The sequence below is a fragment of the Haladaptatus sp. DYF46 genome, assembly GCF_021083305.1.
Lineage (GTDB): Archaea > Halobacteriota > Halobacteria > Halobacteriales > Haladaptataceae > Haladaptatus.
In genome coordinates, this window is the sequence record NZ_JAJFAY010000001.1 from 1 (window position 1) to 54872 (window position 54872).

The 54872-nt window shown below is 61.7% G+C and carries 59 protein-coding genes, 1 tRNA gene and 1 pseudogene (1 of these 61 running past the window's edge); 23 read left to right on the plus strand and 38 right to left on the minus strand.

Features of this window, described 5'->3' with window-relative positions; translation table 11 throughout:
* The 5 genes and pseudogenes from LJF34_RS00005 to LJF34_RS00025 form a co-directional block, all read right to left on the minus strand.
* A pseudogene (locus LJF34_RS00005) lies at positions 1-82 on the minus strand (IS6 family transposase); the annotation flags it as partial.
* A gap of 154 nt (positions 83-236) precedes the next feature.
* Positions 237-404 (minus strand): hypothetical protein, encoded by a 168-nt coding sequence (locus LJF34_RS00010; RefSeq protein ID WP_231182584.1) that lies wholly within the window; start codon positions 402-404, stop codon positions 237-239.
* Positions 405-452: 48 nt separating this feature from the next.
* Positions 453-1457, minus strand: coding sequence for a bifunctional oligoribonuclease/PAP phosphatase NrnA (locus LJF34_RS00015; protein ID WP_231182585.1), 1005 nt, complete (start codon positions 1455-1457; stop codon positions 453-455).
* Between the two features lie 225 nt (positions 1458-1682).
* Entirely contained in the window at positions 1683-2912 is a 1230-nt protein-coding gene (locus LJF34_RS00020; RefSeq protein ID WP_231182586.1) for an orc1/cdc6 family replication initiation protein, read from the minus strand.
* Positions 2913-3685: 773 nt separating this feature from the next.
* The gene (locus LJF34_RS00025; RefSeq protein ID WP_231182587.1) at positions 3686-4171 is read right to left on the minus strand and encodes a pyridoxamine 5'-phosphate oxidase family protein; all 486 of its coding nucleotides are present in this window, start codon (positions 4169-4171) and stop codon (positions 3686-3688) included.
* Between the two features lie 219 nt (positions 4172-4390).
* Here LJF34_RS00025 and LJF34_RS00030 point away from each other — a divergent pair, with 219 nt between their 5' ends.
* The 3 genes from LJF34_RS00030 to LJF34_RS00040 all read left to right on the plus strand — a co-directional run bounded on the left by LJF34_RS00030 (position 4391) and on the right by LJF34_RS00040 (position 5500).
* Complete coding sequence (locus LJF34_RS00030) at positions 4391-4633, plus strand: glutathione S-transferase N-terminal domain-containing protein (RefSeq protein ID WP_231182588.1); 243 nt, start codon at positions 4391-4393, stop codon at positions 4631-4633.
* A gap of 19 nt (positions 4634-4652) precedes the next feature.
* Entirely contained in the window at positions 4653-5186 is a 534-nt protein-coding gene (locus LJF34_RS00035) for a cob(I)yrinic acid a,c-diamide adenosyltransferase (RefSeq protein ID WP_231182589.1), read from the plus strand.
* A gap of 92 nt (positions 5187-5278) precedes the next feature.
* Complete coding sequence (locus LJF34_RS00040; protein ID WP_231182590.1) at positions 5279-5500, plus strand: hypothetical protein; 222 nt, start codon at positions 5279-5281, stop codon at positions 5498-5500.
* 40 nt (positions 5501-5540) lie between these two features.
* Here the strand turns inward: LJF34_RS00040 and LJF34_RS00045 are convergent, their stop codons facing one another.
* Positions 5541-6683 carry an acyl-CoA dehydrogenase family protein gene (locus LJF34_RS00045; RefSeq protein ID WP_231182591.1) on the minus strand — a complete coding sequence of 381 codons (1143 nt, stop codon included), beginning with the start codon at positions 6681-6683 and terminating at the stop codon, positions 5541-5543.
* Positions 6684-7047: 364 nt separating this feature from the next.
* Here LJF34_RS00045 and LJF34_RS00050 point away from each other — a divergent pair, with 364 nt between their 5' ends.
* The 4 genes from LJF34_RS00050 to LJF34_RS00065 all read left to right on the plus strand — a co-directional run bounded on the left by LJF34_RS00050 (position 7048) and on the right by LJF34_RS00065 (position 11307).
* On the plus strand, positions 7048-7860 hold the full coding sequence (locus LJF34_RS00050) for a lipopolysaccharide core heptose(II) kinase RfaY (protein WP_231182592.1): 813 nt from the start codon (positions 7048-7050) through the stop codon (positions 7858-7860).
* A gap of 63 nt (positions 7861-7923) precedes the next feature.
* On the plus strand, positions 7924-8433 hold the full coding sequence (locus LJF34_RS00055; protein ID WP_231182593.1) for a cupin domain-containing protein: 510 nt from the start codon (positions 7924-7926) through the stop codon (positions 8431-8433).
* Positions 8434-8696: 263 nt separating this feature from the next.
* Complete coding sequence (locus LJF34_RS00060) at positions 8697-10235, plus strand: aldehyde dehydrogenase family protein (RefSeq protein WP_231182594.1); 1539 nt, start codon at positions 8697-8699, stop codon at positions 10233-10235.
* 574 nt (positions 10236-10809) lie between these two features.
* The gene (locus LJF34_RS00065) at positions 10810-11307 is read left to right on the plus strand and encodes a DUF892 family protein (RefSeq protein WP_231182595.1); all 498 of its coding nucleotides are present in this window, start codon (positions 10810-10812) and stop codon (positions 11305-11307) included.
* Positions 11308-11664: 357 nt separating this feature from the next.
* Here LJF34_RS00065 and LJF34_RS00070 read toward each other — a convergent pair whose 3' ends face one another.
* The 8 genes from LJF34_RS00070 to LJF34_RS00105 all read right to left on the minus strand — a co-directional run bounded on the left by LJF34_RS00070 (position 11665) and on the right by LJF34_RS00105 (position 18611).
* On the minus strand, positions 11665-13326 hold the full coding sequence (locus LJF34_RS00070) for a tRNA uridine(34) 5-carboxymethylaminomethyl modification radical SAM/GNAT enzyme Elp3 (protein ID WP_231182596.1): 1662 nt from the start codon (positions 13324-13326) through the stop codon (positions 11665-11667).
* Between the two features lie 117 nt (positions 13327-13443).
* Positions 13444-15555, minus strand: coding sequence for an OB-fold nucleic acid binding domain-containing protein (locus LJF34_RS00075; RefSeq protein ID WP_231182597.1), 2112 nt, complete (start codon positions 15553-15555; stop codon positions 13444-13446).
* Between the two features lie 312 nt (positions 15556-15867).
* A complete protein-coding gene (locus tag LJF34_RS00080; RefSeq protein ID WP_231182598.1) occupies positions 15868-16035 on the minus strand; it encodes a hypothetical protein in 168 nt (55 codons plus the stop codon).
* Between the two features lie 93 nt (positions 16036-16128).
* On the minus strand, positions 16129-16380 hold the full coding sequence (locus LJF34_RS00085) for a hypothetical protein (protein WP_231182599.1): 252 nt from the start codon (positions 16378-16380) through the stop codon (positions 16129-16131).
* A 108-nt stretch (positions 16381-16488) separates the two neighbouring features.
* On the minus strand, positions 16489-16752 hold the full coding sequence (locus LJF34_RS00090) for a hypothetical protein (protein WP_231182600.1): 264 nt from the start codon (positions 16750-16752) through the stop codon (positions 16489-16491).
* A 28-nt stretch (positions 16753-16780) separates the two neighbouring features.
* Positions 16781-17392 carry a YIP1 family protein gene (locus tag LJF34_RS00095; RefSeq protein WP_231182601.1) on the minus strand — a complete coding sequence of 204 codons (612 nt, stop codon included), beginning with the start codon at positions 17390-17392 and terminating at the stop codon, positions 16781-16783.
* An 8-nt stretch (positions 17393-17400) separates the two neighbouring features.
* On the minus strand, positions 17401-17988 hold the full coding sequence (locus LJF34_RS00100) for a thymidine kinase (RefSeq protein WP_231182602.1): 588 nt from the start codon (positions 17986-17988) through the stop codon (positions 17401-17403).
* Between the two features lie 41 nt (positions 17989-18029).
* The gene (locus LJF34_RS00105) at positions 18030-18611 is read right to left on the minus strand and encodes an NAD(P)H-dependent oxidoreductase (RefSeq protein WP_231182603.1); all 582 of its coding nucleotides are present in this window, start codon (positions 18609-18611) and stop codon (positions 18030-18032) included.
* Between the two features lie 58 nt (positions 18612-18669).
* Here LJF34_RS00105 and LJF34_RS00110 point away from each other — a divergent pair, with 58 nt between their 5' ends.
* A complete protein-coding gene (locus LJF34_RS00110) occupies positions 18670-19467 on the plus strand; it encodes a hypothetical protein (protein WP_231182604.1) in 798 nt (265 codons plus the stop codon).
* 33 nt (positions 19468-19500) lie between these two features.
* On the opposite strand, the gene LJF34_RS00115 is transcribed toward LJF34_RS00110, so the two are convergent.
* Complete coding sequence (locus LJF34_RS00115) at positions 19501-20406, minus strand: A/G-specific adenine glycosylase (protein WP_231182605.1); 906 nt, start codon at positions 20404-20406, stop codon at positions 19501-19503.
* 146 nt (positions 20407-20552) lie between these two features.
* Between LJF34_RS00115 and LJF34_RS00120 the strand changes: the two genes are divergently transcribed.
* Entirely contained in the window at positions 20553-20828 is a 276-nt protein-coding gene (locus LJF34_RS00120) for a hypothetical protein (RefSeq protein WP_231182606.1), read from the plus strand.
* Between the two features lie 39 nt (positions 20829-20867).
* Complete coding sequence (locus LJF34_RS00125; RefSeq protein WP_231182607.1) at positions 20868-21191, plus strand: hypothetical protein; 324 nt, start codon at positions 20868-20870, stop codon at positions 21189-21191.
* Here LJF34_RS00125 and LJF34_RS00130 read toward each other — a convergent pair.
* The 4 genes from LJF34_RS00130 to LJF34_RS00145 are packed head-to-tail and all read right to left on the minus strand — an operon-like array spanning position 21188 to position 24953.
* Positions 21188-21550: a hypothetical protein gene (locus LJF34_RS00130; RefSeq protein WP_231182608.1), complete on the minus strand. Its 363-nt coding sequence runs from the start codon at positions 21548-21550 to the stop codon at positions 21188-21190. The genes LJF34_RS00125 and LJF34_RS00130 overlap by 4 nt on opposite strands.
* A gap of 60 nt (positions 21551-21610) precedes the next feature.
* On the minus strand, positions 21611-22273 hold the full coding sequence (locus LJF34_RS00135) for a helix-turn-helix domain-containing protein (protein ID WP_231182609.1): 663 nt from the start codon (positions 22271-22273) through the stop codon (positions 21611-21613).
* Positions 22274-22303: 30 nt separating this feature from the next.
* Positions 22304-23635: an aminotransferase class III-fold pyridoxal phosphate-dependent enzyme gene (locus LJF34_RS00140; protein ID WP_231182610.1), complete on the minus strand. Its 1332-nt coding sequence runs from the start codon at positions 23633-23635 to the stop codon at positions 22304-22306.
* Between the two features lie 46 nt (positions 23636-23681).
* Positions 23682-24953, minus strand: a complete 1272-nt coding sequence (locus LJF34_RS00145; protein ID WP_231182611.1) for an MgtC/SapB family protein — start codon at positions 24951-24953, stop codon at positions 23682-23684.
* Between the two features lie 93 nt (positions 24954-25046).
* On the opposite strand from LJF34_RS00145, the gene LJF34_RS00150 reads away from it, so the two are divergent.
* Entirely contained in the window at positions 25047-26279 is a 1233-nt protein-coding gene (locus tag LJF34_RS00150; protein WP_231182612.1) for an AI-2E family transporter, read from the plus strand.
* An 8-nt stretch (positions 26280-26287) separates the two neighbouring features.
* Here LJF34_RS00150 and LJF34_RS00155 read toward each other — a convergent pair whose 3' ends face one another.
* Positions 26288-26560 (minus strand): helix-turn-helix transcriptional regulator, encoded by a 273-nt coding sequence (locus tag LJF34_RS00155; RefSeq protein ID WP_231182613.1) that lies wholly within the window; start codon positions 26558-26560, stop codon positions 26288-26290.
* 116 nt (positions 26561-26676) lie between these two features.
* Here LJF34_RS00155 and LJF34_RS00160 point away from each other — a divergent pair, with 116 nt between their 5' ends.
* Positions 26677-26955, plus strand: coding sequence for an amphi-Trp domain-containing protein (locus LJF34_RS00160; RefSeq protein WP_231182614.1), 279 nt, complete (start codon positions 26677-26679; stop codon positions 26953-26955).
* Positions 26956-27174: 219 nt separating this feature from the next.
* Positions 27175-29463 (plus strand): glycoside hydrolase family 3 N-terminal domain-containing protein, encoded by a 2289-nt coding sequence (locus LJF34_RS00165; RefSeq protein ID WP_231182615.1) that lies wholly within the window; start codon positions 27175-27177, stop codon positions 29461-29463.
* Positions 29464-29831: 368 nt separating this feature from the next.
* On the opposite strand, the gene LJF34_RS00170 is transcribed toward LJF34_RS00165, so the two are convergent.
* The 3 genes from LJF34_RS00170 to LJF34_RS00180 all read right to left on the minus strand — a co-directional run bounded on the left by LJF34_RS00170 (position 29832) and on the right by LJF34_RS00180 (position 31519).
* Complete coding sequence (locus LJF34_RS00170; protein WP_231182616.1) at positions 29832-29978, minus strand: hypothetical protein; 147 nt, start codon at positions 29976-29978, stop codon at positions 29832-29834.
* 89 nt (positions 29979-30067) lie between these two features.
* A complete protein-coding gene (locus tag LJF34_RS00175; protein ID WP_231182617.1) occupies positions 30068-31054 on the minus strand; it encodes a DUF1028 domain-containing protein in 987 nt (328 codons plus the stop codon).
* A 48-nt stretch (positions 31055-31102) separates the two neighbouring features.
* Positions 31103-31519 carry a hypothetical protein gene (locus LJF34_RS00180; protein ID WP_231182618.1) on the minus strand — a complete coding sequence of 139 codons (417 nt, stop codon included), beginning with the start codon at positions 31517-31519 and terminating at the stop codon, positions 31103-31105.
* A 293-nt stretch (positions 31520-31812) separates the two neighbouring features.
* Between LJF34_RS00180 and LJF34_RS00185 the strand changes: the two genes are divergently transcribed.
* A complete protein-coding gene (locus LJF34_RS00185; RefSeq protein ID WP_231182619.1) occupies positions 31813-32529 on the plus strand; it encodes a TFIIB-type zinc ribbon-containing protein in 717 nt (238 codons plus the stop codon).
* A gap of 24 nt (positions 32530-32553) precedes the next feature.
* Here LJF34_RS00185 and LJF34_RS00190 read toward each other — a convergent pair whose 3' ends face one another.
* From LJF34_RS00190 to glyA, 3 genes are all read right to left on the minus strand, one after another.
* Entirely contained in the window at positions 32554-33447 is an 894-nt protein-coding gene (locus tag LJF34_RS00190) for a bifunctional methylenetetrahydrofolate dehydrogenase/methenyltetrahydrofolate cyclohydrolase (RefSeq protein WP_231182620.1), read from the minus strand.
* A gap of 99 nt (positions 33448-33546) precedes the next feature.
* The gene (locus tag LJF34_RS00195) at positions 33547-33717 is read right to left on the minus strand and encodes a hypothetical protein (RefSeq protein ID WP_231182621.1); all 171 of its coding nucleotides are present in this window, start codon (positions 33715-33717) and stop codon (positions 33547-33549) included.
* A gap of 62 nt (positions 33718-33779) precedes the next feature.
* Positions 33780-35027: a serine hydroxymethyltransferase gene (gene glyA / locus LJF34_RS00200; RefSeq protein WP_231182622.1), complete on the minus strand. Its 1248-nt coding sequence runs from the start codon at positions 35025-35027 to the stop codon at positions 33780-33782.
* 106 nt (positions 35028-35133) lie between these two features.
* Here glyA and LJF34_RS00205 point away from each other — a divergent pair, with 106 nt between their 5' ends.
* The 4 genes from LJF34_RS00205 to LJF34_RS00220 all read left to right on the plus strand — a co-directional run bounded on the left by LJF34_RS00205 (position 35134) and on the right by LJF34_RS00220 (position 40659).
* Positions 35134-37230 carry a hypothetical protein gene (locus tag LJF34_RS00205; RefSeq protein ID WP_231182623.1) on the plus strand — a complete coding sequence of 699 codons (2097 nt, stop codon included), beginning with the start codon at positions 35134-35136 and terminating at the stop codon, positions 37228-37230.
* Positions 37231-37685: 455 nt separating this feature from the next.
* The gene (locus LJF34_RS00210) at positions 37686-38531 is read left to right on the plus strand and encodes a DUF5821 family protein (protein ID WP_231182624.1); all 846 of its coding nucleotides are present in this window, start codon (positions 37686-37688) and stop codon (positions 38529-38531) included.
* A gap of 87 nt (positions 38532-38618) precedes the next feature.
* On the plus strand, positions 38619-40343 hold the full coding sequence (locus tag LJF34_RS00215; RefSeq protein ID WP_231182625.1) for a YcaO-like family protein: 1725 nt from the start codon (positions 38619-38621) through the stop codon (positions 40341-40343).
* Positions 40344-40497: 154 nt separating this feature from the next.
* Positions 40498-40659, plus strand: a complete 162-nt coding sequence (locus tag LJF34_RS00220; RefSeq protein ID WP_231182626.1) for a hypothetical protein — start codon at positions 40498-40500, stop codon at positions 40657-40659.
* Here LJF34_RS00220 and LJF34_RS00225 read toward each other — a convergent pair.
* The 3 genes from LJF34_RS00225 to LJF34_RS00235 form a co-directional block, all read right to left on the minus strand.
* The gene (locus tag LJF34_RS00225; RefSeq protein ID WP_231182627.1) at positions 40656-41789 is read right to left on the minus strand and encodes a DUF63 family protein; all 1134 of its coding nucleotides are present in this window, start codon (positions 41787-41789) and stop codon (positions 40656-40658) included. The two genes, LJF34_RS00220 and LJF34_RS00225, sit on opposite strands and share 4 nt — an antisense overlap.
* Before the next feature lie 43 nt (positions 41790-41832).
* Positions 41833-42300 carry an Lrp/AsnC family transcriptional regulator gene (locus LJF34_RS00230; protein ID WP_231182628.1) on the minus strand — a complete coding sequence of 156 codons (468 nt, stop codon included), beginning with the start codon at positions 42298-42300 and terminating at the stop codon, positions 41833-41835.
* Between the two features lie 85 nt (positions 42301-42385).
* Positions 42386-43192 (minus strand): inositol monophosphatase, encoded by an 807-nt coding sequence (locus LJF34_RS00235; RefSeq protein ID WP_231182629.1) that lies wholly within the window; start codon positions 43190-43192, stop codon positions 42386-42388.
* Positions 43193-43280: 88 nt separating this feature from the next.
* Here LJF34_RS00235 and LJF34_RS00240 point away from each other — a divergent pair.
* Positions 43281-43365 (plus strand) — tRNA-Leu (locus LJF34_RS00240).
* Positions 43366-44101: 736 nt separating this feature from the next.
* Positions 44102-44470, plus strand: coding sequence for an iron-sulfur cluster assembly accessory protein (locus LJF34_RS00245; protein WP_231182630.1), 369 nt, complete (start codon positions 44102-44104; stop codon positions 44468-44470).
* A 63-nt stretch (positions 44471-44533) separates the two neighbouring features.
* Here the strand turns inward: LJF34_RS00245 and LJF34_RS00250 are convergent, their stop codons facing one another.
* The 6 genes from LJF34_RS00250 to LJF34_RS00275 form a co-directional block, all read right to left on the minus strand.
* Complete coding sequence (locus tag LJF34_RS00250) at positions 44534-44734, minus strand: dodecin (RefSeq protein ID WP_231185015.1); 201 nt, start codon at positions 44732-44734, stop codon at positions 44534-44536.
* A gap of 137 nt (positions 44735-44871) precedes the next feature.
* Positions 44872-45519: a hypothetical protein gene (locus tag LJF34_RS00255; RefSeq protein WP_231182631.1), complete on the minus strand. Its 648-nt coding sequence runs from the start codon at positions 45517-45519 to the stop codon at positions 44872-44874.
* Positions 45516-46127 carry a hypothetical protein gene (locus LJF34_RS00260; protein ID WP_231182632.1) on the minus strand — a complete coding sequence of 204 codons (612 nt, stop codon included), beginning with the start codon at positions 46125-46127 and terminating at the stop codon, positions 45516-45518. Before LJF34_RS00260 ends, LJF34_RS00255 begins: the two co-directional genes overlap by 4 nt.
* A 76-nt stretch (positions 46128-46203) precedes the next feature.
* On the minus strand, positions 46204-47148 hold the full coding sequence (locus LJF34_RS00265) for a metal-dependent hydrolase (protein ID WP_231182633.1): 945 nt from the start codon (positions 47146-47148) through the stop codon (positions 46204-46206).
* Positions 47149-47224: 76 nt separating this feature from the next.
* On the minus strand, positions 47225-47812 hold the full coding sequence (locus tag LJF34_RS00270; protein ID WP_231182634.1) for a hypothetical protein: 588 nt from the start codon (positions 47810-47812) through the stop codon (positions 47225-47227).
* A 176-nt stretch (positions 47813-47988) separates the two neighbouring features.
* Positions 47989-48705, minus strand: coding sequence for a four-helix bundle copper-binding protein (locus LJF34_RS00275; protein WP_231182635.1), 717 nt, complete (start codon positions 48703-48705; stop codon positions 47989-47991).
* Between the two features lie 192 nt (positions 48706-48897).
* Here LJF34_RS00275 and LJF34_RS00280 point away from each other — a divergent pair, with 192 nt between their 5' ends.
* Positions 48898-50082 (plus strand): alanine--glyoxylate aminotransferase family protein, encoded by a 1185-nt coding sequence (locus tag LJF34_RS00280; protein WP_231182636.1) that lies wholly within the window; start codon positions 48898-48900, stop codon positions 50080-50082.
* 274 nt (positions 50083-50356) lie between these two features.
* Positions 50357-51541, plus strand: a complete 1185-nt coding sequence (locus LJF34_RS00285) for an ABC transporter substrate-binding protein (protein ID WP_231182637.1) — start codon at positions 50357-50359, stop codon at positions 51539-51541.
* A gap of 5 nt (positions 51542-51546) precedes the next feature.
* On the opposite strand, the gene LJF34_RS00290 is transcribed toward LJF34_RS00285, so the two are convergent.
* Complete coding sequence (locus LJF34_RS00290) at positions 51547-52398, minus strand: formate/nitrite transporter family protein (RefSeq protein WP_231182638.1); 852 nt, start codon at positions 52396-52398, stop codon at positions 51547-51549.
* Between the two features lie 213 nt (positions 52399-52611).
* On the opposite strand from LJF34_RS00290, the gene LJF34_RS00295 reads away from it, so the two are divergent.
* Positions 52612-53148: a rhomboid family intramembrane serine protease gene (locus LJF34_RS00295; RefSeq protein ID WP_231182639.1), complete on the plus strand. Its 537-nt coding sequence runs from the start codon at positions 52612-52614 to the stop codon at positions 53146-53148.
* Between the two features lie 13 nt (positions 53149-53161).
* On the opposite strand, the gene hisD is transcribed toward LJF34_RS00295, so the two are convergent.
* Both hisD and LJF34_RS00305 read right to left on the minus strand, forming a co-directional pair.
* Positions 53162-54430, minus strand: a complete 1269-nt coding sequence (hisD, locus tag LJF34_RS00300; RefSeq protein WP_231182640.1) for a histidinol dehydrogenase — start codon at positions 54428-54430, stop codon at positions 53162-53164.
* A gap of 94 nt (positions 54431-54524) precedes the next feature.
* Positions 54525-54872 carry the 3' portion of a hypothetical protein gene (locus LJF34_RS00305; RefSeq protein WP_231182641.1) on the minus strand. The gene runs 90 nt beyond the window's last position, so only the last 348 of its 438 coding nucleotides appear in the window; its start codon lies beyond the right edge, outside the window — the gene reads right to left on this strand; the stop codon is at positions 54525-54527.

Below are 54872 nucleotides of genomic sequence, written 5' to 3' on the forward strand. Positions count from 1 at the left end.
CGGGTGTTGCCGTCCGCTCACGCTCCCAACATTCAAGCGTAGCCGTGTCTAAACACTTTTTGAGTAGGTTTGGGAGTAGCATCAATCACTAACTCTTCGACCTGCTCGTCCTTATCTAGACAGTGCTACGCGACGCTGTATTTCATATACCTGAATTCGGTTTATACGGTGTGGGACGCGACAAAGAATGTCGTCACTGAGTGGTGAAAACGGTCGGGAAAAGCTGAAAACCGAGGTTACGCCGACGCGGAGTCGATGTCGCCGTTGATTCGAACCAGTGCGTAATCACATTCGGAGCAGTGCCACTTCGTCTTCTCGCCGAGGTGGAGGTTCGTACTCGCACTGCGCCAGAACGTCTGTTCGGTTCCGCACTCCGGGCAGTCGTGTTGCATTTCGAGGCTCATACGTGCCCCTCCGTGTCTGACGAAGTTGAAGATACTGGTTTCGCGCCGCTACTCCTCTCCCCGTTCGAGATGCAAGGCGTCGAAAAATCGGTGTAATACGCGACGGGACGCGAACTGAACGAGTTCCTCGTCGTCGGCGTCCGCGTCGGCGAACAGACCGAGCGGAATCTGTGCACCGGCCATATCGGCGTGTCCCCCCGCGCTTCCGACGTCGCCGAACGCCTGTCGGAGGACGTTGCCCGCGTGAACCCGGGGGTCGATGGACCGCGCACTCATCTCCACGGACCCGTTGACGACGCCAAAGACGAGCACCGTATCCACGCCTTCGACGTTCAGGAGGTAGTCGGCCGCCTGCGCGAGCGCGTCGCGTTCGGTCGTTCGCCCGGCCGAGGTGGCGAGCGTCGCCCCCCGCTGGACGCGGTTTCGAATCGCCTCGCCGATGGCGTCCACCGTTGCCGGGGAAAACGCCGCACCGTACAGCTCTTCCAGCAGTTCGAGGTCGGCGTGCCGGCAGACGTAGAGTGCGGCCTCGTAATCGTGTGGCGTCGGATTACGAATGAAGTCGATCCGTTCGCGGTGGAGCGCGAACAACAACGCCGACCCGAGTTGGACGTTCACCTCGATGCCGAGGTCCTGTAGATACTCGACGAGAATGGTCGCTGTCGCGCCGTAATCCTTGCGTACGTCCACGAATTCGGCCGACGGTTCCTCCGTGGAGTGGTGGTCGATGATGATGTCCGGTTGTACCGAGTCGAGCTCCGTGTGGCCCGCCGGCGTCGAATGGTCGACGAACGCGACACGATCGAACTCCTCGGGGTCGAACGTATCGAGGTGGTCCAACTCGACGTGAAGGAGGTTGACGAACGCTCGGTTCTGTTGGTGGGAAATCGCTCCCCCGTAGAACAGTTCCACGTTTTCCACACCGGCGGATTCGGCGACGACCGAGAGCGCGAGCGCGCTAGCGATGCAATCCGGGTCGGGGTTGTCGTGGCAAACGACCGCGAGCGATTCGACCCCCGCGAGGTACTCGATTAACTCCTGGGCGCGGGTCATGTTGGCTGTTCGACCCGAGAAAGCATCAAAGCGTGGCTGGGTATCCGACGGAATTTGGGGAAATAAACTACATGTTGCGATACAAAATCAGGATGAGGGAATGAAAACGGTTCGGTGAAGCTCCGATCACACTTGCCGGGGACTGGTGTTCCCTCTTCGAAAGGTCACCGGGTCAATCGCTGGGTCGCTCTCTTCGGTTCTCAGCTCTCTGCCGGTTGCTGTGTCTCAAAAGTCGTTCTGGCACGCTTGAATGACGAGTTTCGGCTCGTCGTACAGGCTGTTGACCGTGTGCTTTCCCTTCCCTCTCCCGCGCCCTCGCTGGTCCTGTTTGATGAGATCGAGGAACTCCAGTTCGGTCAACAAATCCCTGACGCGCCGCTCTTTCAGCGGTTCGGAGTCCATCTGCTCACAGATCCGGTGGTACGAATGTTGGACGACTTTGTTGGGAATCACTGGTTCGTCCTCGTTCGACTGGTGGACCTGTGAGGCGAGTGCGAGTAGCACGTAGCGTGCGTGCGGTGGCTGTTTGGAGATGAGTTCCGAGATACGGTTCGCCCCTTCGCGGTCCTGTGCGACGTCGACGTGTTCGTCTCGAACGACGGATTTTCGCTCCTCCTCTGCGACTTCGCCCGCGAACCGAAGCACGTCTATCGCCTTGCGGGCGTCGCCGTGTTCGCGTGCCGCCAGTGCGGCGACCTTCGGAATCACGTCGGTTTCGAGAACGCCGTCCACGAAGGCGTCGCGCCGTGATTCGAGGATTTCCCGGAGTTGCGTCGCGTCGTACGGTGGGAAGACGTAATCACGCTCACAGAGGCTGCTCTTCACGCGCTCGTTCAACTCGTCTTTGTACCGGATCTTGTTCGAGATGCCGATGACGCCGAGGTTACACTCGTCGATCTTCCCGGCCTCGTTCGCGCGCGAGAGGTTCATCAGGAGGTTGTCCCCGGCGGTGTCACCGCTTTTATCGCCGATTCCTTCGAGTTTGTCCACCTCGTCGAGGATGATGATGGCGACGTCGTACATCTGTTCGAGAACCGTCCACAACCGGTTGTAGTACATCGAGGTGCTGATTCCCTGCTCCGGGATGGTCGTACCGCTTCGCTCCTCGTCGTTGAGTTGGGCGGCGATGGATTGGACGACTTGCGTTTCCGTCGAATCCTGTAGACAATCGATGTAGGCGAACCCGGCGTTGACGTCGTTCCGCCCGGCACGCTGCATCATCTGACGGCTGATGAACTTCGTACAGAGGGACTTTCCGGTGCCGGTTTTCCCGTAGAGAAAGATGTTGTTCGGGGTGTTGCCGTTCAGTGCTGGTCGAAGCGCCGTTCCGAGCCGTCGGAGTTCGTCTTCCCGTCCGATGATTCGGTCGCCGTCGGGGAGGTGTGAGACCTGCAAGAGTTCCTTATCGTTGAAGATAACCGTATCGTCGCCGAAATAATCCACTGACTCGGACATCTATAGACACGTATGTCGGGAGAGGCTATATAAAACTACCTCCACAATGCCGTTGTAAATATAAGAAACAAACGATAGGGGGTCTCTAACACCGTTTTCTGACACCTCGTTGCCGTTGTAACGACACCGGATTGCCGCTGTAACGGCCAGTCGAATGGCGTCGAACGGACACCTCATTGCCGTTGTAACGGTCGGAGTCGTTTAAATACGTGTGGATTCGAATTTTGGCTGGGACACCCCGGGTTGCCGTTGTAAGTTGGGGGTTGTGGTGGAGGGGAAAGGAGGGTGAAGATGGAGGTGGTGGAAGAGTGGGTGGGACGAGGGCGAAAATAGGATAACGGTAAAATGTAGGTGGGATATGCGGAACCGTGTGTCGGGGAATTCGATGGAGGAAACTCCGTTTTTCCGATGCTGAACGTCGAAAGCGTCCCTTACGAATAATGGGAACTTCTACTGGAATCAAGATGCGACTGAGTGCTATCGTTGATTTGCGACCCTCCTGCGGAGCAGTTAGCGGATTGGCTATTTAATTCTACTGCTTCGACATAGGTGTATCAATTGCTCGTCTCCGAATTATCGCGGGTTATGTATATTTATTGCCATCTACTCCTCCGTATCGATCATATGACGACCGGAAAACAGTTCTCTCCGGATTCAAAAACACGCTACCTAACTCCATTTGATGATTCCTCCGCCCTCAACTCCTCTACCCAGAACTTACAGCGGCAACATGGGGTGTCAGACAGATATCTCTGAATCAGATCGTTTTGGCATTACTCGAACTGCCATCTCGTCGCATCGTTCGGGTAGTCACTCCACGCGAAGACGATTTTCGGGCGCACCGCGAAGAATGGTGTTCCGTGGTGAATTCCGTATTTTCCCTGATACGCGGAATCGAGGCGTTCTTGCAGGTCCGTGTCGGTGACGCGCTCTGCGACACCTTCGACGATGACGACTGCTTCGCCGCTCTCTCGATGGACGACGACCCTGGAATCGACTTGCAAGTTCCGGACCCAGCGGGTTCGCTCCCCGCCGCCACAGAAAAGCGAGTCATCGACCCAGACCCCCCACACGGGACGGGCGTGCGGATGGCCGTTCGGTCGCGTCGTACAAATCCAGTAGTACGCGTCGCTCGCCATCTGCTCGCGTACGAACGTCCACGAGAGCATTCCGTCCTCCTCCTCGGGGATGGCGTAGCTCTGTTCGGTTTCCGGCCGACTCCGAAGCGCATCGAATTCCGCGACGTCGTTCCCCACCATCGATGGAAGTACGGCGTGAGAACGCAAAGAGATATCCATCACTCCACGACGACAGCCTCTCACTCCACAACGACTGCCTCTCACTCCACAACGACTGCCTCTCACTCCACAACGACTGCCTCCATTACTCCGCAACGGTAGCTAGCTATTCCAGGATGGTAGCTCACCGGCCATTCCGGGACGGTAGCTTACTTTACGCTCGCGTCCCATTGGTCGTGTATGAGTTCGATAACCCTCTATTCGCTCGACGGGTGCCCGTTCTGCCAGAAAGTCCACGACGCGCTCGACGACGCCGACATCGAATACGAGACGGAGTGGGTCGAAGCGCTCCACTCCGAGCGAAACGAGGTCAAACGCGTTAGCGGCCAACGCGGCGTCCCCGTCCTCGTGAACGAGGATTCGGGCGTCACGATGGCCGAGAGCGACAAGATCGTCGAGTACGTGGGGCAGTCGCTCGTATAAAAATGGAGCGATCACTCGCATGAAAATCTACACAGGACGCGGCGACGCGGGACAGACGGACCTGCAAAACATGTCCCGCGTCTCGAAGGCCAGTCCGCGAATCGAAGCCTACGGAACGGTGGACGAGGTGAACGCCCTCATCGGACGCTGCCGACCGACGGGTCACGACGACGTGGACGAGAACCTCCGCGAAATCCAAAATCACCTTCACATCGTGCAGGCCGACTTCGCCAACCCGGACCCGGACGAGGACGACCCGCAAGTAACCGGAGAACACGCCGACCTCCTCGAATCGTGGATGGACGCCTACGACGAGGAGTTGGACCCGCTCACCTCCTTCATCCTTCCCGGCGGAAGCGAAGCGGGGGCGAACCTCCACCACGCCCGCGCCGTCTGCCGCCGCGCCGAGCGCCGTGCCGTCGCGCTGGCCAGCGAGGAAGACATCAACGACGCCGCCGTTACCTACCTGAACCGACTCTCCGACACGCTGTTCGTTTTCGCCCGCGTGGTCAACAAGCGCGACGGGGAGCGAGAAGAGAGTCCGACGTACTGACGACACTTCTTTTACTACAGCGTCCGCTGTTCACACGAAAGCGTGTTCAGTTCTCCCACAAGCTTATGCCCCGGAACCAGTGTTGTGGCGATATGGCCCCCGCATTCTTCACCCTCTTCATGGTCGCGTTCGTCGCCATCGGTGCGTTGAACGTGCTGAAACCCCGTGCGATGGCGTGCCACCAGATGCGAGTGCGATACGGTGCGAAGGGAGATGTCGAATTCAGCGACTCGCGCATCATGATGCAGCGAGTGATCTCGCTCATCATTCTCGTCGTTGGCGTCTGGTGGATGCTCACCTCGGGATTCTTGTGAGGCATAAAACCGTTTTCGTCGTCTTCCCGATTTGCGTGACTTACAGCCCCAGTTCCCGCCCGATAACCAAATGCTGAATCTCGCTGGTCCCTTCGCCGATTTCCATCAGTTTGGCGTCCCGCAGGAACCGCTGCGGGGCGAAGTCTTCGGTGTACCCGTATCCGCCGAGAACCTGCACGGCGTCCTCGGAGACCTTCCGCGCCGATTCGCTGGCGTCGAGTTTCGCCAGCGCGCTCTCGTGGGAGACAGAGTAGCCTTCGTCGTACTTGCACGCTGCCTTGTGGGTCAGCAGGCGCGAGCGCTCGATTTTGCGGTCCATGTCCACGATTTTGTTGCGGATGGCGTCGAACTTCGAGATGGGCTTGCCGAACTGCTCGCGCTCCTGACTGTATCGGTGGGCCGCCTCGTAGGCACCTTGGGCGATTCCGGTCGAGAGCGCGGCGATGGAGATGCGCCCCCCGTCGAGCGTTTTCTTCGTCTGTTCCCATCCGTCGCCTTTCTCGCCGAGCAGGCGGTCCTCGGGAATCCGGCAGTCGGTGAACTGGATTTCACAGGTCGGCGAGGCGTTGAGTCCCATCTTGTCCCAGACGGTCGTGACCTCGAACCCGTCGTCCTCCTCGGGGTCGACGATGAACGTCGAGATGCCGCCGTAGCCCGCGTCGGAGTCGGTAACGGCTTTCACGAGGACGCTTCCCGCCTCGCTGGCGTTGGTGATGAACTGCTTCGTCCCGTCGAGAACCCACTCGTCACCCTCCTTCACCGCGGTGGTGTCCATGTCGCTGGCGTCGGACCCGGAACCCGGTTCCGTGAGCGCCCACGAACCGAGATACTTTCCCTCCGCGAGCGGCGTGAGCCACCTCTCCTTCTGTTCTTCCGTGCCGAACATCTCGATGGGTTTCGACGCCAGCGAGATGTGTGCAGCATACGAGAGACCGATGGACCCGGACACCCGGCCCAATTCCTCGGTGACGAGGGCGTACATCAACTGGTCGCCACCCAATCCGCCGTACTCCTCGGTGATGGGAACGCCCATCATGTCGAGGTCGGCGAGTTCGTCGAAGATCTCCGCGGGGAACCGGTGTTCGGTCTCTATCTCCTGTGCAATCGGCTCTATCTCCTCGTCGCAGAACTCCCGAACGGTGTCCCGAACCATCTTGTGTTCGCCGGGAAGGTTGAAATCCATGCGCAATTTTTGCGCGGGTTTCGCTATAAAGACACCGCCATTACTCCGTCATGACGAGGTCTCGTTCATTCCATTCACGAGACCACCGAAGCAACGTACGTCGCTTCGAGCCTCCGTTCACGTTGCTCACGGAGACACCGCTACAGTGTTGCTGTAGCGAGCCCCCACTCACTACGTTCGTGGGGACACCGAAGCAGGGAAACCTGCTTCGAGCCCTCGTTCGCTTCGCTCACGAGGACACCGCAGCAGCAACGCCGTTGCGAGCCTCAGCTCTTTCACTCGCGAACTCCGAAATCATCGTCCGCTAACTGACTATCCTCGACAGCGAGTGTCTTTATCAATAGGGGAGACTAACCAACCTTCGATGGGTATTCGGCGACTGGTTCGCGGCACGATAGAGTGGCCGCGCATCGAGGCGGTCATTCGAGAAATCGCGGAACGATACGATCGCGAGGAGGTTCGCGTCGAGTTCATCGACGCCGACAACTGGCTCTCGACGCCGTGCGTCGTGGACGACGAGTGGTTCGTCAAGATAACCACCGACCAGAACTCACTCGTCCACGCGTTGTTCACCAGTGTTCGAAACCTCGGTGCGTTCAGTAGCGGCACCGAGGGTTTTTTCGAACACTTCGCCGGACCGGACGAGATGGCCGAACACGAACTCGAAGCCACACGGAAGATGCGCGAAATCGGGCTGAACGTCCCGGCACCGATAGAGTCGTTCGAGTACGACAACCTCGGCGTACTGGTGATGGAGTACCTCCCGGACTTCGAGACGTTCGAGCAGATGCCCGAAGCGGAGGTGCGTGCGTACGCCACGAACCTCTTCGCGGCGCTGTCTCGTATGCACGAGAACAATCTAGCGCACGGCGACCTGCGCGGCGAAAACGTCCTCGTCGCCGACGAGGAGATATACTTCATCGACGCGACGAGCGTGAACGAGGAGCGAATCGACGAAGCGCGGTCGTACGACCTCGCCTGTGCGCTGGCGTCGCTCACGCCGCTCATCGGTGCCCGTGACGCGGTGGTGGCCGCCCGGGAGCATTACTCGTCCGAGGAACTCCTCGCCGCCCGCGAGTTCCTCGACTTCGTGAACATGCGCCCGGACCACGACTTCGACGCCGTGAGCGTCAAAGGCGAAATCGAAAAGCTCGCCGACGCGGAAGGAGGAAACTGAGGTTCTTGACGGAAATTTCACATCACCGGAACGCTCTTCGTTCCGGTCGGTGACTGTCACGATATGAACGACGAGCGACCGCGAATCATCAGTGAGTCGAACCTCGACTGGGACGAAGAATCACACGGCTCCGACTTCGCGATTCGGCGGAAACAACTCGGAGCGATGGCTGGCGGGGAGCGGTTGGGATGTAGTCTCTACGAACTTCCACCGGGCAAAAAATCGTGGCCGTATCACTACCACACCGGCAACGAAGAGGCGATTTTCGTCCTCGATGGAGCGGGAACGCTTCGAACCGAGGCCGGCGAACTGGACCTCGAAGCGGGCGATTACGTCGCGCTTCCGGTCGGGGAACGGTACGCCCGACGAGTCGTCAACGACTCCGACGAAACGTTTCGATACCTCTGCTTTTCCACCATGCGCGAACCGGACGTCTCGGTGTATCCCGATTCGGGAAAGTTCGGCGTGTTCGCGGGGTCGGCACCGGGCGACCACGACGGGAGAACCTTGGGCGGTTACTTCCCGCTTACCGCCGAGGTGGGGTACTGGGATGAGGGAGACGAGGAAGCGTAAGAAGAGAACTCGGAGGGAAGTAAGCGGGGGGAAGAGAGGGTAGTAAGCAGGGGGAAAGAGGGGAGTAAGAAAAGAAGACAGAGAGGCACCAATAGAGGAATACGGGAGAAGAGTACGAAGAGGCGGACGAGGGGAAGGGAAAAGCGGAACGACCACCAGCGAGTAATTGCCTATTTTCATCGCCCACGTCCGGTAAAATTCGCCTCGTTCGTTAGGAATTGGGAGTCTTTTTTAGCGTACCCGTCCGAGTTCTTCTCGAAGATATGAGTCAACAAGCCAGCGAGCAAGTTTACAGCCACTACATCGGTGGCGAGTGGCGCGACGGCGCGGGCGACGAAACGTTCGAGAGCGTCAACCCGGCGACGAAGGAGTCGCTCGGCGAGTTCCATCGCGGGACACCCGAGGACGTCCAAGCCGCCCTCGACGCCGCGGAGGAGGCGAAAGAGGAGTGGCGCGAACTTTCGTACATCAACCGAGCGGAGTACCTTTGGGACATCTACCACGAACTCCGAGAGCGAACGGACGAACTCGGCGAGGTCATCACGAAGGAATGCGGGAAGGAGATTTCGGAAGGGAAAGCGGACGTCGTCGAGGCCGCGCACATGGTCGAGTGGGCCGCGGGCAACGCCCGGCACCCGCACGGCGACCTCGTTCCGAGCGAGATTCCGAGCAAGGACGCCTACATGCGCCGCAAGCCGCGGGGCATCATCGGTTGTATCACCCCGTGGAACTTCCCGGTCGCCATCCCGTTCTGGCACATGGCCCTCGCGTTGGTCGAAGGGAACACCGTCGTCTGGAAGCCGGCGGAACAGACGCCGTGGTGCGGGCAGATCATCGCCGAGATGTTCGAGGATGCGGGCATCCCGGACGGCGTGTTCAACATGATCCAAGGCTTCGGCGACGCCGGTAACGCCATCGTCGAGGACGAGCGCGTGGACACCGTGCTGTTCACCGGGTCCTCGGAAGTCGGTCACAAAATCGCGGGCAAGGTCGGCGGCGAGCCCGGCAAACTCGCGGCCTGCGAGATGGGCGGCAAGAACGGCATCGTCATCACCGATGAGGCGGACCTCGATGTCGCGGTTCACAGCGCCATCATGTCCTCGTTCAAGACGACGGGCCAGCGCTGTGTCTCCTCCGAGCGCCTCATCGTCCACGAGGACGTCTACGACGAGTTCAAGGAGCGCTACGTCGAAACCGCGAAGGAAGTCTCCGTCGGCGACCCGCTCGACGCGGACACCTTCATGGGACCGATGGTCAACGAGGAACAGGTCGAGAAGTTCGGCAAGTACAACCAACTCGCCAAGGACGAGGGTGCCGAGGTGCTCGTGGACCGCGAGGAACTCGACGACGACGAGATTCCGGACGGCTTCGAGGACGGCTACTGGGTCGGCCCGTTCGTCTACGAGGTTGACTACAGTCCCGACCTGCGCTGCATCCACGAGGAAGTGTTCGGCCCGCACGTCGCCCTGATGAGCTACTCGGGCGACATCGAAGAGGCGGTCGAAATCCACAACGACACGCCCTACGGACTGGCCGGCGCGATCATTAGCGAGGATTACCGACAAGTCAACTACTTCCGCGACAACGCGGAGATCGGCCTCGCCTACGGCAACCTCCCGTGCATCGGCGCGGAAGTTCAGTTGCCCTTCGGCGGCGTGAAGAAGTCCGGCAACGGCTACCCGAGTGCCCGCGAAGCCATCGAGGCAGTCACCGAGCGGACGGCGTGGACGCTCAACAACTCGAAGGACATCCAGATGGCACAGGGTCTCTCGGCGGACATTAAGACTGAAGACGAAAACTGACCGGGAGGAGTCGAGCAAAAGCGAGACGACTCCTTGCAGTTTTCGTGTTCACGGAGGACGGGTAAATCTCCGTCTACCGTTCGCCGTCACGACGTCACAATCGACCGTTCGCCGTCACGACCGACCGTTCGAACTTTCTTTGGAACGCGCCGGTGAGACACGTCTACGGGATTTTTACGGTCACGTGCCGCACCCTATTCACGTACGATTCCGAAAATAGGTCTCTCGAAGAAGACGATGTTTCGATTTTGGTTCGCAAAGGTGGAAGACGACGGAGAGACGGGACGGGTGGGTGGTGGCTTCCGGAAGCCGATGTGGGTCCGACCAGTTCCCACGGAACGAAGCGCACAGTCCCAGTTGTTGTTGCCAACACACGACGAGAAAAGCGTCGTACACTGGCGTTCATCCATTTTGCCTTCTCGGTAATAAATCTGTGCAACTCGCGTCGTTTTTACTCGGTCTCCTCGACGATGGACAAACGGCGAGAGCGCTCCCGACGACCTGATAAATCCGTTGCACGTGCAACAGAGTCGCTTAGGGAAACTCCGCCGGTGTATCCTCATGCTGATTCATTATGAGTGGAGAGACACTGAACGACCTGTTTCTGGCCGGATTGAAGGAGATGTACTACATCGAAAACGAACTCTTCGACGCGCTGGACGAACTGGCGACGGAAGTCGATCACGGGGACCTCCAGAACGCGTTCGAAGAACACCGGAGCGAGACCAAGGACCACGTGGACCGTCTCGAAAGCGTGTTCGACCACATCGGAGTGGCCGCCGAGCAGAAGCAACTGTACGCGCTCGACGGACTCATCGAGGACCACGATGAGTTCACCGACGAAAATCCCGAACAGGAAGTACTGAACCTGTTCGACAAGGCGGCCGCGGAGAAGTCCGAACACCTCGAAATCGCGGCCTACGGCAATTTGGCCTTCATGGCCGACAAACTCGGTCACGACGAGGCCGCCGACCTGCTCGAAGAAAACCTCCGCGAGGAGGAGAACGCGCTGGACGAGTTGAAATCCATCAGCGAGCAGTACGACGTGGAGTCGGTCCCGACGCAGAGCTAAAGGACGACCGATTTGCCGCACCTCGTGACACGCTCGAAACGCGAAAATATTCGCGTTTCGAGCCCTGTCCGTCCACTATTGCTCGGGTGATTACACCTGCTTGCTAACGTACAGCCCGTCCTGATGATAGCCCTAGCTTGTCCCGCGACCTTTTTTGCGGTCGTGAGCCGAGAGTGAACGCGATTCGCGTTCACTCTCGGCCTTACTCCCTGAAAAAAGCTCGACCAAAAGCACTCCTTCCTCGCTCCGGAAGACCTCCGGTCTTCCGTGCTTGCTTCACTTCGTTCAGCAAGACTCCGCTCAGTCGTCGGCCCGCTCGCTTGCGAGGCGCTTCGCGCCTCTCGTCGCTCGCGGTCGTCACACCTGCTTGCTAACGTACGGCCCGTCCTGATGATACCCGAGTTTGTTCCTGTAGTACTCGCGCGCGCCGATGCCGGAGATGACGCTCACCTTGTCGTAGCCCGCGTCGGCGGCTATCTCCTCGGCCTTCGCCATCAGCTTTCGTCCGTAGCCTCGGTGTTGGTGTTGGGTGTCCTCGCTCGCCGCTCCGACAGTTACCTCGCTGCCGTAAACGTGGAGTTCGCGGACGACGGCGGCGTCGTCGAGTTCGTGTCGGACCGGGTCGCCGGGGAAGCGAAGCCGACAGAAGCCGAGAAGCAAGTCCTTCTCGAAGTCCTCGAAGCTGATGAAGTGTTCCGTGCCGCCCGCCGCTTCGTAGGTCATCACGTCGAGTTCGACGTTCTCGGGTTCCTCGTCGTTCATGCCGACTTCGCGGCAGCGGATGCAGTCGCACGTCCACCCGTGTTCTTCCATCCGCTGGCGCGCGAGTTGCCTGAGGTTGGACTTCCAGACGCCGCCGTCGATGAAGTCCGCCGGGATGTCGCGCTGGACGCGCTGGAGGCGGACGTACTTCGGAATCATCGACTTGATTTCGGCGACGAGTTCCGCGGCCTCCTCGTTGCGGAGCGGTTCGTACTCGCCCTTGTACCACCAGTCGTAGGTCGCGGTTCCGCGGACGACGAGCGTGGGATAGATTTTGAGGTAGTCCGGCTTCCACTTCTCGTCCTCGAAGATTCGGCGGAAGTCCTCGACGCACATCTCCTTCGACATGCCGGGTTGGCCGGGCATCATGTGAAAGCCGACCTTGAACGCCGAGTCGCGAAGGCGCTGGTTCGCCTCGATTGACGCCTGCGCGCCGTGGCCGCGGTGCATCTCGCGGTTGATGCGCTCGAAAGTGGTCTGCACGCCAACTTCGACCTTCGTGCCGCCCAGGTCGAGCATCCGGTTTATCTGCTCGGGGTCACACCAGTCGGGTTTCGTCTCGAACGTCGTCCCGATGTTGCGGATGTCGCCCGTTTCGTTCTCGGCGATGACGTCCTCCAGATACCGGAACTCGTGTTCGTCGGGAGACTGGGCGAAACTCTCGCCCTCCGCCGGTTCGGGTTCCTTGTTCACGTCGTAGTCGTTCATCGCCTCCAGCGCGCGCTTGACGAACCACTCCTGATAGTCGTGGCTCCGGGCGGTCATCGTCCCGCCCATCAGGATGAGTTCGACCTTGTCGACGGGGTGGCCGATCTGTCGCAGTTGTTCGAGACGGAGCGTGACCTGTCCGTACGGGTCGTAGTCGTTCTGCACGCCGCGCGCCGCCGCCGGTTCGTGACCCGTGTAGCTCTGCGAGGAGGAGAATTCGGACGCGGGACCGCCGGGACAGTAGAGGCATTTCCCGTGCGGGCACTGCTCGGGGCTGGTCATGATGGCGATGGGCGAGACGCCCGACGCGGTTCTGACGGGTTTGCGCCGGAGGACCGTCTCCAGCTCCTCGCGTCGCTCGTCCGGAGCGAAATCGAGAATCTCGGAGTTCTTCGGCACTTTCGGCGACGAGAACTCCGAACAGGCGTCGAGTTTGGCGCTCTCCACATCGTCGCGCTCCACGTCGCCCGCGAGGATACGGTCTATCAGTTCCTCGCAAACCTGCTCGAACGCCTCCGTCTCCGTGGCGTCCGGCGTCTCGGTACTCATTGCTACGTAATCGTCGATTCCGCCGGATAAGCGTGTCGTCTACGACCGATTCCGCGAGGAGTGATGAGGGGGAGGGACGAACCGGGGAAATGAAAAAGGATCCGTGAACCGGCGAGCTCAGTTCAGTTCTGCGCTGACGGCTTCGATGACGGCGTCGAGCGCCTCGTTGCGCTCGCCGCGGAGGAACTCGAACTTGCCGTCCTTCGTACCGACCGGGACGATTCCGGCTTCCGGCGCGCGGTCGCGAACCGAATCCGCGATGTCGCGGACGTTGATGTCGCCGTCGCTTCGGATGTGAACTTCGTCCTCGGCGAGGCCGAGGGTGACGTTCTGGCTACCGGCCTGGCCGGTCATGTCGTGGCGGTGAAGCGCGTCGAGGAGGACCGCCGTGGACGGGAAGTCGAAGCGATGAGTGTAGGCGTCCGTGTCGAGGACGGTGAAGGTGACGCCGTTCGCGCCGCGGACCGTGAGGTTCGGTTCGGCGGTGTCGAGTTCGTTTTCGAGCTTCGTGCGGAACTGCTCGCTGACGTGTTCGGCGAGGTCACGTTTCTCGTGTTCGAAGAGGAGGTCGGTGATGAGTTCGCGCTTGTCCTCGTAGGACTGGTAGTAGGCTTCCAGCGCGACCGCTTCGCGGAGCGCGGTGACGTGATTCTCGTCGTAGCCCGCGTCGTCGGCGAGTTCGACGTATTCGCTCGGCGTGTCCTCCCAGTAACTGACTGCCGGGAGGTGGGAGACGTCGTCGCGCACGTCGGCGTTGACGTGGGCCGCGACGTTCGCGCCGAGGACGCCGACGGTCACGTCGTCGCCCGATTCGCCGAGGTACGGGTTCACGACGCTGTCCGCGGTATCGGCGACGTCGGTGTCCGGGTAGTGCGTGTCGACGACCACGTGGGGTGCGCCGTAGATGTCGAGGAGCGAGAGACCGTCGCTCGATTCGACGGTGCTTCCGGCGTCCACGAGCACGAAGAGGGGGAGTTTCTCCTCGTGGCGCTCGCGGTTGTCGAGCATGATGGTCGCGTCCTTCGTCGCGTCCTCCATGTCGTAGAAACCGTCTTCGAGCGGTCGGCGATCGAAGTAGTGGTACTGGGCGTCGCTTCGTGCGTGTTCGTCGCGCACGAGCGGGAGGACGGCGTGTTCGATGGCCGCTCCGGCGACGTAGCCTTCCGCATTGGCGTTGTGTCGGACGATGATGGGGCGGGATTCGATGACGGCGCGCCGAATCGCACCGGCGGCGTCACGGATGTCGTCCCGAATCGCTTCGACGGCCGAATCGTCGCCGAGGAGGTCGACGTCGGCGGGGCGGGCCTCGTCTTCGAGCGCCTGTGCCAGTCGGTCCTCGACGGTCGTTTTCTCCTCTTCGGTCAGGGCGTCGAGTTGCTCCGTCTCGACTTGGAGTTCGTTGTTTCGGAGTTCGACTTCCCCGGTCAGTCGGGCGATGTCGCCCGTATCGACTTCGGGGTAGGCGCGGACGCCGGCCTCCTTGAAGGCCGCACAGTCCACGACGGCCGTTTCGTCGCGGAGTTCGAACACCGTCGGACCGCTCGTCTGGCTCGTGCTGACGATTTCGCCCTCGATACGGACGCGATCGCCAACTCGGTCGCCGAGCGTCTCGACGGTGACTCGCTCCGGTATCTCGGTCTGGGCGGAAACCGTGGCGCTTCCGACCGCGTTACCGGACCCGTCGGTCGTCGCCGACGGGTCCGACGTGCGTTCGGGCGTGGGTTCGGATTTCGGTTCGGAGGTCGATTCCGACGCGGAGTCGTCGTTCGAATCGGATTCCGAGTCGTCGGCCGCGGACGAGCCTTCGGTTTCCGGTTCTTCCGTCTCCGGTTCTTCGCTCTCGGCGTCCTCGTTCGGCAGGTGAACGTCGGTTCCGTCTTGGATGAGTTTGCCGCGGAACTCGCGTTCGGACTGGCGGATGGACCAACTGAGGTCGATGTTGCCGTTGTCGCGCACGCCGATGACTTCGACGTACACGGTGTCGCCTTGGTCCCAATCCAGACTTTCGAGCCTGCTGTCCAACTCGCTTTTGTGAAGCAGGCCGGTTACGCGGTCACCGATGTCGATGAAGACGCCGAAATCGGCGAAACCGTCGACGGTGCCTTTGTAAAATCGACCGGGAGTGAGCTGTTCAGGGCTGCTACCGTGGAATTCAAAGAGAACGTCCTGCTCGTGGCTCGAACAAATCGGCCCGTCAGCAGGCGTCCCGCAAATGACGCAGTTACCCATTTATACTGGCAAAGAATAGTCCCGGCCTAAAACGGTTGTCGAATTACCGACGCCGTTTTCGGCGCGTCAGGTCGGAATGACCACCCGATCATTCCCGTCTATGAAACACGAATAAATATCTCCTCAGCGACCGAAATTGTAGATAAAATCAACTGTATCGAAAGAATACGAACAGCGAGTCACCGATCATCATATTCGTTGTTTTCTTCACCATTCTACATTCTTCCCCCGAGTGGACGAGACGCGCCGAACGCGCACCGAACGCGCGCCGAACTGACAGTTCGCCCCGATGGAGGACACGCCGAGCGCGAATCAGTAGTAGTAGAACGAGAATTCATCGCCGCAGTGATGGCAGTGAACGAGTTTCCCCTTCAACTGGTCGTCGTCGGAACTCCCTTCGATTCGTTTTCGACGGCTGATCTCCACGTGCGCTGCCGAGCCACAGTGCGGGCAACCAATGCTCATGGCTGACTGGGACATGGCCACGACTTCGGTTGGGGACAGCATAGTTATACTCTCGCTAATCGGATACATGTGACGTCTGATAACATGCGGTAAAGAACGACGAACACGTTACGTCCGTTTTCGGTGGTGGTGACCGAAGAGGAGGGCCACGATGTTCGCGGCCAAGAGAAGCAAAAACGTCTGTAACTGGCCGGGCGTTTCGAGTCCATTGGCGAGGAGGGGAACGTAAAGGAACGGCAGTACGACGGCCGCCCAGAAGCCGATGAAGCGAATCGAGGAGACGAACGAGAAGGAAGACGAGAGACGCGTCTCGTCGTCCTCCGAACCGTCCATCTCGTTTGGGTCGGTGAGGGTGGACATCTCTTCACCCCATGATACAACGTATCACGATATTATTATTGGTCACATAACGAACGGAAAAGAGTCCGTACGGTTCGGCGGGACGACGGATGGCAGTCCCTTCCGTCGCTATTCGAAGACCGGACTGTCGTCTTCAAGTCGTTCGATATCCGTCATTATCTTCCTGACGTCCTCGGGGAACAACGAGACTTGCACTTCGTTGCCGTCCTCGTCCTCGAAGACCAGTTTGACGCGCTTGTCACCGAACTCGCGCGCCTCCGCCGATTCCACGTCGAACAGTTTCGCCGTCGCTTTCTTGTTCGTAGGCCCGACGTTCTTCAACGAACCGTCCTTCAGTTCGACCATAAAATCGTCCAATCGGAGGTTGAGCATACCCTTCGATACGGCGTCCGTCCCTTAATTACCACGGGACGGCGCTCGCCAATCCCGGAACCGTCGCCACGAGGGCACCGAACCCGCCGAACCCGTATCCGAACACGAGGGTGGCCGGAAGCGCACCCACGACCGCTGCGCGGAGATAGGAGGTCTCGTGAACTTCGCGTATGCCGACGACGAGCAACACCGCACCGTACACCGTACAGACCGCCCGCAACGCCGGGAACGGCAGTCCGGCGAGCAGGCACGGTGCGACGGCGTAGCCGATGACCTGCACCGTCTCGCTGATACCGCCACGGCCGGGAACGAACAGCATCAGGATAACCGTCTGGAGCGCCGCCGTCAGGTGGAGGACGGCGGGCGCGACGAACAGTCCGACCAGTACCAGTGCGAGGAGTTCCGTGAGGAGCGGACCTCCCGCGACGGTGCCCACGTCCAAGCCGCCGGTCGCCATTCGCGTGGCGACTTCGATCAGCGTCACGAGGACGCCGAACACCATTCCCGGCGCTTGGTCGCCCGGTGCGACGCCCGTTCGGAAGAAGCGGCGCGGCCGCACGAGGATTTCGACCCACGCGCGGACGATGGCCTGCGGTCCACGGTTGCGCCCACCAGTCGGATCTTCGACCCACTGCGTCACGGTTTCCCCTAGTCACTCCGGAGGGTATGACAGTTCCGACATCGCGCTTCGTAGGACTCCTGTGCCCCGACCAGAATCGTCGGGTCGTCCGCGTGTGCGGGTTCGCCGTCGATGAGTCGCTGGTTTCGCGTCGCGGGTTCGCCGCACGTGGCACAGATTGCCTGTAGCTTCTCGACATACTCGGACAACGCGACGAGTTGCGGAACCGGGTCGAACGGTTCGCCACGGAAGGTCTGGTCGGTGCCGCTGACGACGACGCGTCGTCCGTCCTCCGCGAGGAACTCACAGACCTCGACGAGTTCTGCGGAGAAGAAGTTGGCCTCGTCGATGGCGACGACCTGTTCGCCGTTCAGCCCCTTCGGGATTTCCCACACGCCGTCGTCGTCCGGTTCGACGACGATCGCTTCCCACGAACTGCCGTCGTGCGAACCGATGGTGTCGTCGCCGTATCGGTCGTCCAGCGCGGGTTTGAACACCGCCACCTCTTGCCCCGCAATCTCCGCGCGCCGAAGCCGTCGAAGCAGTTCCTCGGTCTTCCCGGAGAACATACAGCCGGTGATGACCTCGACCCACCCGCTGTTCGTTATTTTGTGCATGCTCGAATGGCGCTCAATCCGACGGCAAAAGGGTTGCTCATTCAATCGACTGCGCCGATATTTTCCCCGCTTTCGAAACTCGCCGGGCAGGCCTCGATGTGCGAATACCGGACGATCTGCCGCCCGAGCGCCACGACGCGGGCTTCCAACTCCGCGTCCGTGAACGCGCCGTTCATCACCGCGCTGTGCGAACTCGGCACCGCGGCCTCGTAGGGGAGCACCCACGCGTCGAGCGACCGACAGACCGACCGGAGGTGGTCCATCGCCGTGACCGGAAACCGGCCGCCCGCCACCGCGAGGAGACCCACCGTCTTGCCCTCGAACTCGTCGAAGCCACAGTAGTCGAGGGCCGTCTTCAGCGGCGAGGAGTACGACCCGTGGTACACCGGCGTCCCGAGAAGCACTGCGTCCGCCTCGCGCACGCGACGTTTCAGTTCGAGGGAGTCGCCCGCACTCCGGTCACTGGGGTCGAACATCGGTAAATCGAACTCGCGCAAGTCGAGGAGTTCGCCCGTTCCGCCGGCCTCCTCCACGCCGACGAGCGCGGTTTCCAGCGCGAACCGCGTGGTGCTCTCCTCGCCGAGACTGCCGCAAATCGCTACGACGCGTGGTCGGTTCGTCATGGGTTGACATGAGTGCGGAACGCGAATATAGCTGCGCAACTGACAGTCGGCCGTAACGATGTCCGCCCCCGACTTCGAGGCGTTTCCGATCACGCACGAACTGCTCGCGAAGTCCGCAGCGTATCACGAGGCGACCGCTACGATCTTGTCGCTCGTACTTCGCCGTGCATCCACGGGTTTCGTCCGAATCGAGCACGATCAGTTGGAAGAAACGTTCGAAGACACCCCGCGCTGTCGGGAGACGTGGAAGGCGGTTCGCGATTCACTTTCGTGGGCGGAGGATGCCCAAGGAGGTGCGTGGTATCGCGGCGACCTTCCCGAAACTGCGGGCGAATTCGAGCGGTTGTGGTCGCTTTCTGACGGTCTGTGCGGTGTCCACTTCGTCAACGAAATCGCACTCCACGACGAAGACGGGTGGCTGTTCTACGCCGTCCCGCATCACACCTACTGTTGGCTCCGTGACTCGGGAGGGGTCTTCATCGGCGACGTTGACGACGCGTTAGCGAGTCAACGAGCCTGCGTTCTGCCGGAGGGAACGAGCGTCGAATGGAGACGAGATGGCCGAAACTATTCCATCTCGGGCACGTCGCTCTGTGTCGAAAGCGGGCGTCTTCGAACCAGCGATTGTTACGGATTGGCGAACCTCGATGCCGTGCACGGGAACGAGACGACACGGACCCTCTCACTCGTGTGGCGTCCCGACCCGATACCGGGTCTCGTCGGACGGGTGTTGATGGGTGCGATGTCTCTGGTGTACAATCCACCCGAACAGCTAGAGTTCGAGGACGAGCAAACCTTTCGGAAGATTCGGTCGGTTCTCCGGGAAATCATCGATAAGCGCGAACCTGTCGCCTGATAAACGCGGCTCTACCGCCGGAGTCCTGCGACCCTATCGCCTGAGCCGCGCGACCCACTCGTCTCGCTCCTCCAACTCCACCAACCCATCCCCCTCCAAATCCGAACACAACTCGCGGAGCCACTCCTCGCCGAAATCGCCGCCGTAATCGATTCGCACGCGCGGGCCGAGTTTCGAGAGCGGGAGTTCGTCGTACTCCTTTAGAATCGAGATGACGCGCCCGCGCATCTGTCGCCGCGACCCTTCGAATTTGGGTTGCGTGGGAACGTCCGGGGCCGTGAAGTCTCCCGTCTCGTAGGCGTGACACCATTCGCGCCACGGGCATCCCGCGGTGTCGCAGGAGGGCGTCTTCTCGCAGGCCACCCCGCCGAGTTCCATGACGGCGTTGTTCCAGACGCGCGATTCCCCCTCGGGCATGAGTTCACGTGCGGCCGCCTCGAAGGAGGCATCGTCGTCGGGCACGTCGAACGCGCGGTAGAGGACGCGTTTCACGTTGGTATCGACCACGGCGTTCCCGTTGTTGAACGCGAAGGAGGCGACGGCGTTCGCGGTGTACGGCCCGACGCCCTGCAAGTTCTGGAGTTCCTCGGGTGTCTCCGGGAACGCGCCGTCGTACTCGGAGACGACTTGGTTCGCCGCCTCGTGGAGGTACTTCGCGCGGTTGTTGTAGCCCAAACTGTGACCGGTCCAGAACCCGACGACGTCCGAGCGGTCCGCCTCGGCCAGCGCGGCGGCGTCCGGCCACCGGTCGAGGAACGCCTCCCACGCCGTGACGACGCGCCCGAGTTGCGTCTGCTGGCTCATCACCTCGGAGACGAGGATGGCGTACGGGTCGTCCGTCTCGCGCCACGGGAACGTCCGGTGGTCCGACTCGTACCACGAAACGAGTGCGTCGCGTACCGCGTCGATGTCGGAAATCGACCACGCCGTGTCGGTCATCGGTGACGATTCGGACGGCGGAGGTTTACGAATAGCGGTTTCGGAAAACGAACCGGTCCCACCGCTGTCATGCGTTTCACGACAATATTTAGCACACCAGAGTGCAATCTGAAGGCTTATTGCACGGTCGTTTCAATGTTCGCAAGATGCACGTACGGCCCTCCACCTTGTTCCTCATCGGCGTCGTCATCATCGTCGTTCCGGCGGCACCGCTCGTCTTCGCCCGCGGGCCGTCGGTGTGGCTGGCGCTGGGTGGTGCGTTCATGCTCGCCGGCATCGGTCGGTCGCTCCAGGAGAGTCGTGGGAATCGGTCCGCGTGTGAGTCGAGTCCCGACTCGTATCACTACATCATCTGTCCGAACTGCGATGTCCGCAACTTCGCCAGCAGAGACGTGTGCCGAACCTGCGGTGAGCGGTTCTAGAACGAAAGCGGTTTCCGACTCCCGGCCGACCTCACGGCAATGAGTTTAGACGATTTGACGGAGGACGTACAGGCCACTTATTCGTCGCTCGACGAGGAATTTTCCGTCTCGCTCGACCGTGAAACGCGCAACGAACTCGCCATGTTGGGAACCGCATTCGACACCGACGACCCCGAGGAGATAGTCCGTCGTGCGGTTCACCTGCTCTTTCGGACGACAGTGGACTCGGGGAACCTCGATTTCCACCTCAGGAGCGGGTACGACGTGACCTACGACGAGTTCCTCTCGGGCATGACGTTCGAGGAGATGACGGGTGCAGATCAGTTCCCGCAGCGCGACGACGAGCGCCGATATCAGTTCTAACGGGCGAGTCGGACCGTCCCGTCGTCCCGATTCCATCGAACCGCTCCGAGCGCATCGAGTTTCGGGAGGTGTGTATGATGGAGGGCCGTTTCCGCGCGGTCCCTGTCGTGTTCGATACCTGTCGCAGCGAGGTAGTCAGCCAGTTCCGTGACGGTGACTTCTCGGTCGATTTCGTACAGGTACGCGAGGACTTCCCGGCGTGCGTCGGCCGAAAGCGCCTCGTGTAACTCCGGTGGGATGCGCAGGAGAACCCCCAACCCAAAGGTCTTCGCCGCATCATCGAACGTCGCCATCGGCGGTTTCGGTTTCGGTGTCGCTGTTGCCCTTCCCGGCCGTCGTCTATCGTTTGTTTCCACCATCGTATCCTCGAACAACGGTGTCGTGAGAATAGGAATACTGCCTGTTATTACAGACCGCTTTTACGGTACCCCGGGTTCGTTCCCGTCCGCTTCGAGGAGTACCGCTTCGAGGACGCTTCCCGTCCCGCGCCTGACGCGCTCGGACACGGATTGTTGTGTGACGCCGATTTCGTCGGCGAGTTCGGTCAGCGTCACGCCGCGTGGCACGTCGAAATAACCCTTTTCGAGCGCCAACACGAGCGTTTCGCGTTGTTCCGGCGTCAGTCCGAACTCCTCTCGCTCCGCCCCGATATCGGTCGCGACCCGGTCCAGGGTGTAGCGGATGTCGTGGGCCACGCAGTAGTCGTGAAACTCGGACAGTGCGCCGTGATCGGGAAAGCGAAGTCGAAACCGCCAGAGTCTGTCGCCCGTGGCTTCGAGGATGGTCGCACCGACCGCCGCGATTCCGTGAATGAAACTCTCGACCTCCTCGCTCCACTCGACTCGGTAGAGAACGCGCCCTTTCATTCGATCCAACGCGACGAGGTTCTGCACGTTGGGATTTCCGCGCACGTCCGCCTCGAACGTCTCGGAGTCGGGTCCGATAGCCCAGAAGAAGGGGAGGACCTGTCGTGAGGACGGAACGACACGCTCCAGTTCGACGTGAACATCGGCGTCGGTACGGAGGGCAGTTCCGAGAACGAACTCGTCACCGGAAATCGACAGGTCGGCCGTGACGCTCATGCTAGGAAAACGTCGCGGACGGATATAGCGTTACGCGACGCCCTCGATGGCGTCGAGGAGGAGATTGACGCCGAGGTCGATCTCGCGCTCGGTCACGTCGAGCGGCGGGAGGAGACGGAGCGTCTTGTAGCCACACCCGAGCGTGAGGAGGCCGCGTTCGAGTGCGGCGTCCACGACGGCCTCGCGTCGGTCCTTCGTGTCGAATTCGACGGCGAGCATCAGTCCCCGGCCGCGAACGTCCACGAGCGACTCCGGCGAGGCGTCGGCGATGAGTTCGCGCGCCTGCCGGCCGCGCTCCTCGGCGTTCGAGAGGAGGTCGTGTTCGTGAATCGCGTCGATGGTGAGTACGCCCTGGAGCGACGAGAGAACGTCGCCTGCGCCCCACGTCGAGGAGAGTCGGCCCTTCTCCTCGGGGAACACGTCCGAGCGCGAGATGGTTGCGCCGACGCGGAGGGCTTTCGCGCTGGTGATGACGTCAGGTTGCAGGTCGAAGTGATCCACCGCCCACATCTCTCCCGTCCGACCCATGCCGGACTGGATTTCGTCCGCGATAATCGTGATATCGTAGGTGTCCTGAATCTCGCCGATGTCACGGATGAACTCGTCGTTCGGGACGCGGTAGCCACCCTCTCCCTGCACGGGTTCGAGGATGATGTAGGAGACCTCTTCGGGGTCGATGACGCCTTGATCGGGGTCGAGTTTGTCGGCGATGACGTTGCCGCCGGGACCGTTCGTCTTCCACCCACAGTTGCACTCGCCCGCACAGGAACAGTAGGGAACGCTCACGATGCCCGGAATTTCGGGATAGCCCTTGCGGTGGGCGACTTTCGAGCGATTGAGCGAGAGCGCGCCGAGCGTCCGCCCGTGGAACGCGCCGTCGAAGTTGAACGCGCGGTGGCCGCCGCGGCTGTAGCTTATTTTGATGGCGTTTTCGATGGCCTCTGCGCCGGAGTTCGACAGAAAGACCATGTCCATATCGTAGTGGCTCGTCACGTCCACGAGTCGTTCCATCAGTTGTGTCGGACCGGGGAATTCGGGGTCCTCCGGTGGCCACCCGCCAGACGCATAGAAGTCCTGTCCGGCGATTTTCGTCGGGTCGGGGAGGGGAAACTCGTCGAGTTTGTCCTTGATTTTGGGGTTGTTGTATCCTAGGGGGGCGGCGGCGACGTGGCTGGTGAAATCGAGGAGAACGTTGCCGTCGACGTCGGTACAAAACGGACCTTCCGCATCCTCGGTCAGGTCCCACACGAAATCGTATACGTAGGTCGTCGGGGCGGCGAACTGGTGGTGATAGTCTGCCCATTCCCGTGCTTTTTGGCCCGGCATCTCCCGAACCCGTGGCTCCGCCGTTTCTCGGTCCATGTAGCGGGTACGGATAGCCCCGCTTTAAAAAATTCGTTATAGTACCTCACATCACGGCGAAGAGCGCGGCGACCCCCGACCCGGCGAGCAGGACCGTACTCCAAACCGCGATTCGGTAGGCGAACTTCCTGTTCGGGGCGGAAATCGTCAGCGCCGCTTTGACGAGGATGCTCGATCCCGTCGCGAGCAGGATACCGAAGACGGCCGTCTGTTGGCTCACGTTGCCGCCGCTGTAGAGCGTCACCGCGGACGCCGTCACGCCCGCGCTCGAAACGAGTCCCGAGAGGAGCGCGGTGAGGTAGAACCCCGTCTGGCCGAACTGGCTCTTCGCCACCGCGCCGCCGACCACGACGAGGAGGAAGATGACGCCGAACCCGAGGGCGTTTCGGAGCGAAAACGGGCTTTCGAGGTCGATGTCCATCTGCTGGGACCAGTCGGCGGAGTAGGCCGCGATTGCGACGCTGCCGACGATGATGGTTCCCAGCGGGATGATGGCTCCGTACAGCGTCTTGTCCGGGTTGCCGACGGTGAACGCCAACGCGATGACGAGGTTTCGGAGCGCCATCGCGGCGTCGGCGAGGAGGATGGCGGCGACGCCGTAACTCGCGGCCTCGGGTTGCTGGCGAACGTGATCGAGCATCGTGCCGACCACGGCAGTCGAGGAAGCCAATCCACCGAAAAAGCCGGTGACTGCGATCCCTCGTCCGCCGTACGTCTCGACGACCGCGTAGTTCGCGATGCCGATTGCGGCGACGGTCACGACCATCAGCCAGATGAGCCGTGGACTCAACGTGATGCCACCGAAGGTGACTTCGCCGCGCGGGAGAAGCGGGTAGATGACGAACGCGAGGATGGCGAACTCCCCGGCGGAGCGCAGTTCCTCCCGGGATAGCCCCCACGCGAACGAGTGCAGTTCGCGCTTCAACACGAGGAGGAGCGACGAGACGACGGCGACTGTGACGCCGACGAGGATGTAGCCCTCCGCGACCAGCACGCCGACGCCGAACGTCACGAGCATCGAGACGGACGTGGTGAGCGAGAGACCGGTGTCCTCGTCGTCGTCCATCAGGCCCTGCACCGCGAGCAAAATCCCTTGCACGATGACGAGCAGACCACCCAAGGCGAGCAACACGTCCTTGTCGATGATGGTGAACGCCGCGCCGAGCAGGCTGATGAGCGTAAACGTTCGAATCCCGGCGGATTTCTGGGACCATTCGCGCTCCAATCCGAGGAAGAGCCCGAGCGCTCCGGCGACTGCGATACGGGTGACATCGCTTTCCAACGTGGCCGACGCGAGGAGGGAATCTACTCCGGGCACTCCACGTACTACGGCCGTAATCGGTTAAAAGGGTTGTTGCTATCTGTCTGTCGGGCGCGAAATCTTTAAGCCCAGCCCGCAAACTTCTGTTGTATGGTCTCCGGATTGAACATTGACAAATCACGGGCGGCGTGGTGGGCCGGTGGCGGGATGCTCGGCCTCGCGGCGCTGTTCGTTATTTATTCGTTCATCGGGACGTTCGTCTTCGGTCTGTTTCTCTACTATGCGACGCGGCCCGTCTACCGTCGGCTTCAGCAGCGGGTTCGCCCGCGAAGCCTCGCCGCCGCCGTCGCGTTACTCGTCCTCGCCCTCCCCGCGATTTTGCTCGTCTCGTACACGCTCCTCATCGCGTTTCACGAACTCACGACGGTCGCACAGACGGCCAACCTTGGTACCCTTCCAGAGCCGATACGGCAGTACGGTGACTTCTCCAAACTCGTCCAGAATCCCGAGCAACTCCTCGAAAACGGGAACAACACGAAGCTCATCGAACAGGCGTTCGGTTCGACGTTCAAATACCTCGCCTTCGTCGGGAACGGAGCCCTCCACCTGTTCGTGATGATCGCCATCGCGTTCTACCTCCTCCGCGACGACCACAAACTCTCGCGGTGGTTTCACCGGACGTTCGCCGACAGCGGCGGCGTCCTCGAAGCGTACGTCCACCACGTCGATTCGGACTTCAACAGCATCTTCTTCGGCAACATACTCAACGCGTTCATGACGGGAACCATCGGGGCCATCTCCTACAACCTCCTCGACATGATAGCCCCGCCCGGGTTGGGGATTCCGTACCCGACTGTCATCGGACTGCTGACGGGCGTCGCCAGCCTGATTCCGGTCGTCGGGATGAAACTCGTCTACTTCCCCGTGACCGGCGTCATCAGCGCGGAGGCCTTGATGACCCGCGACCCCGGCATCCTCTGGTTCCCCGTGGTATTCGCGCTCGTTTCGCTCGTGATCGTGGACACCATCCCGGACCTCGTTTTACGGCCGTACGTTTCGGGGCGCAACCTCCACGTCGGGATGGTCATGCTCGCGTACATCTTCGGCCCCCTGTTGTTCGGGTGGTACGGCATCTTCCTCGGGCCGATGATACTCGTCCTCGTCGTTCACTTCGTGAAAATCGTGCTGCCGGAACTCATCACCGGGAGCCCCATCGAACCGTGGGCGGTCGACCCGACGTATCTACGGAACGGAACGGAGTATCCGCAACCGCCGCACGACCCGACGGAATCGGCGGGATCGGTCGATGCAACCTCGCCGGTTCCGGACGAGGAGATGACCGTTCGGTCCCCGACACCGACCGACGGCGACGACGCCGACTGACGACCCGTTCAATCGATGAACCGTGCTTCCCACGCGCGGCGTTCCTCGATGTGTTTTTCGCCGTGTGCGGTCAATGTGTAGTAGTTCGTTCGCTCGTCACGCTTGCCTTTCTCCACGAGTCCCTCGTCGACGAGTGCATCGAGGTTGGGGTAGAGTCGCCCGTGATGTACCTCCGTGTCGTAGTAGTTCTCGAGATCCTCCTGAATCGCGAGTCCGTGTGGTTCGCCGTGCCCGGCGATGACGTACAGTATGTCCCGCTGAAATCCCGTCAACTCGTGCATGGTTAATATAGTTGACGTGTCTGGTTGCAATAAGAATATTGGTTCCGACAGTTTCGACGGGCATCTCGTCTCCGTGGTGCCTCGTACTTATCACCGTCCGCGTCGTTTCTAGTGACATGCCCGAAGAAGTCCTGTTCGAAACCGAAGAAGATCGAAGCCGTAGCGAAATCGCCAACTACCTTCGTGCCGTCGCAGACAAACTCGACGAAGGCGAGTCGATAACGCTGAATGCGGGGAGTCAGTCGGTGACGCTCGACCCGCCGAACCGTCCGTCGTTCGAGGTGAAGGCGGAACGCGAGAGTTCGTCGTCCGGTCGAAACGAACTCAGCGTCGAGTTCGAACTCGAATGGAAGGAAGGCCAAGACGACACGGACGGAACGCTCGAAATCGAATAATTCGAAATCCGCCGTGTTCGTCCGGTTCGGCGCTCATCAGAGTCGCTGGGAACACCCGTCCGGCCCCGCTGTCGCGTCGGTACCCTCGAAAATCGTTTTTCGCGTTCTACGATGACTTGTAGATCGGCCGCATCCATTTCAAATTCAAATCTATTCAATAATAATTTGTATCGGATAGAGAAAAAATCTTAACCCCTTCCTTTTCTCAGACTTTGGGGCATGCGAAAGGATACCACAAGCGGTTCATCGCGGCGTGATTTCATGCAACAGTCGGGTGGAATCGCGCTGACGGCGGCGCTCGCTAGCTACCTCGGCGAATCGGCCATCGCGACGGCGCAGACGACGCCCAGCGACCGGGTGACGAACCTCGTCGACGAGATGACGCTCGAAGAGAAGGTCGGACAGATGACACAGATGGCCGCGAGCGAGGTTTCGAGCGAAAATCCGGCCGAGGCGCTCCGGAAGTACAAGCCGGGGTCGCTGATGTACCTGCCCTCGTTCGATCCCGAGGAGGTCGCACGCGAGAGCGACGTGCGGCAGAAAGCGATGGTCGAGGACACTCGCCTCGGGGTTCCGTTCGTCTACGGTATCGACTCGGTCCACGGGAACAACAACATCGAGGGAGCGACCATCTTCCCGCACAACCACGGCGTCGGGGCGACGTGGGACGCGGACGCCGCCGAGGAGATGGCGTCGATAACGAGTCGAACGATGCGCGTCACGGGGACCCACTGGAACTTCTCTCCCGTCGCGGACCTCCAGCGCGATCCGCGTTGGGGTCGCTTTTACGAGGGATTCAGCGAGGACCCGTATCTGGCGTCCCGGTTGGTCGCCTCGAAGGTCCGCGGCTACGAGGAGGAGACGAACGGCTACAAGCGAACCGGGGCCAGCGTCAAACACTTCGCCGGATACTCGGCACCGGAGAACGGGAACGACAGGACCTCGGCCCTGTTGCCGTACCGGACGTTCGTGAGCACGTTCCTCCCTCCGTACGGCGCGGGTATCACGGCGGGAGCGGAGACGGTGATGGTCAACAGCGGATCGTTGAACGGCGTTCCCGCACACGCGTCGAAGGAACTCCTCACGGACATCCTCCGCGACCAACTCGGCTTCGAGGGGATGGTCGTCACCGACTGGCACGACTTCTATCGGATGATAAAGGTCCACGGGTTCGCGGAGGACCTGAAGGAGGCGACCCGATTGGGCATCAACGCGGGTATCGACATGTACATGGTCCCGGCGGCGGGCATCGAGGGCGACGACGCCGAGGGCTACCAGCAACGGCTCATCGAACTCGTGGACGAGGGGAGCGTCTCGATGGAACGCATCGACGACGCGGTGACGAACGTCCTCGCGTTCAAGGAGAACCTCGGGTTGTTCGAGAACCCCTACGCCGAACCCTCGAAGGTCGAGGACGTCGTCTCCGAAGGTCGTGACCTCGCGCGGGACGTGGCAACGGAATCGATGACCCTGCTCACCAACGACGGAACGCTTCCGCTCGGGTCCGACGCGGGGTCGATTCTCGTCACCGGACCGAGCGCCGACAGCGTGGCGAACCAGATGGGTGGCTGGTCGCTCGGGTGGCAGGGCGTCGGCGACACGGAGCCACCGGCGACCACGGTTCTCGACGGCATTTCCGAGGCAGCGTCCGGGGCGTCCGTCACGCACGTTCCGACCGGCCTCCACGAGTTCTCGAACGAGGAGTCGGTCCGCGACGCGGCGGAGTGCGCCGATGTGGTCGTGGCGGTCCTCGGCGAGGGACCGTACGCGGAGGAACAGGGCGACACCGACACGCTCGCCCTTCCGGACGCACAACGGCGACTCGTAAAGACGGTGGCGGAGATGGACACCCCGACGGTGGGCGTCATCATGGCCGGTCGTCCGCGCGGAACGTCGGTGTTCGATCATCTCTCGGCGTCGCTGATGGCCTACCTTCCGGGAACCGCGGCGGGACCGGCGGTCGCCGCGACGCTGTTCGGCGACGCCAACCCGAGCGGTCGGTTGCCGTTCACGTGGCCGACGGGGACCGGGCAACTCCCCAACGTCCACAACAATTTCCCGCCGGACGAGTTCAACGCGGAGGGCAACACCGACCCGCCACGGTCGCACGAGACGCCGCTGTTCCCGTTCGGACACGGGATGAGTTACACCGAGTTCGAGTACAGCGACCTCGAAATCAGCCCGACGGAACTGCCACAGAAGGCGGCGACGGACGACGTCACCGTCTCCGTTACGGTGCAGAACACGGGCGATACGGCGGGCGAGACGGTCGTCCCGGTTTACGGCGGTCGCGAACACGGCGAAGTCATGTATCCGCAGGAAGTCGTCGTCGGTTTCGAGCGCGTTTCCCTCGACGCCGGCGAGACCGCCCGCGTCGACGTTCGCTCGACGGTGCTCCCGCTCGCCAACGTCCTCGGCGACGTGTTCTCCCGCGGCGAACTGGTCGTCGATACCGGCGACTACTGGCTTTCGGTCGGCGACATGACCGAATCGCTCTCGGTCGTCTGACCGGCCGGTTCGTCGTCCAGCAGTAGTCCCCCGTCACTTCCCGTCTTCTCATCGGTTCGCGTCCGAAATATCGTCCGATAACGACGTCTCTCGTGGGGCAAGTAGGATGGGTACGGAGCATGTGGAATGGGCATTATTAAACACTGCGCGTGCGCTTGTCGCCTTACAGAAAGCAGTCGCTCGTTGATTGATTTTCGAAAGGAAAGCGGAACACGCGGGGGCGAAAAGACCCCGCGTACCGCTTGCCGCCCTGAATTGGTCCCCGCTGACGCTTCGGCCCTCCAAAGCGAAGCGTCAACTGCAACAATACGGTGTAATGACTTAAAGGTAACGATTTCGATAACTGCCGTTGACTGGCTGGAAAAAAGTCAGATGTACTCCTCCTCCAGCGTCCACCCCAACGCCCGCTTGTAATGCGTGAACATCTCGCGGATTCCCTGATGGTTCATTTCGTCGCTTTCGAGCTGTTCTTTGAGGAACTCGTACTGCTCTCGTATCTCCTCTTCGTCGCGCATATCGTATCGGTTCGTGATTCTGTGGGTTATGTATGTCGGCGCGAGTACGGGCGTAAGCTGAATCTCCGGCGGTCGGTCGACTTCGCCCGCTACTTTCGGTCGAGGCGGGACAAGCCATGCCAGAGCGCATCGACCATCCGCTCCTCGCCGTCCCCGTCGGCGTCGTCCCATCCGCGGGCGAGGGCGTCCTCCAGCACGGGGATCGAGTGGTTCTCGAAGTTGTTCATGCCGCGGAAGTCTTCGAGCGCGCCGCGTTCGCCCTCGCCGAACGTCGCCGACGGCGTGCCGTCGAACAGTCCGAGTTCGACCAGCGTTTCGGACACACGTTCCGCCGTGTCGCCGGTCAACTCCTGCGTTTCGTCGGCTTCCTCGCGTTCCAGCAGGGTCACGTCGTAGATTTTGAAGATTCGTTCCAGTTCGTCGATGGGTTTCTCGTGGTCGTCCACGCGAACGTCCACCCAGCGGTCGTTTCGTCCCTCGTACCCGCCCTCCGGCTTGGCGATGTACAGCGCGGCGCTCTGCTCGCCGCGTTTGTCGCCACCGGCGTCGTTGCCCGCGTGGAGCGCTCCGATGAGTCGTTCCGGCAGGCCACCCTCGGATTCCTCGAAGGTTTCCGCCATCGCTTCGAGCGTTTCGCGGTTTTCGAGGATGTTTCCCTGTACGGTGTAGTGGTCGCCTTGGATGTCGCCCGCGTAGTCGAAACAATCCACACCCGTGAACGCCGCGATGGTTTCGCCCTCCTCGTCCGACCCCTCGGAGATGCCTTGGTCGCGCATGGCGACCGGCGATTTCACGACGCCGACTTGGCGCGATTCGAACTCGGGGTCCGCACCGGTGAGTTCCATCACGACCTCCTTCGCGGACTTCCCCCGTCGGAGAAGATCGTGTCCGTCCGGGCCGTATGCGACGTTGGCAAAGCTCTGCGTGGCGATTGCCCCCGCATCCGCGCTGACGAACGGGACGACGCTCCCGACGCTGATGAACTTCGATTGGACGGCGACGCCGACGGCGTCCTGTTCGGGGTCACGCGCGACGATGGAGAACGTGGACGGTCGCGGCGTTGCTGGTCGTGTCATACGCGGGACGAGGGAGTCCACCGCGAAAAGCGTTCACCACTCGGTAACTCAGTTCTCGGGGTCGCTTCCCTCCGTGGAGTTCGTCGTTCCCTCGTCCGCCTTCCGTCCCGTGAGCGGTTGATGCGAGACGAGTTCGCAGTCGAAATCGGGGTGTTCCGCGAGGTGGTGGACGAGTATGTGCCGTCGTCCGCCGGTCAATCCGCGCTCACCCACCTCCTCCGCGGTGAACGTCCCCGGCAGTCGTTCGTACAGGTCCACCAACGCGTCGAACCGCTCGAACACCTTTCGGTGCCCGGCGGAGTCGGCGCCGCGGCGCGAGACGACGTAACTCCCGTCGTCCCTGTACTCGCCCGCCGTGCGGAAGAACTCGCGGCGTTCGGTCAGTGCCCGTCCCAGCGCTTCGCGCAACCGGTCGGCCTCGCGTCTGGTCAGGTCGTACGTCTCGCCGGAAACGGTCAGCGACACGCCGTCGTCCGTGTTCTCGGCGGAGACCGGCGTCTCCTCGGTAACGAGCGAGTCGTCCGATCCGACCGAATACTCCGCAGAATCAGCAGTGCGACACGTGGCCGAGAATTTCTCGACCAGCCGCCACGAGGCGACTTACTCTATCCTCCGAGCGTGTTTCACTCGACATGGTACCTTCACGTAGTTCGTGACCGCTGATAAATCTACGGGGTGGTCGGTGCAGGCGTCCGCGGCGCTACCGAGCACGTCCGTCGCGCGTGAGAGTTTTCACCCCGGAAGCGCAATCGTGGGACATGAAAGTCCGCGGAACCCGCGAGTGCAAGAACTGTGGGACCCAGTGGTCGTACTACGAGACGGGAAGCGTCACCTGTCCGAACTGCGAGAGCATGCAGAGCGTCGGCTTGGACGAGGATCGGATGCAACACACCGACAGTCCGGCGATGCTCGAACTGGCCGACGTACGCGACGCACTCGACAGGGAACCCGTTCGCGAAGTCGCGACCAGCGCGGCGGAAGCGGCGAGCGAGTACCGCAGAAAACGCGGGTTCATCAGCGGCGGCGAACTCCTCCTGTTGGACGACACGTACCTCGCGGCGGGCGAACTTCGACACGCCGGGGAACTGTTCAGTCGCTCGATGCGGATGACGGACGACGAGGAGATATACTTCTTCTCGCTCCTCCGCGGGGCCGACGAGGGCGAACGACCCGACGCCCGTGACCTCCCCGAGTCGATTTACGAGATTCGGGGGCTGGCGGACGCGGAGTCGCTCAAGGAGTACCACGGCGAGATGGGCGAGTGGGCGAGGGAACACGACGTGGACCGGGAGGGGAGAAACACGCTCGAAACCTTGGGTGAACACGTCCGCCGCGCCCAGGCGCTCGAAGGCGGCATCGACATCGACAGCGCCGAAGCCCTCGTCTCCGCTGCGCGCGATTTGGCGCGGTACTTCGACGAAGGCGATTTGGACGCACTCGCGAGCAGTCGGGACACGCTCTCTCGGTTGGCGTAGTCGCAGTCGCGGACGACCGGACGACTACGGCAGTTCGACTTCGACGCCCTCCTGTTCTCCGGCGGCCTTCACCGTGTTGTAGAGCAACATCGCTCGGGTCATCGGGCCGACGCCGCCCGGAACGGGCGTGATGGCGCTCGCCTTCTCCTTTGCGCTGTCGAAGTCCACGTCGCCGACGAGTTCGTAGCCCTTCTCGTTGTCCGCGTCGACGCGGTTGACGCCGACGTCGATGACGGTCACGCCGTCCGAGAGCATCGACTCGTCGATGAGTTCGGGGACGCCGCAGGCCGCGACGACGACGTCCGCATCGCGGGTCTTCGCCGCGAGGTCGGCGGTGCGGGAGTGACACACCGTCACCGTCGCGTTGCCGCCGTCGGCTTTCTGAATGAGGAGGTTCGCCAGCGGTTTGCCGACGATGTTCGACCGGCCGACGATGACGACGTCCTTCCCTTCCGGGTCCACGTCCGCCGATTCGAGGAGTTTCTGGACCCCGTGCGGCGTACAGGGCTTGAATCGAGGGTGTCCCGCGACGAGCATCCCGACGTTCTCCGGGTGGAAGCCGTCGGCGTCCTTTTTCGGGTCGATGGCGCGGAGGACCTGCCGCGAATCTACGTGGTCGGGAACCGGCATCTGGACGAGAATGCCGTGTACTTCGGGGTCCTCGTTCAGGTCGTCGATGGTGTCGTACAGTTCCTCGGCGGGAGCGTCGGGGTCGATTTCGATATGAATCCCGTTGATACCGACCTCCTCGCAGTCGCGCTGTTTCATCGACACGTACGTCTCGCTCGCGGGGTCGTCGCTCATGAGGACCGTCGCCAATCCCGGCGTTACACCCTCCGCCTTCAGCGTCTGGATGCTCTCGCCGAGGTCCGTTCGAATACCCTCCGCCACTGCGCGTCCGTCGATGATGTCCGTCATTACCGAAGAATGTGACTCGAAGCCCCTTCAACATTCGGGTTCGTGCGCATTTCTGGGATTTAAAATCTGAATATATGCACAATCTTGACTATCCACGGGCTACCGACTCGACTGAATCCTATCGACCTGTTCGCGCGGATGGAACTGGTTTGCCGATTCGGTCTGGATTCGAATCCAACCCGGATAGATGGCGACGGTTACGTCCGCGAGGGATGTTCCGTCGGTGAACACGATGTCGGCACGCTTGAAGCCCGCTAGCTGTTCCGGCATGGTAGTGACTCACGGCGTGCCGAATTAGGTGTGTCGTCTCGAAGGGAAAAATCGGGAGTCGATTACTCGTACAGCGGGTTCGCGTCGCAGAGCGCCTGCACTTCCTCCGCGACTTCGGCCTTCACGTCTTCGTCTCCTATATGATTGATCGTGCGCGCGATGAGTTCGCCGACGCGTTCCGTGTCGTCGGCGTCGAACCCGCGGGTCGTCAGCGCGGGCGTCCCGGCGCGGATGCCGCTGGCGACGAAGGGGGAACGCGTCTCGCCCGGAACAGTGTTCGCGTTGAGGACGATTCCCACGTCTTCCAGCGCCTCTTCGGCGTCTTTTCCCGTCACGTCCTCGTGGGATTCGCGCAGGTCGACGAGGACGAGGTGGGTGTCCGTTCCGCCGGAGACGAGGCCGAAGCCGTTGTCCTGAAACGTCTGCGCGAGGATCTTCGCGTTCTCGACGGTTTGGGCGGCGTACTCCCCGAACTCGGGTTCGAGGGCCTCCTTGAACCCGACTGCTTTGCCCGCGATGTTGTGCATGAGGGGGCCGCCCTGCATGCCGGGAATGACCGCCGTATCGACGGCGTCGGCGTACTCCTCGTCGCACATGATGATGCCGCCGCGGCCCGAGCGGATGGTCTTGTGCGTCGACCCGGTGACGAAGTCGGCAATGCCGACCGGCGAGGGGTGCTCGCCCGCCGCCACGAGGCCCGTGATGTGGGCGATGTCGGCGAGGTGGTACGCGTCCGCCGCGTCGGCGGCCTCCTGAATCCGCTCCCATTCGACCTGCCGCGGGTAGGCGGAGTACCCGGAAACGATGATGTCGGGGTCGAACTCCTCCGCGTGAGCGTATATCTCGTCATAGTCGAGATAGCCGGTTTCGGGGTCCACCTCGTACTGTTCGACCTCGTAGAGTTTCCCGGCGAAGTTCACCTTGTGTCCGTGGCTGAGGTGGCCGCCGTGGGTCAGGTCCAGCGAGAGGATTTTGTCGCCCGGTTCGAGGACGGAGAGGTAGACGCCCATGTTCGCTTGGGACCCGCTGTGCGGTTGGACGTTGACGTGTTCCGCTCCCCACAGTTCCTTCGCGCGCTCGATGGCGAGGCTCTCGACCGTATCGATGTGCTCACAGCCGCCGTAGTACCGCTCGCCTGGATAGCCTTCCGCGTACTTGTTCGTCAGCGTGCTCCCCTGCGCTTCGAGTACCGCTTCGCTGACGAAGTTCTCGCTGGCTATCATTTCCAACGTGTCGCGTTCGCGTTCGACTTCCGCTTCGAGCGCGTCGGCGACGTCCGGGTCAACCGCCCGGATGGTATCGTACTCCATGTGAAACACCCGGACACCACGGCGTATAAGTTTACCTTTCGTGCAATACGGATACGTCCCCGACAGAAATATAAACTAACAGTGAGATAACGATTCTATTACCGGTATGATAGAGTGGGAGGAAACGGGATCCGGGGTTCGTGCGTCCGACCGGACGAAAACCGGCGTTACCGTACGTGCGCCCGATTGGGAGACGGTAGCGGGGGCGGAAGCCATCAACCGCCCGATCGACGAATCCGTCTCGGGCCGTGCCTCGAAACTGTCCCTCCCGCCAAGCCTCGTTAGCGTCACTGAAGTCGAAACGGGTGCCCGCTACGAACACGGTAACGACACCGAACCCCTCGAACTGTCCGACGGCCAATATCTGGCGAACATCCACGGAAACATCAAGACGTATCTCCGTTTTTCCGGGCCGGCGATCATTCGAAAGACCGACGACTTCGGCTCGTTAATCATCGATTTCCCGCGGAAAATCCCGGTTACGCTCGGCTTTCGAAGCCATCACAAGATTCCCGTGGATACGATAACCGTCCCACCGACGGCCGAGGGCGTGGCGACGGCCATCTCCTACGCTTCCTCCTCGCACAAGACGACCGGTCCGGACCGGTCGTATCCGACCCTCCGCGGCCATCCGCCGCGGTTCGAGGTGGGAGCGGAGTTGAACATCCCGGAACCGGTACGACAGCAGAAAAAGAACTCCGGAATCGAAATACGGGTTCCCGACGACTTGGAGACGCTGTTCGTCACCGCGCCGCTCGCGTACTATCTACAGGCGGACGTTCACGTGGAGGAGCGTGATGCTCCCCTGCTCGTCGTCCCCGAAGCCAACTTCACGTACGATTTCAACCCGCTCCCGTCGTATCAAACGGAGGTCGCGTCCATGTTGCGGCGGGTGTTCTTTCTGGACTGTCTCGTTCGGAACGAGGGACCACACAGTTGGGACCTCGCGGAGTTGTCCCTGTTGAACGAACTCGACATCGACCCGGAAGCGACGTACGAGGCGACTCCCGGTCAGCAGTTCGTCGAGTACGACCTCCTCGACTTCGAGCGCATCGACGAGAGACTCCCCGAATGGCACCTGTCCATGTACGTCGAGCCATCGGTGGACAATGTTTCGGCGCTCCCGTACCTCCTCTCGAACCTGAGTGCCATCTACCTCCCGGAATCGTCCCCGCTCGAACAGAACGAACTCCTCGACGTATCGCTCGGCGATTTCTACCGCGATAACCCTCGGACACCGGCGTCGCAGGGGATTGCCGAGCGAGATACGTCTCGGGCGACGGAGGGCGTCTCCTCGATCGAGCGGGTGAAACCGGTGTTACAGAAGGGCCAAGTTCACGGCTGGCTTGCAGAGGGGGTTCCCATCGACGTGTTCAAAGCGGATCCGAGCGCCTACGAAAACCGATTCAAGTACTTCGACCGGTCGAGCGGCGACATCTCGGTGACGTTGATACTGAACGATGATCTGATGGGCGACGAACACGAGGACGTCGCGGAGATATACCTGGAGCGGTCGGAGGACCTCCCCATCGACGTTACGGTTCGCCAGCACCTTTCACGAGGGGAACTCGCCGAGACGCTCGAACAACCCTGTGATTTCATCCACTACATCGGCCACTGCGAGGACTCGGGACTGCGATGTACGGACGGTCACCTCTCGGTATCGAGTATCGATGAAAGCAACGCTCAGACCTTCTTCCTGAACGCCTGCGGTTCCTACCAGCAAGGCATGGAGTTGGTCAAGAAGGGAAGCGTGGCGGGTGCCGTGACGTTCAACAAGGTCCTCAACAAACAGGCCGGGAAGGTCGGCGTCTCGTTCGCACAGTTGGTGGTAAACGGGTTCAGCATTCAGCGGGCGTTACAACTGGCGCGCCGGCGGATCATGATGAACAAGGATTACGCCGTCGTCGGCGACGGAACGCACCAACTAACACAGTGTGACAACACGTTCCCCGCTGTCGGTGATCTGACCGCCGTCAGTGCCTCCGAATTCGAACTCTCCTACCAGCTGGTAACCGAACAACACCCCGGGAGCAATTACCAGCCATATATAAAAGGAGTGAACGAGATGTATCTCAGTGGAAACGTTCCGACGTTCACGTTAACCCGCGCTGAACTCACATCGCTCCTCACACGGGCAAAAATACCGATAATTTTCAATGGGGAACTGTACTGGTCCGCTGAATTGGAGTCGGTACTGTGATTACGGCCCATGAGTGCCCGCTGCACTCTCCAAGGGAGAAACTCCCCAGTCCGAAAGGATAACGGTCGCGAACATAAGACCGAATGCCGCGTTGATCGTCCACGGATGCTCCATCATCCAACCCTCAATTTTACCTCGCATGACGCATGTTGATACATCACATCATTACTTCATTCTTTCGGACTGTTAGCGCAATATGGAATTGGTAATTAGCAATTACTCGGTAGAATCATGCGATTATCGTCGGTCAGCGACGCTTGACGTCCGGAAAATATTGCGATATTACGCCTTCTGAACACTCTCGCGGCCATACACTAAAATTCAATTCTATTGAAGAGATTTGGGCGATCAGGGTGGTATTATACAAAATTGCCGGTTGTAATTACGACGTTGACTAATTGTTCATGCTACATAACCTATGATTTCCGTTGGTTTCGAGCGTTAAAATTAAATAGATGAATCTCTTCCGTCCCGCCATGGAAACAAAATCGAACCTCTTGAACCAAAGCGTCCACGAAATCCTGCAGACGGTTATCGACCAGGGTCCCGACGTGATGCTCGTCGTGAACCCATCCGCCAGCGCCATCGAAGACCTCATCGATGCCGCAACCGAATACGACGGAGACCTCCCCGAGATGCGCATGCTCGCGGACGAAGGGACTCTGAAAGACGTGATGGAGGACTTCATCATCGCCAGCAACGCCGCGGACCTCATCGACGAGGGCGCGCTCACGCTGCGTACGACGGAGGACTCCTCCGGTAACTCGCTCCTCGTCACCGAGGACGTCGTCATCGCACTCGTGACGGCGGGCGACCGCGTCGGGGGTCTGACCTCCGACGACGATGACTTCGTGGACGCCGCCTACGGCACCTACACGAATTTCTGGGACGACGCAAGCGACTTCTCGCTCCGCACGCCCCCGATCACGCGCGTCCGCGAGACGCTCGGCGAGGAAATCAGTCCCGAGGCGGAAGACGACTTCAACAGCGTCCTCTCCTCGCTCGAAACCGCTCGCGGTGACGGTGACGGACTGGACGAAGTGACCATCAGCCTCCTCGTCGCGGCGAAAAACGAGGCGCTCCTCTACGACATCAGCAAGTGGGGCGAGGACGTCGGCATCGCAAGCAAAGCGACGTTCTCCCGAACGAAGACCAAGCTCGAAGACATGGGCCTCATCGGTACGGAGAAGGTCCCCATCGACGTCGGTCGTCCACGTCTCCGCCTGAAGCTCGCCAACGACGACCTTCAGAACGCGGACACCGACCAGCTCGCTGGCGTCGCACAGAGCATGCTCAACTGAGCTCGACACAACTCCTTTCCGTTTTTTTATCCCCGTGAGCGGTAGCCATCCGTCGTACTTTTGCCACCCGCGCGTTTCGTCCCGTTCATGAACACCCTGCTGGGCATTATCGGTCGGGGCCCCGGTGCCGATGCGGTCGAAACGACGCTGTCGGACGTGGACGGAACCGTCACGGAACTCGCCGTCGATTGTATCGACGATGCGGACATCGCAGTCGTCATCGACGAGGTGGGCGCGTCCGTCTTCGAGCGCGCGAACCGAGCGGACGTTCCGTGGATCGCAGTCGAACTCGGCGGCATCGGCGGCCGGTCGATTCCCGGCGTCGACGCCGCGGTTTCGGGTTTTTCGCCGAAGACAGCCTGTTTCGATTGCTTGCGCGCACGCGTGGCGGCCAACGCGGAGGAGACTGACGACGGCACGACGGACACCGAAAACGACGGATGCGATTCGGTCACCGAGCGATTCGCGGGTGCGGTCGCGGGACGGGAAGCGGCGGCGCTCGCGGCGGGGGACGGGTCGGAAATCCTCGGCGGCGTCGTGGAGGTTCCTCACGCGGAGCGACGACTCCTCCCGGTTCCGGGCTGTCCGACGTGCGGAAAACCGCGGGACAGAACGCTCGGTATCGGGTACGAGGAACGGACGCTGGACGAGGCGATTTCGAGCGCCGAACTGGGGTTGGACGAGCGCCTCGGCGTCATCCAGTCGCTCGGCGAGGTGTCGTCGTTTCCGGTGCCGTACTATCTGGCGACCGTTACGGACACGAGTGGATTCAGCGACGTTCGCGCACCGGGGCAGTCCGCGGGCGTCGCGGACGGCTGGGACGAGGCGCTGATGAAGGCGCTGGGCGAGGGAATGGAGCGCTACTGCGCGGGCGTGTATCGGGAATCGGAGTTCGCGACGGCGCGACCCTCCGCCCTCGGGAACGCGGTTTCGCCCGCCGAGTTCGTTCGACCGACGGGGTGGCCGGATACGAACGACGACGAACTCCAGTGGGTGTCGGGTCGAAACCTGACGACGGGTGAACTCGTCCACCTCCCGGCCGAATTCGTTCACTTCCCGCCGCCGTCGGCGCGATTCAAGCCGTCCATAACGACCGGGTTAGGGTTGGGCAACTCGACGGCGGAGGCGCTGACGTCCGGGTTGTACGAGGTCATCGAGCGCGACGCGACGATGCTCGCGTGGTACTCGTCGTTCGAACCGCTCGGCCTGCACGTCGAGGACGAGGGCTTCGAGACGCTGACTAAGCGAGCACGCGCGGAGGGGTTGGACGTGACGGCACTCCTCGTCACACAGGACATCGACGTTCCGGTGGTCGCGGTGACGGTCCATCGGGACGGGGAGTGGCCGAAGTTCGCGGTCGGGTCCGGTGCCGATCTGGACCCGGACGCGGCGGCCCGTTCCGCCCTCGCGGAGGCCCTCCAGAACTGGACGGAACTGAACCTGATGGGGAGAGACGACGCGGCGGAGGCGGAGGGGTCGATTGCCGAGTACGCGTCGTTCCCGGAAGCGGCCCGCGAATTCGTCTCGCCGGAAACGACGATTCCGAGCGAAAGCGTCGGTTCGGGGATTCGGAACGGGGAAAAAGAGTTGGAAGCCGTCGTGTCGCTGGCGAGCGAGGCGTTTTCGGTGTACGGCGCTCGGGTGACGACGCGCGACGTGGCATCGCTCGGGTTCGAGGCGGTCCGCGTCCTCGCGCCGGAGGCACAACCGCTGTTCACCGGGGAGGCGTTTTTCGGCGAGCGTGCGCGAACGGTCCCCGCGGAACTCGGATTCGAGGCCCGTCTCGACCGGAAACCGCATCCGTATCCCTGAATTGGTTGACGGCGCGCGGCGAATTAGCGAGAAAACCGCCATCCGAACCGTGCCAATATGGCACATGGATTTATATTGTACTCGGCCGTAACGCCTATCAGAGGAAAGTATCAATGATGTATAATATAATAAATACGTTCGTCGGAGTGACAGTATGACGACCGAGTTCGACCTCTCGTGTGCCACGTGTGGGTCGCCGTTGTCGAAGCGAACCGTCTCCGTGGACCACTTGAACGCACGGAACGTCGAAGCCGCGGTGTGCGGGAACTGTGGCGACCGGTATTTCCCCGAATCGACGTTGCGACGACTGGATTAGATTCCGAACGTCGCCCGGAGCATGTCGCGGGTTCCCGGTCCGAGTCCGACCGCGACGATTGCGATGAGGAGCAGGATGGCGTAGCGCGGGCTCTCCTCGAATATCTGTTCGTCGAACACCCAGACGACGGCGACCGCGGCGACGATTTTGACGAGGAGGAACGGCCACGCCGTTCCGATAACGCTCGTTACCGAGGCGGGGAACACGCTCGTCGTGATGTCGATGATGGCGCGGTTGACGGGGTGTTTTGCGGTATACGCTCCGCCGAGTCCGAGCGCGCCCGACCAGTCGAGAACGGCGACGTTTGCGACGCCGTCGACCGCATGCCCCCAGATGACGACCGCACCCATCGCGGCCGTTCCCGCGTTGATTTCGGGAGCGTATCGGTTCACCGCCCACCAGACGATAGCGGTGACGAGCGTCGCGCCCCCGAGGACGACGACGAGCACCTGCGGATAGAACGTCAGGCGATCGGTCGTCGCCGTCAAGAAGACTAGATACCCGATCGTGGCGGCGAGGACGAGCGTTCCGATTCCCGCGAGCGGGTACTCGTAGTCCTCCACGATGCCGCTACGGGCGAGCGCGACGCTCACGACGAGGGCCGCGAGCGTGACGCCGAAGACGGTGAAATAGATGATGGGGCTGATGATGAGCGTGTTCCACGGGAACGGAATCGGACTTTGGCCCGCCTGTGCGAGGGCATCGTTCGCGTCCTCCACGACGCGCAGCGCGCCGCCGAAGAGCATGAACGGAAAGAGCGCGTAGAAGAGGTCTCGATCCTGTCCGACGTCCAGACGGCGGAGGAGATAGACCACGCCTATCAGCGCGATGATAAGCGTGACGGCGTAGCCGACCTCCGAGACGAGGGTGTAGCCGGGTTCCGCGACCGGACCCGGGGCCGTCGCGCAGGTTCCGGCGTCGTAGATGTACTTCGTCGCGCCGTCCACGCGGACGGCACACGATGCGTTCTTCGCGTCGGCCAGTACGGGGCCCCAAAAGTAGTGCCAGATGAAGCCGTCGTACACTCGTTTCGGAAACGCGAGCGCGCCGCCGACCAGCGCGACGATGGCGGCGGCGACGGCCCCCAGCCACAGTCGCTCGTTGTCGGGTTCCTCGCTTGCTGTGTCCATATCGCACGAACCGGAGCGAGCGGGTTTTAGGGTTCCGGTCTCGTCACTCGTCGATGTTCATCTCGAGGGGGAGTTCCTCGCTCTCGTAGGGCGACCCGAGGACGACCATCGTCTGTGAGCGGGCGAATCCGTCCATCTGAGCGATGTTGTCGAACATCAGTTCGCGGAGGCTATCCGCGTTTTCGGCGTACACTCGCGCTAAAACGTCCCACGAACCGGTCGTGAGGTGGACTTCCTGAATCCCCTCGATTCTTTCGAGGCGTTTGAGCGTGTCCTTCTCGCGGCCCTGTTCCACGCGAAGGCCGACGAACGCGGAGATGCCGAGCGAGACTTCCTTCGGGTTCACCGTCGCGTGATAGCCGGTGATGACGCCCGCTTCTTCCATCCGGTTAACGCGGTCGTGTACCGTCGCACTGGACATGTCGATCTGTCGCGCGATTTCGCTGAATGGCGTTCGAGCGTTCGCTTGGAGGGCTTTCAAAATGGCACGGTCCGTGTCATCCAGGTTCATATCGCTACCGTGAAGCCCCACTGCTAAATAATTGTACACCTGAACTCGGTCAACGTACGGTACTTCGATAATAAATTCTAACAATCTATTTATCGAAATATGGTTCGGCGTCGCGGGCCGCCGCGAGGACTTCGTCGTGCGCCTCACCGTTCGAGGCGACCAACCCTCGACTCCGTGTCGTCCACGGTTCGCCGTGGATGTCCGTAACCGTTCCGTCCGCCTGTCGAATCATGAACACGCCTGCAACCGTATCCCACGGATTCGGGACGATGTTCGACACGACGCCCTCCAGTGCGCCGTCCGCGACCATTCCGAGGACGATTTGGGCACACCCGAATCGGCGCATGTCGCCGAATCGCTTCACGATGCCCTCGACTGTCGCGGCGTATTCCTCGCGGCGGTCGAAGTCCCACCAGAGGGTCGGGCAGACGGTGAACGTCTCGGGGTCGGTTCGGTGGCTGACCGTCATCTCCTCGCCGTTCAAGGACGCCCCGTTCGCGTCCGCGGTGTACGTGTCGCCCAGCGCCGGGCAGACGTTCGCGGCCGCGACGGTTTCCCCGTCCCGTACCGCCGCGACGCTGGTCGCCCACAGCGGAATCCCGCGCACGAAGTTGTTCGTCCCGTCGATCGGATCGATGATCCAGACGTCGCCCTCCTCCGGGACCTCCCTCAGCGCGTCCTCCTCCTCGCCGACGATTACGTCGTCCGGGAACTCGTCCCGTATCTCCTCGATGACGCGGCGTTGACTTCGTCGGTCGAACTCCGTCACCACGTCCGTCTTGTTCGATTTCGTCTCGACGGTGATCTCCTCGCGGAAGCCCTCGGCGGCGATTTCGCTTCCCGCTCTCGCGGCGCGTACGGCCGATTCGAGGCGATTTTCGGCGTTCGTCATGGTTCGAGTGCCGGGGCGACATGGAAAAGGAGTGTCGTTTCTCGATTCGCAACGTTTTAACACCCGCACGATGCATTACGAACTGCGTGCGAGGGTAGCCAAGCCCGGCCAACGGCGGCGGACTCAAGATCCGCTCCTGTAGAGGTCCAAGGGTTCAACTCCCTTCCCTCGCATGTCAGCGCGCAATCAACAAGCGCGCGACTGCGACGAGGGGCGTTGAATGAGGCCAGACGGAACGTCTGGACGTAGTTCAACTCCCTTCCCTTGCACTCACACGAGTGCAGGAAGACCGCACAGAGCGTTCTTCCCTCGCAACAACTCGAAGGGGCCAATCACAGGCTCTCGCAAAACTTCTGATGACGACTACGGATCGAAAAGTGATAACTCTGGAACGGGTGGGATATTTGTTCAGTTTCGTACATCCCGGGTTTTCGTGTGGCGCGCGCTGGCGGGGCGGCGAGGATAGCAGTCATCCGAGCCGCCCGCTGATAGCGTGCGAGGTCTTCGTGAGTGAATGCGACGGAGTCGGCTGGGGAGGATGTGGCGCAGTGCGGTGACGGTTGGGTGGGATTGAAAGGGGCCGTCCGGTCGCGTTCACATAGTCGACTGTGTGGGCCACTATCCGCGCGAGTTGTGGAGGGAGCGCGGATATCCCGCACAGCGACCGTGAGCGGTCGGGGGCTTTCAGGGTCTTAGTCGCAGTAATTTCGCCTCGAAATACGAAACATAACTCGGAGTATCTGGCGAGGGTTTTTTAAGAACCTCATTCCAGTGATTCTATTCGTATAGCTCCCACTATCACACCGTGCCGGATGATCTGATCTCTTTCGAGCACGCCATCACTCTCGCCCCCACCGACTCTTTGCAAGCAGGCCAACGTTAATGAGGCTCGGACGGCTACCCATACGCATGAGTACCGATGCCGCGCCGAACGGCGAGGACGTCCCGCAAATCGAGGTGACGGAGGATGCGGCCGAGCAAGCGTTGTCCCTATTGGACAGTGAGGGCCTCGACCATTCAGTCGCCGGGCTTCGCCTGTTCGTCCAACAGGGTGGCTGTGCCGGCCTCTCCTACGGAATGCGATTCGACGACGAACCCGAGTCCGACGACACGATTTTTACCCACTACGGCCTGCGCGTATTCGTGGACCCGGCGAGCATGAACTACATCGAGGGGAGCGTCGTTGACTACGAAACCGGCCTGCAAGGTGCGGGCTTCCACGTCGAGAACCCGAACGTGGTTTCCGAATGTGGCTGTGGCGAGAGCTTCCGAACCTGATTCGACGCGAAAAATATCCGTTTTCGTCAGTCTCGTCGACGATCTTTCGTTTTTCGATTCGCGTTACTCGTCCAGTTCGAACGCGACGGTCACTTCCGCTTGATACTCGCGTCCTTCGACCGAGGCGACTTCGACGCCGAGGGTGTCCACTTCGACCCATTTGACGTTGTCGATGGTTTCCTCCGCCCGGTCGATGGCGGTATCGGTGGCTTCCTCGAAACTCTCGTCGCTCGTCCCGATGAGGGTGATCTTCTTGAACACCATGACGTCGTATGATTCTCCGTCCGCGGTGAAAATCGCATCGGCCGCAGTGACGGTTTTCGGGGTCCGTGTCACGGGCTTATCCGCCGCGGCGTTCGAACGGGAGGCGGTCATCAACCGGCCATCGTACCGAGTTCGTTTTACTCCGAGCCTTGCATTTGGGTGTCGAGACGGTCGGCGAGGGCACCGGTCACGTCGGTGAGATACGCGGTACCCCAAATCGCGGTAATGAGGCCGCCAGCGATGTCGAACAGCAGGTCGAGCATCGTGTCTTCGAGTCCGTACTGGGTGAGGACGGCGCTTCCGCCGAGGATGCTGCCCAGTCCGCTCACCGCGAACTCGGTCACTTCCCAGATGACGCCGAAGGCGACGACGAACATGAGGATGAACACGAACATGAACCGAGGCGGAAGGTACACGTCGGGGTTGTGCGCGTCGAGTGCGCGCACGGTCGCATAGCCAACCCCCGCGACGAGGGACGCGGAGAGCATGTGGGTCACGTGGTCCCACCACCAGACGTTCTGGTAGGGGCCGAGCGTTCCGACGGCGTGCAGGAAGACGGCGGTGGTGATCCACAGCGTCAGACCCGCGTCCATCGGAATCTGGTAGTCGCGTTTGAGTACCGCGGGGACGAGCGTGATGGCGAACGCCAGCGCGCTGTTGATCATGATGCCGAGGTTTCCTCGATCCATCCCGATGAAGAAGATTCCGATGAGGCTCAACTCCATCACCCGCGTCAACTGCCGCTGGCTGTGCTCGGAGATTCCGAGTCGCTCGCGGAGCCTCATCGCAGGTGCTCCTGTATCTCGACCGGGAGGCGTTCTTCCGCCGGGATGACCCGCCGGAAGTACCATTCGAAGATGATTCCGGCGAAGACGCCGACGGCCGTCGCGTAGACGAAGTCCCACATCAACTGATACTCGCTGCCGAGGAACTCGGTTCCGAGGTAGACGTCGGAAAGCCACTGGACGACCGCCCAGACGCCCGCCGTCGCAATCGTGGTCACGACGACGAACAGGACGGCGAACCAGTGCGTCATCCGAACCGGCGTGAAGACGTGCAGTTCGACGGCCACGATGAGTGCGAGCGCGGCGACGGAAAGGTACGTCGCGACCCGCGTGGTGAGCGCGAGCGTCGCGAGTTCCCGCCCGAGAATGGGGAGTGCGGCGAGAACGAGAACCTCCCACGGAAGCATCGCTTCGGTGTTTCGATACGCGATGGGCGGAACGAGCGCGAGGGCCGCGACCGTTGCGGCCAACAGCATCCACAGGAGGTCGTCCTGCAACAGACTGCCGATAGCAACGACGAGCAGAAATCCGATGAGTAGCCACGCCAGTCCGGCGTTGACTCGCTTGTCCTCGACGAGCGCGTCCAACTGACTGACCCGCTGTGCCATGCTAGCGAATATGGGCGGGAACGGTAAGAATGGGTAGGTAGTGCGACCGCCGAGAAGCTATCGACGAATGTGAAAATCAGGAGAAAGCGTACATCCCGGCGTACGCGATGACCGCGAGCGTTACCGCGGCCATGCCGGTACACACCCATGCGGTGGGGCTCCGAACGGGACGAAACGGGCGTTCGGGGTGGAGTTGCGGTCCGACGCCGATGGCACCGACTGCGAGTACGGAAAACACGAACTGGTAGGACACCGAGAGCGTCGGTGCGGGAATCACCAGCGCGGCCAAGGCGTAGCCGACGCCGAGCGCGGCACGCGGGTGGACGTGTTCGCGCAACTCCCGCCGAGCGTCCCCGGCACGGAGACTGAAGTAGACGACGGCGGCGAACCACGCGAGTCCCAGTTCCAAGCCGAAGATGGCGAGGAGGTTCAGCGTCGGGTCGGAGAGAAGGGCGAGTCGTGAATGAAGCAGCGTCACGTCGAACGGGTAGAAAAACCGCGGCGGCGACCCCGTGAACACGTCACCGAAGGGGTGTGATGCGAGGCCGAAGACGGCGGCGAGCAACAACGCCCGCGGCCCGAGGTCGGTGTTCGAGTCGGCGACGAGCGCGGCGACCGTCCCGACGACGACGAAGACGAGCATGACGCCCGCGCCGAGGAGGCCGCTCGTTCCGAGGGCGATCCAGACGAGCACCGCCAGGAGTCCGGCAGAAACCATCTTGTGCGGCCAATTCCCCGTGGCCAAGACGAACGCGGGGCCGGCGACGGCGGCGACGACGAGCGAGTGGGTTACGGCACGATGGACGAGTTGTGAACTCCCCCAAAACGCGGCCGTCATGTGCCACACACCGCCGAACCCGGCCTGTGCGAGACCGATAACCGCGTAGGTCATATCGACGTCCGGTATCGTAGCGAAGACGCCCGCGACGACCCCGAACGCGAGCGCGCGCTCCGCGGACCAAAATCGCTGGGCGACGAGCGCCGCCACCCCGAAGGCGAGCAGCGCGTGGCCGACCATCATGGAACTCCTCTTCGCGTTCGGTCCTCATAAACTTCGTCCCAGCGATATGCTGACTCGTGTCGTCCGAGTCGGACGTCTACTGGACGCCGACGCCCTGCTGTCGTGCCGTCTCGATTCCCTTCGAGAGCGACTCGATGGCCCGGTCGAGCACCTGAACGGTATCCATCACGGGCGGATACCGGTACTGACCTAACTCCTCCCGCGCGTCGAGGAAGGTGTTCAGCATCACTTCGCCCACGTCGATGCGGCGGTACGGGTTGCGCGACATCAGTTGGACGCCGAGGTGCGCGATGTCGGCGACGTCCCGACACGTCCTCGCACACGTTCCCAACTCCGGGCCGCGTTCGACGCACTGGTCCGCACACCACTCGGCCGTGGTTTCGAGCCGCTGGAAGTCCGCCAACACCAACATCACGTCGCTCGAAAGGTGGTCTTCGAACTTCGGCTTGGCACCGACTTCCTCCTCCGTCCGTCCGGCTTGAGGTTGCTGACCCATCGACTGCTGTCCGCCGACCTGCTGTCGTTCCTGCGTTCCCCCTCGCTGACCCATCGGCTGTTGCATTCCCTGCCGTGACTGTGGCGCTCGTCGTCCGTGGTTTTCGTGCCCAGTTTCGGCTTCCCGCCCAAACGATTCCTCTCGTGGTTGCTGATACCGTTGTGTCATGATTCTTCTCCGCTCCTCGCTGGAGCAGGTGGCCTTCGCTTGTCGTCGGCATAAACGGGGCCGACCGTTCGAACGGAAACCGGAGGAGCGTTCGAATGAAAGGTGTAGTCGGTGCCGGATACGGGTCGTTTCGGTGCGAGAACGTTTCCTTACGACGTGTGGAAAAAGTTCGGTTGTTAGAACTGCGATTGCTGACCGGGAATCCCTTGCTGGGTTCCTCCCTGCTGCATCGTCGTCCCCTGCTCCATCGTCTGCAGTTGGTCGAGCAACCGGTAGGTAGAATCGACGGCCCGGGAAAGAACCGACGCACATTCCTGACAGTGCGGGTTCTGGTGTCGCATACACTCGCTCGCACATTCCTCGGCCGCGTTGGCGAACACTTCAGCGAGTTCCGGCCCGAAGACCGAATCTCGGGCGATGAGTTTCGCGTTCAGCGTTCCGAGGTCGGAGACGTCCCGACAGAGCCGAATGCATTCGGCCATCTGTGGCCCCTCGTCGATGCACTTGTCGGCACACCAATCACAGACCTTCGCGGCCTTCTCGAAGTCTTCGAGCGCGACGCGCATCTCGCCCGGCAACTGGTCGTCGAACTGGCCGCCCGGTTGTGTCAGTTGCTGGCCGCCAGTTTGGCCCATCCCTTGGCCACCGGTCCGGCTCTGTTGGCCACCGATCTGGCCTTGTTGGCCGATCTCCTGTCGGCCCATCTGCTGGCCGGTCCCCTGCTGGCCGTACTCCATCCCTTGTTGGCCGTACTCCTGTTGAGACTCCCGTCGGCCGCCGTGCGGAATTCCGCCCTGCTGGCCGACGTTCGTCCGTCCGTAGCCCTGTGATTGGCCGTACTGACCGCCTCCGATTCCCACCTGCGAGTGCTGCATGGGTCCCTGTTGTGTCATTGTATTCCTCCACCCAGCACCGTGCTGGGGTATCCCGTCTTACACCCATAACCCGAATAAACCGGACCGACCGTTTCGACCGTTTAAAAACCGTTCGTCCCGAGAAACGCCGCGTTGTGCGAATCAACGATCCGTTGGACGTCGGATGCCGAGACGACGGGATTTTTGTCACCCCGAGTGCTACGGCCACGCATGGAAAACCCCACGGTAGGCGAGTTGACACCGCCCGACAGAACCCTGATGGGTCCCGGCCCGAGCGAAGTGCATCCTCGCGTCCTCCGAGCGATGAGTACGCCGTTGGTCGGCCATTTAGACCCGTCGTTCATCGAGGTCATGAACGAGGTTCAAGACCTCCTCCGATACGCGTTCAGAACGGAGAATCAATGGACCATTCCCGTCTCCGGAACTGGCTCCGCCTCCATGGAGGCCGCTATCGGCAATCTGGTGGAACCCGGCGACACGATGTTGGTTCCGACTAACGGTTACTTCGGCGGTCGAATGGAGTCGATGGCGAAACGGGCGGGCGGGGAAGTGGTCCACGTCGATGCACCGTGGGGCGAACCCCTCGACCCCGCCGACGTGCAGGCCGCCTTCGAGGAACACCGACCGGACGTCTTCGGATTTATTCACGCGGAGACGAGCACCGGCGTGGTTCAACCGTCCGTTTCCGAACTGACGGGCATCGCCCACGACCACGACGCGTACGTCGTCGCCGATTCGGTCACGTCGCTCGGCGGCGTCGAGTTGAAGGTAGACCAGTGGGACATCGACGTGGCCTACTCCGGTCCACAGAAGTGCCTCTCGTGTCCGCCGGGAGCGAGTCCGCTGACGCTCAACGACCGCGCGATGGAGAAGGTGCTCTCCCGCGAGGAAGCCCCGCGTTCGTGGTACCTCGACCTCTCGCTCCTCGAAGGGTATTGGGGCGACGACCGGGCGTATCACCACACGGCACCCATCACGAACGTCTATGCGCTCCGCGAGGCGCTTCGTCTCGTCAGCGAGGAGGGAATCGAAGCGCGCTGGGAGCGCCATCGAGAGGTGGCGGGCGCGCTCAAGGCGGGTGTCGAGGCGATGGGACTCGAAATGAACGCGCCGGAGGAGTACTGGCTTCCCAGCCTCAACGCCGTTCGCGTCCCCGAGGGCGTCACGGACACGGACATCACGAGCTATCTCCTCGACCAGTACGACCTCGAAATCGCCACCGGTCTCGGCGATTTGGACGGCGAAATCTTCCGCATCGGCTGTATGGGTTACTCCGCCCGCCCCGAAACCGTCTCGTATCTCGTGAGTGCGCTCGGCGATGCGCTCCGAGAGCACGGCGCGGACGTGGACGTGGAGGCCGGACTCGCGGCGACGAGCGACGCGCTCGGGCGATAGGCGGCGATTATCGGGTTTTCCGATGGTGCGACTAAAACGGAGAGTCATGCTCGCATCCGAACACTGACGTCTCTCCGTCGTCCGTCGTCGGTGACGCTGATTGCGGTCTGTCGGATAAACATCCGAATTGAAATAGAATCTGAAGTCGTCTCGCCACTGACTTCTCCTGCAAATGAGTCAATAAGACATCATAGCACGTCTACGTATCTGTCGATATCATCTAGGCCGACCGAAATTTCGAAACTACTATATTGATTTAGGCGAGCCTAAAACCATGAACGGAAACGAAGGACGTACGCGACGTACGATCATCAAGGGTACAGGTGCGGTTCTCGGAGGGGGTCTCCTCGCCGGTTGTACCAGCGGTGGGGACTCGGAGTCCTCGCCGTCGGAAACGACGGGGACGACGGAGGGAACCACGTCGAGCGAGTCCACGATCGCCGGGGAATCCACCACCACGGCGGACGGCCCGTACTCCGTCTCGATGGCTCCCGTCGGCGAAGTGGAGTTCGAGAGCGTCCCGAAGAAGTGGGTCGCCAACAACGGTAGTTGGGCCGATATGGGCATCGCGCTCGGCCTCGAACCGCCGAAAGCCGTCTGGCTCACCGGCCGGTACCACACGCAGTACTACGACGCCATCGACGGCCTCTCGGTCGACAAAAGCGACATGGTGTCGCTGTATCAGGACGGCGTGAGCAAGGAGCTATTCTATCAACTCGACGCCGACGTCCACGTGATGGACCCCAACTTCCTGATGAACCGATTCAAGGGCTGGAAACAGGAGGACGTAGACGAACTCACGCAGAACATCGCGCCGCTGTTCGGCAACTGCATCTACGCACAGCACTACACGTGGCACGACAGCTACCGATACTACACCCTCATGGAGGGCTTCGAAAAGCTGTCGAAGGTGTTCAAGCGACACGACCGCTACGAGGCGTTCGCGGACCTCCACGCCGACTTCCAGTCCAACGTCTCCGGCGTCGTTCCCAAGAAAAGCGAGCGTCCGTCGGCCGCCGTCGTCTGGGGCGTCGGCGACGAACCGACGAAGTACTATCCCTACATCATCGGGAAGGGAACCGGGTTCAAACACCTGAACGACCTCGGGGTCTCCGACGCGCTCGCGAAAACCAACGTCAAGGACTTCCACGGAAGCCGCGGTGCCATCGACCTCGAAACGCTGCTGAAAGTGGACCCGGAAGTCCTCCTGCTTCGCGGCTACGAGGACAAGACCCGGAAGCAGTTCGAGAACACGGTCATCGACTTCCTCGAAAACGACAACACGGCCAGCAAACTCACCGCCGTCGAGAACGGCGACGTGTATCGCGCGGGCGGCCTGTACCAAGGCCCCATCACGAACCTCGTCCTCACCCAACGAACCGCCAAACTGCTGTACGGCGTCGAAAAACAGCTCTACGACGGCCAGCGCGTCGTGGACATCGTCAACGGCGACTTCTGACCTCCTCACTCCGATTCGGCCGGGTTCGGCGCGGTTTCCATCTCCTCTTCGTCCGTGTTCCGCGTGACGTGGCCGTACTTCAGGAGCGCGACGAAGAACACCCCGCCGATCGCGTTTCCGATGGTCGCCGCGAGCATGAACCTGCCGTAGTCGAACGCCGTGATTTCGGGCGAGAGGAACAGGCCCATCAGCACCTCCACGCTTCCGGCGATGGAGTGCGGAAGGTGGGCGAGGCCGATGGCCGTCGTCACTATCCAGATTATCAACACCTTGCTGACGGTGTCCCGCGCGGCGGTGACGAGCCACGACAGCAGTCCCATGAGCCAGCCCGCGAAGACGCCGCTCCCGACGAGGATCCAGAAATCGTGTTTGACCAGCGTCTTCGCTATTTCGGTGAACGCCGCCGCGTGCGCGATGCCGAGTTGGGGTGCTATCGTAACGGCGAACGCGGCGAAGAGCGCGCCGCCGAGGACGTTCGCCACGAAAACGACGACCCACAACCGCCCGAGCGACGTGAGGGACGCTCGCTTGTCGAGGACGGGAAGCACCGCGAGCGTCGTGTGTTCGGTGAACAGCTCCGACCGACCGAGAATCACGAAGATGAACCCGATGGAGTACATGTTCGCCATGAGCAGTTCCGTGGCCGGTTTCGGGAGGGACCCGCTCATCAATCCGGTCATCACCGCCATGAGCAACGGCCCGAAGCCGATGTCCAACCCCGCCGAGAGCCCGGACAGAAAGAGACCGCTCGCCGGTCGCTGTAGCTCCGCGAGGCCGATGTTTATCTGCTCGACGAGGATGTTCTCGTACGACTTCAATCCGTCCGCTTGACCGTCGGAGGATGTGGAAGGGACCATGAGATGAAGCTGTGTCCCCCGAAAGGGGTAACGGATAAAAGTGATTGTGGCCGCTCCGTGCCTACCCGTCAAACGTCGGTCTGTTTCGCCCGTTCGTCGAGCACCGTCCATTCGAAGACCGACAGCGGGCGAACGATTTCGGTCCGTCGTCGTCACCCTATTTACCCCGGCCATTCGTAGCCGTCATCCATCGTGTCGAATCGACGACGGTCCATGTCGGACGCCACCCTACCGGTCGTAACCATCGTCGTCCTCGTAATCACGGTCTTCGTGACCGCTCTGCACGCGGTCGTTCCCGGACTGCTTCCCGCACTCCGACGGAACCCGGACGCCCTTTCGATGGGCGAATGGTGGCGACTTTTCACCCCGCTGTTCGTCCAAGCCGACCCGTGGTGGGCGACGCTCTCCGTGTTCGTCGGTATCTTCGTCGTCGGCGTCGCAGTCGAGCGAACCTACGGCCACCGCGACTGGTTAGCGCTGTACTTCGGCGGCGGGGTCGTCGGAGAACTCGCCGGATACGCGTGGCAACCGCACGGGTCGGGTGCCTCGGTTGCAGGCGCGGGACTGCTCGGCGGTCTCTGCGTGTGGCTCCTGTGGCGCGGAAACTCGGTGCCGCTCGGAGTTCGTATCTGGGGACCAATCTGGCTAGCAGTCGGCGTCCTCCTCACCCTCCTGCACGACATTCACGGACCGCCGCTTCTCTTCGGAGCGTGTCTCGGCGCCGTTCTGCTGTGGCGGGACCGGAGCTGATTCCGACGAACTCTTACTCGAACCGCTTCCGGACGCTTTCGGCGTGGGCGTCCAAGCCTTCGGATTCCGCCAGCGTGGTAATCGTCTCCGCGATGGAATCGAGCGCGTCCTCGTCCAACCGCTGGACCGTGGTCGAGCGGAGGAACGAATCGACCGACAGCCCGCCCGTGAGTTTCGCCAATCCCGTGGTCGGCAGGACGTGGTTCGTCCCGGAGGCGTAATCGCCCGCCGCGACGGGCGTGTACGGGCCGAGGAAGACGCTCCCGGCACTGTCGATGCGCGAGAGGAGGTCCTCGTCGTCCTCGGCCTGAATCGACAGGTGTTCCGCCGCGTACTCCTCGGCGAAGAGGAGGGCTTCGCTCATCGAGCGGGCGACGAGGAGGCCGCTGGCGTCGTTGTCGAGCGCCGCCCGAATCACGTCCTCGCGTTCGCGTTCGACCGCCTGCTTTTCGATTTCCTCCGCGACGGCCTCGGCGAACTCCTCGTCGTCCGTCACCGCGACGGACGAGGCGTTCTCGTCGTGTTCCGCCTGTGCGACAACGTCGCTGGCGACGAACGCCGGGTCGGCCGATTCGTCGGCCAGAACGAGCAGTTCACTCGGACCGGCGAGGAAGTCGATAGCCACGTCGCCCTGCACCTCGGCTTTCGCCGCCGTGACCCACTTGTTGCCGGGGCCGACGACCTTCTGCACGCGGTCTATCTGCTCGGTTCCGTAGGCCATCGCTGCGATTGCCTGTGCGCCGCCGACGCGGTACACGCGGTCCGCTCCCGCGGCGTGAATCGCGGCCAGCGTGATGTCGTTCTGCGGTTCGCCGGGCGGCGTGGCGACGGCGACCTGTTCCACGCCGGCCACCTTCGCCGGGATGACGCCCATCAGCGCGCTGGAGGGGTACGCCGCGGTCCCACCGGGGGCGTACACCCCGATGCGCTCGATGGGACGGAATCGGCGTCCGAGTTCGCGCCCGTCGAAGTCCGCCCGCCAGTCCTCGGGCAGTTGGGCTTCGTGAAACTCGCGGATGTTCGCCGCCGCGTCCTCGATGGCCTCGCGCACCTCGTCGTCTATCTCCTCGTAGGCGCGCTCGGCGTCGTCCGTGATGTCGATGTTGCCCACTTCCACGCCGTCGAATTCGCGGCAGAAATTCCGGACCGCGACGTCTCCTTCCTCTCGAACTCGGTCGATGATGTCCCGCACGTCGCTCCGCACGCCCTCGATTCCGGCATCGCGGTCGAACAGCGCCCGCCGCTCGTCCGGCCCGAGGTCGGCTATCGGCTTCGGATTCATGCTCGGAGTTTCGAAGCGCGCGGAAAAACACGTTGCGCTCTCGGCCGATGTTCCTCCGGTGGAAAACGAGGTCCGCGGACATCCCGTTCGGCTATCAGGTACGCACGCTCTTCGCCACTTCTCGGATGCCGACCCCGAAGGCGAACGCTCCCACTCCGACAACGGTGGCACCGGCGGCGAAATAGACGAAGAGCAGCGTTGGCGGTGAGTCGGTGACGAACGCGTTCGCGCTCACGAGGATGGCGGCCGCGAGTCCGTAGCCGAGCGCGATTGCGAGCGTGATCGACACGCTGACGACGAGGCCGTCGTTGCAATACGCGTTGCCTATCGCACCGGCGAGCGCCACCGCGCCGATTCCGTAGAGAAGCGCCGCTCGGACCGATTCCGCGTACCAATCGAACGCGAAACCGGCGACTGCGAAGAGACAGAGGACTACTGCAAT

Excerpts from the sequence above, each read along its gene's own strand:
- LJF34_RS00010 (WP_231182584.1), bottom strand. The coding sequence starts at position 404 with ATGAGCCTCGAAATGCAACACGACTGCCCGGAGTGCGGAACCGAACAG.
- LJF34_RS00015 (WP_231182585.1), bottom strand. The coding sequence starts at position 1,457 with ATGACCCGCGCCCAGGAGTTAATCGAGTACCTCGCGGGGGTCGAATCG.
- LJF34_RS00020 (WP_231182586.1), bottom strand. The coding sequence starts at position 2,912 with ATGTCCGAGTCAGTGGATTATTTCGGCGACGATACGGTTATCTTCAAC.
- LJF34_RS00025 (WP_231182587.1), bottom strand. The coding sequence starts at position 4,171 with ATGGTGGGGAACGACGTCGCGGAATTCGATGCGCTTCGGAGTCGGCCG.
- LJF34_RS00030 (WP_231182588.1), top strand. The coding sequence starts at position 4,391 with ATGAGTTCGATAACCCTCTATTCGCTCGACGGGTGCCCGTTCTGCCAG.
- LJF34_RS00035 (WP_231182589.1), top strand. The coding sequence starts at position 4,653 with ATGAAAATCTACACAGGACGCGGCGACGCGGGACAGACGGACCTGCAA.
- LJF34_RS00040 (WP_231182590.1), top strand. The coding sequence starts at position 5,279 with ATGGCCCCCGCATTCTTCACCCTCTTCATGGTCGCGTTCGTCGCCATC.
- LJF34_RS00045 (WP_231182591.1), bottom strand. The coding sequence starts at position 6,683 with ATGGATTTCAACCTTCCCGGCGAACACAAGATGGTTCGGGACACCGTT.
- LJF34_RS00050 (WP_231182592.1), top strand. The coding sequence starts at position 7,048 with ATGGGTATTCGGCGACTGGTTCGCGGCACGATAGAGTGGCCGCGCATC.
- LJF34_RS00055 (WP_231182593.1), top strand. The coding sequence starts at position 7,924 with ATGAACGACGAGCGACCGCGAATCATCAGTGAGTCGAACCTCGACTGG.
- LJF34_RS00060 (WP_231182594.1), top strand. The coding sequence starts at position 8,697 with ATGAGTCAACAAGCCAGCGAGCAAGTTTACAGCCACTACATCGGTGGC.
- LJF34_RS00065 (WP_231182595.1), top strand. The coding sequence starts at position 10,810 with ATGAGTGGAGAGACACTGAACGACCTGTTTCTGGCCGGATTGAAGGAG.
- LJF34_RS00070 (WP_231182596.1), bottom strand. The coding sequence starts at position 13,326 with ATGAGTACCGAGACGCCGGACGCCACGGAGACGGAGGCGTTCGAGCAG.
- LJF34_RS00075 (WP_231182597.1), bottom strand. The coding sequence starts at position 15,555 with ATGGGTAACTGCGTCATTTGCGGGACGCCTGCTGACGGGCCGATTTGT.
- LJF34_RS00080 (WP_231182598.1), bottom strand. The coding sequence starts at position 16,035 with ATGTCCCAGTCAGCCATGAGCATTGGTTGCCCGCACTGTGGCTCGGCA.
- LJF34_RS00085 (WP_231182599.1), bottom strand. The coding sequence starts at position 16,380 with ATGTCCACCCTCACCGACCCAAACGAGATGGACGGTTCGGAGGACGAC.
- LJF34_RS00090 (WP_231182600.1), bottom strand. The coding sequence starts at position 16,752 with ATGCTCAACCTCCGATTGGACGATTTTATGGTCGAACTGAAGGACGGT.
- LJF34_RS00100 (WP_231182602.1), bottom strand. The coding sequence starts at position 17,988 with ATGCACAAAATAACGAACAGCGGGTGGGTCGAGGTCATCACCGGCTGT.
- LJF34_RS00105 (WP_231182603.1), bottom strand. The coding sequence starts at position 18,611 with ATGACGAACCGACCACGCGTCGTAGCGATTTGCGGCAGTCTCGGCGAG.
- LJF34_RS00110 (WP_231182604.1), top strand. The coding sequence starts at position 18,670 with ATGTCCGCCCCCGACTTCGAGGCGTTTCCGATCACGCACGAACTGCTC.
- LJF34_RS00115 (WP_231182605.1), bottom strand. The coding sequence starts at position 20,406 with ATGACCGACACGGCGTGGTCGATTTCCGACATCGACGCGGTACGCGAC.
- LJF34_RS00120 (WP_231182606.1), top strand. The coding sequence starts at position 20,553 with ATGCACGTACGGCCCTCCACCTTGTTCCTCATCGGCGTCGTCATCATC.
- LJF34_RS00125 (WP_231182607.1), top strand. The coding sequence starts at position 20,868 with ATGAGTTTAGACGATTTGACGGAGGACGTACAGGCCACTTATTCGTCG.
- LJF34_RS00130 (WP_231182608.1), bottom strand. The coding sequence starts at position 21,550 with ATGGTGGAAACAAACGATAGACGACGGCCGGGAAGGGCAACAGCGACA.
- LJF34_RS00135 (WP_231182609.1), bottom strand. The coding sequence starts at position 22,273 with ATGAGCGTCACGGCCGACCTGTCGATTTCCGGTGACGAGTTCGTTCTC.
- LJF34_RS00140 (WP_231182610.1), bottom strand. The coding sequence starts at position 23,635 with ATGGACCGAGAAACGGCGGAGCCACGGGTTCGGGAGATGCCGGGCCAA.
- LJF34_RS00150 (WP_231182612.1), top strand. The coding sequence starts at position 25,047 with ATGGTCTCCGGATTGAACATTGACAAATCACGGGCGGCGTGGTGGGCC.
- LJF34_RS00155 (WP_231182613.1), bottom strand. The coding sequence starts at position 26,560 with ATGCACGAGTTGACGGGATTTCAGCGGGACATACTGTACGTCATCGCC.
- LJF34_RS00160 (WP_231182614.1), top strand. The coding sequence starts at position 26,677 with ATGCCCGAAGAAGTCCTGTTCGAAACCGAAGAAGATCGAAGCCGTAGC.
- LJF34_RS00165 (WP_231182615.1), top strand. The coding sequence starts at position 27,175 with ATGCGAAAGGATACCACAAGCGGTTCATCGCGGCGTGATTTCATGCAA.
- LJF34_RS00170 (WP_231182616.1), bottom strand. The coding sequence starts at position 29,978 with ATGCGCGACGAAGAGGAGATACGAGAGCAGTACGAGTTCCTCAAAGAA.
- LJF34_RS00175 (WP_231182617.1), bottom strand. The coding sequence starts at position 31,054 with ATGACACGACCAGCAACGCCGCGACCGTCCACGTTCTCCATCGTCGCG.
- LJF34_RS00185 (WP_231182619.1), top strand. The coding sequence starts at position 31,813 with ATGAAAGTCCGCGGAACCCGCGAGTGCAAGAACTGTGGGACCCAGTGG.
- LJF34_RS00190 (WP_231182620.1), bottom strand. The coding sequence starts at position 33,447 with ATGACGGACATCATCGACGGACGCGCAGTGGCGGAGGGTATTCGAACG.
- LJF34_RS00195 (WP_231182621.1), bottom strand. The coding sequence starts at position 33,717 with ATGCCGGAACAGCTAGCGGGCTTCAAGCGTGCCGACATCGTGTTCACC.
- glyA (WP_231182622.1), bottom strand. The coding sequence starts at position 35,027 with ATGGAGTACGATACCATCCGGGCGGTTGACCCGGACGTCGCCGACGCG.
- LJF34_RS00205 (WP_231182623.1), top strand. The coding sequence starts at position 35,134 with ATGATAGAGTGGGAGGAAACGGGATCCGGGGTTCGTGCGTCCGACCGG.
- LJF34_RS00210 (WP_231182624.1), top strand. The coding sequence starts at position 37,686 with ATGAATCTCTTCCGTCCCGCCATGGAAACAAAATCGAACCTCTTGAAC.
- LJF34_RS00215 (WP_231182625.1), top strand. The coding sequence starts at position 38,619 with ATGAACACCCTGCTGGGCATTATCGGTCGGGGCCCCGGTGCCGATGCG.
- LJF34_RS00220 (WP_231182626.1), top strand. The coding sequence starts at position 40,498 with ATGACGACCGAGTTCGACCTCTCGTGTGCCACGTGTGGGTCGCCGTTG.
- LJF34_RS00225 (WP_231182627.1), bottom strand. The coding sequence starts at position 41,789 with ATGGACACAGCAAGCGAGGAACCCGACAACGAGCGACTGTGGCTGGGG.
- LJF34_RS00230 (WP_231182628.1), bottom strand. The coding sequence starts at position 42,300 with ATGAACCTGGATGACACGGACCGTGCCATTTTGAAAGCCCTCCAAGCG.
- LJF34_RS00235 (WP_231182629.1), bottom strand. The coding sequence starts at position 43,192 with ATGACGAACGCCGAAAATCGCCTCGAATCGGCCGTACGCGCCGCGAGA.
- LJF34_RS00245 (WP_231182630.1), top strand. The coding sequence starts at position 44,102 with ATGAGTACCGATGCCGCGCCGAACGGCGAGGACGTCCCGCAAATCGAG.
- LJF34_RS00250 (WP_231185015.1), bottom strand. The coding sequence starts at position 44,734 with ATGGTGTTCAAGAAGATCACCCTCATCGGGACGAGCGACGAGAGTTTC.
- LJF34_RS00255 (WP_231182631.1), bottom strand. The coding sequence starts at position 45,519 with ATGAGGCTCCGCGAGCGACTCGGAATCTCCGAGCACAGCCAGCGGCAG.
- LJF34_RS00260 (WP_231182632.1), bottom strand. The coding sequence starts at position 46,127 with ATGGCACAGCGGGTCAGTCAGTTGGACGCGCTCGTCGAGGACAAGCGA.
- LJF34_RS00265 (WP_231182633.1), bottom strand. The coding sequence starts at position 47,148 with ATGATGGTCGGCCACGCGCTGCTCGCCTTCGGGGTGGCGGCGCTCGTC.
- LJF34_RS00270 (WP_231182634.1), bottom strand. The coding sequence starts at position 47,812 with ATGACACAACGGTATCAGCAACCACGAGAGGAATCGTTTGGGCGGGAA.
- LJF34_RS00275 (WP_231182635.1), bottom strand. The coding sequence starts at position 48,705 with ATGACACAACAGGGACCCATGCAGCACTCGCAGGTGGGAATCGGAGGC.
- LJF34_RS00280 (WP_231182636.1), top strand. The coding sequence starts at position 48,898 with ATGGAAAACCCCACGGTAGGCGAGTTGACACCGCCCGACAGAACCCTG.
- LJF34_RS00285 (WP_231182637.1), top strand. The coding sequence starts at position 50,357 with ATGAACGGAAACGAAGGACGTACGCGACGTACGATCATCAAGGGTACA.
- LJF34_RS00290 (WP_231182638.1), bottom strand. The coding sequence starts at position 52,398 with ATGGTCCCTTCCACATCCTCCGACGGTCAAGCGGACGGATTGAAGTCG.
- LJF34_RS00295 (WP_231182639.1), top strand. The coding sequence starts at position 52,612 with ATGTCGGACGCCACCCTACCGGTCGTAACCATCGTCGTCCTCGTAATC.
- hisD (WP_231182640.1), bottom strand. The coding sequence starts at position 54,430 with ATGAATCCGAAGCCGATAGCCGACCTCGGGCCGGACGAGCGGCGGGCG.